This is a genomic window from Vibrio sp. B7 (assembly GCF_963888765.1).
Lineage (GTDB): Bacteria > Pseudomonadota > Gammaproteobacteria > Enterobacterales > Vibrionaceae > Vibrio > Vibrio anguillarum.
Map to the genome: position 1 here is coordinate 115,344 of NZ_CAWPKR010000022.1, position 57,671 is coordinate 173,014.

Annotated in this window: 47 protein-coding genes (1 of these 47 only partly in view); 17 read left to right on the forward strand and 30 right to left on the reverse strand. The window is 46.1% G+C overall.

Translation table 11 applies throughout. From position 1 onward, the window contains the following. Positions 1-407: 407 nt before the first annotated feature. Positions 408-1,307, reverse strand: coding sequence for a LysR family transcriptional regulator (locus AACV32_RS08480; RefSeq protein ID WP_013868134.1), 900 nt, complete (start codon positions 1,305-1,307; stop codon positions 408-410). A gap of 220 nt (positions 1,308-1,527) precedes the next feature. Here AACV32_RS08480 and AACV32_RS08485 point away from each other — a divergent pair, with 220 nt between their 5' ends. The 3 genes from AACV32_RS08485 (at position 1,528) to AACV32_RS08495 (ending at position 7,382) form a co-directional block, all read left to right on the forward strand. Beyond that, positions 1,528-3,228: an L-lactate permease gene (locus AACV32_RS08485; RefSeq protein ID WP_170894903.1), complete on the forward strand. Its 1,701-nt coding sequence runs from the start codon at positions 1,528-1,530 to the stop codon at positions 3,226-3,228. A 107-nt stretch (positions 3,229-3,335) separates the two neighbouring features. Next, complete coding sequence (gene lldD / locus AACV32_RS08490; protein WP_170894904.1) at positions 3,336-4,472, forward strand: FMN-dependent L-lactate dehydrogenase LldD; 1,137 nt, start codon at positions 3,336-3,338, stop codon at positions 4,470-4,472. A 69-nt stretch (positions 4,473-4,541) separates the two neighbouring features. Then, a complete protein-coding gene (locus AACV32_RS08495) occupies positions 4,542-7,382 on the forward strand; it encodes an FAD-binding and (Fe-S)-binding domain-containing protein (RefSeq protein ID WP_373568404.1) in 2,841 nt (946 codons plus the stop codon). A 13-nt stretch (positions 7,383-7,395) separates the two neighbouring features. Here the strand turns inward: AACV32_RS08495 and AACV32_RS08500 are convergent, their stop codons facing one another. Then, positions 7,396-8,238 (reverse strand): helix-turn-helix transcriptional regulator, encoded by an 843-nt coding sequence (locus tag AACV32_RS08500; protein WP_212752684.1) that lies wholly within the window; start codon positions 8,236-8,238, stop codon positions 7,396-7,398. Between the two features lie 14 nt (positions 8,239-8,252). Further along, complete coding sequence (locus tag AACV32_RS08505) at positions 8,253-8,804, reverse strand: YbhB/YbcL family Raf kinase inhibitor-like protein (protein ID WP_088729779.1); 552 nt, start codon at positions 8,802-8,804, stop codon at positions 8,253-8,255. Between the two features lie 275 nt (positions 8,805-9,079). Here AACV32_RS08505 and AACV32_RS08510 point away from each other — a divergent pair, with 275 nt between their 5' ends. Continuing rightward, the gene (locus AACV32_RS08510; protein ID WP_170894906.1) at positions 9,080-10,549 is read left to right on the forward strand and encodes a serine protease; all 1,470 of its coding nucleotides are present in this window, start codon (positions 9,080-9,082) and stop codon (positions 10,547-10,549) included. A 53-nt stretch (positions 10,550-10,602) separates the two neighbouring features. Here AACV32_RS08510 and AACV32_RS08515 read toward each other — a convergent pair whose 3' ends face one another. The 5 genes from AACV32_RS08515 to AACV32_RS08535 all read right to left on the reverse strand — a co-directional run bounded on the left by AACV32_RS08515 (position 10,603) and on the right by AACV32_RS08535 (position 15,004). Then, the gene (locus AACV32_RS08515) at positions 10,603-11,019 is read right to left on the reverse strand and encodes a MarR family winged helix-turn-helix transcriptional regulator (protein ID WP_170894979.1); all 417 of its coding nucleotides are present in this window, start codon (positions 11,017-11,019) and stop codon (positions 10,603-10,605) included. Continuing rightward, on the reverse strand, positions 11,019-11,942 hold the full coding sequence (dmeF, locus tag AACV32_RS08520) for a CDF family Co(II)/Ni(II) efflux transporter DmeF (RefSeq protein ID WP_170894907.1): 924 nt from the start codon (positions 11,940-11,942) through the stop codon (positions 11,019-11,021). The genes AACV32_RS08515 and dmeF overlap by 1 nt, the downstream gene beginning before the upstream one ends. Positions 11,943-12,122: 180 nt before the next feature. Further along, the gene (locus tag AACV32_RS08525; RefSeq protein ID WP_026027777.1) at positions 12,123-12,644 is read right to left on the reverse strand and encodes a DUF2058 domain-containing protein; all 522 of its coding nucleotides are present in this window, start codon (positions 12,642-12,644) and stop codon (positions 12,123-12,125) included. Positions 12,645-12,727: 83 nt separating this feature from the next. Beyond that, positions 12,728-13,675, reverse strand: a complete 948-nt coding sequence (locus AACV32_RS08530) for a hypothetical protein (protein WP_249339479.1) — start codon at positions 13,673-13,675, stop codon at positions 12,728-12,730. After that, positions 13,676-15,004 (reverse strand): sphingomyelin phosphodiesterase, encoded by a 1,329-nt coding sequence (locus AACV32_RS08535; RefSeq protein WP_170894908.1) that lies wholly within the window; start codon positions 15,002-15,004, stop codon positions 13,676-13,678. Between the two features lie 196 nt (positions 15,005-15,200). On the opposite strand from AACV32_RS08535, the gene AACV32_RS08540 reads away from it, so the two are divergent. Beyond that, positions 15,201-15,731 (forward strand): RNA methyltransferase, encoded by a 531-nt coding sequence (locus tag AACV32_RS08540; RefSeq protein ID WP_370685849.1) that lies wholly within the window; start codon positions 15,201-15,203, stop codon positions 15,729-15,731. Positions 15,732-15,827: 96 nt separating this feature from the next. Here AACV32_RS08540 and AACV32_RS08545 read toward each other — a convergent pair whose 3' ends face one another. Next, positions 15,828-18,746, reverse strand: a complete 2,919-nt coding sequence (locus AACV32_RS08545; RefSeq protein ID WP_170894909.1) for an alkaline phosphatase family protein — start codon at positions 18,744-18,746, stop codon at positions 15,828-15,830. A gap of 235 nt (positions 18,747-18,981) precedes the next feature. On the opposite strand from AACV32_RS08545, the gene AACV32_RS08550 reads away from it, so the two are divergent. Beyond that, entirely contained in the window at positions 18,982-20,538 is a 1,557-nt protein-coding gene (locus tag AACV32_RS08550) for a methyl-accepting chemotaxis protein (RefSeq protein WP_170894910.1), read from the forward strand. Between the two features lie 37 nt (positions 20,539-20,575). On the opposite strand, the gene AACV32_RS08555 is transcribed toward AACV32_RS08550, so the two are convergent. The 8 genes from AACV32_RS08555 to AACV32_RS08590 form a co-directional block, all read right to left on the reverse strand. After that, positions 20,576-21,589 carry a LacI family DNA-binding transcriptional regulator gene (locus tag AACV32_RS08555; protein WP_026027775.1) on the reverse strand — a complete coding sequence of 338 codons (1,014 nt, stop codon included), beginning with the start codon at positions 21,587-21,589 and terminating at the stop codon, positions 20,576-20,578. 63 nt (positions 21,590-21,652) lie between these two features. Next, positions 21,653-24,253: a glycoside hydrolase family 3 protein gene (locus tag AACV32_RS08560; protein ID WP_170894911.1), complete on the reverse strand. Its 2,601-nt coding sequence runs from the start codon at positions 24,251-24,253 to the stop codon at positions 21,653-21,655. Then, positions 24,253-25,347, reverse strand: a complete 1,095-nt coding sequence (locus tag AACV32_RS08565) for an ABC transporter ATP-binding protein (protein WP_017046900.1) — start codon at positions 25,345-25,347, stop codon at positions 24,253-24,255. The genes AACV32_RS08560 and AACV32_RS08565 overlap by 1 nt, the downstream gene beginning before the upstream one ends. An 80-nt stretch (positions 25,348-25,427) precedes the next feature. Then, positions 25,428-26,294 carry a carbohydrate ABC transporter permease gene (locus AACV32_RS08570; protein WP_017044900.1) on the reverse strand — a complete coding sequence of 289 codons (867 nt, stop codon included), beginning with the start codon at positions 26,292-26,294 and terminating at the stop codon, positions 25,428-25,430. A gap of 4 nt (positions 26,295-26,298) precedes the next feature. Further along, the gene (locus tag AACV32_RS08575) at positions 26,299-27,285 is read right to left on the reverse strand and encodes a carbohydrate ABC transporter permease (RefSeq protein ID WP_013868154.1); all 987 of its coding nucleotides are present in this window, start codon (positions 27,283-27,285) and stop codon (positions 26,299-26,301) included. A 94-nt stretch (positions 27,286-27,379) separates the two neighbouring features. Continuing rightward, positions 27,380-28,627 carry an extracellular solute-binding protein gene (locus AACV32_RS08580; RefSeq protein WP_094132777.1) on the reverse strand — a complete coding sequence of 416 codons (1,248 nt, stop codon included), beginning with the start codon at positions 28,625-28,627 and terminating at the stop codon, positions 27,380-27,382. Positions 28,628-28,657: 30 nt separating this feature from the next. Next, positions 28,658-29,665 carry a LacI family DNA-binding transcriptional regulator gene (locus AACV32_RS08585; RefSeq protein WP_017050242.1) on the reverse strand — a complete coding sequence of 336 codons (1,008 nt, stop codon included), beginning with the start codon at positions 29,663-29,665 and terminating at the stop codon, positions 28,658-28,660. A gap of 337 nt (positions 29,666-30,002) precedes the next feature. Continuing rightward, on the reverse strand, positions 30,003-31,241 hold the full coding sequence (locus AACV32_RS08590) for a carbohydrate porin (protein WP_017044902.1): 1,239 nt from the start codon (positions 31,239-31,241) through the stop codon (positions 30,003-30,005). A 460-nt stretch (positions 31,242-31,701) separates the two neighbouring features. On the opposite strand from AACV32_RS08590, the gene AACV32_RS08595 reads away from it, so the two are divergent. The 3 genes from AACV32_RS08595 to AACV32_RS08605 all read left to right on the forward strand — a co-directional run bounded on the left by AACV32_RS08595 (position 31,702) and on the right by AACV32_RS08605 (position 34,480). Then, on the forward strand, positions 31,702-33,036 hold the full coding sequence (locus AACV32_RS08595) for an MATE family efflux transporter (RefSeq protein WP_170894912.1): 1,335 nt from the start codon (positions 31,702-31,704) through the stop codon (positions 33,034-33,036). Between the two features lie 99 nt (positions 33,037-33,135). Next, positions 33,136-33,765 (forward strand): hypothetical protein, encoded by a 630-nt coding sequence (locus AACV32_RS08600; RefSeq protein WP_017043842.1) that lies wholly within the window; start codon positions 33,136-33,138, stop codon positions 33,763-33,765. Continuing rightward, positions 33,743-34,480, forward strand: a complete 738-nt coding sequence (locus tag AACV32_RS08605) for an MBL fold metallo-hydrolase (protein ID WP_013868161.1) — start codon at positions 33,743-33,745, stop codon at positions 34,478-34,480. Before AACV32_RS08600 ends, AACV32_RS08605 begins: the two co-directional genes overlap by 23 nt. A 42-nt stretch (positions 34,481-34,522) precedes the next feature. Here the strand turns inward: AACV32_RS08605 and AACV32_RS08610 are convergent, their stop codons facing one another. Together AACV32_RS08610 and AACV32_RS08615 are read right to left on the reverse strand one after the other, a co-directional pair. Further along, complete coding sequence (locus AACV32_RS08610; RefSeq protein ID WP_170894913.1) at positions 34,523-35,767, reverse strand: MDR family MFS transporter; 1,245 nt, start codon at positions 35,765-35,767, stop codon at positions 34,523-34,525. 423 nt (positions 35,768-36,190) lie between these two features. Further along, positions 36,191-38,551 (reverse strand): Lon protease family protein, encoded by a 2,361-nt coding sequence (locus tag AACV32_RS08615; protein WP_026027596.1) that lies wholly within the window; start codon positions 38,549-38,551, stop codon positions 36,191-36,193. A 209-nt stretch (positions 38,552-38,760) separates the two neighbouring features. Here AACV32_RS08615 and AACV32_RS08620 point away from each other — a divergent pair, with 209 nt between their 5' ends. The 5 genes from AACV32_RS08620 to AACV32_RS08640 all read left to right on the forward strand — a co-directional run bounded on the left by AACV32_RS08620 (position 38,761) and on the right by AACV32_RS08640 (position 43,581). Further along, the gene (locus tag AACV32_RS08620; RefSeq protein ID WP_170894914.1) at positions 38,761-39,273 is read left to right on the forward strand and encodes a hypothetical protein; all 513 of its coding nucleotides are present in this window, start codon (positions 38,761-38,763) and stop codon (positions 39,271-39,273) included. 356 nt (positions 39,274-39,629) lie between these two features. Further along, positions 39,630-41,132, forward strand: a complete 1,503-nt coding sequence (zwf, locus tag AACV32_RS08625; protein ID WP_026027598.1) for a glucose-6-phosphate dehydrogenase — start codon at positions 39,630-39,632, stop codon at positions 41,130-41,132. Beyond that, positions 41,129-41,845, forward strand: a complete 717-nt coding sequence (gene pgl, locus AACV32_RS08630) for a 6-phosphogluconolactonase (protein ID WP_017044906.1) — start codon at positions 41,129-41,131, stop codon at positions 41,843-41,845. The genes zwf and pgl overlap by 4 nt, the downstream gene beginning before the upstream one ends. Positions 41,846-41,858: 13 nt before the next feature. Further along, positions 41,859-43,307, forward strand: coding sequence for a decarboxylating NADP(+)-dependent phosphogluconate dehydrogenase (gene gnd / locus AACV32_RS08635; protein WP_017044907.1), 1,449 nt, complete (start codon positions 41,859-41,861; stop codon positions 43,305-43,307). Between the two features lie 133 nt (positions 43,308-43,440). Then, on the forward strand, positions 43,441-43,581 hold the full coding sequence (locus AACV32_RS08640) for a hypothetical protein (RefSeq protein ID WP_017050239.1): 141 nt from the start codon (positions 43,441-43,443) through the stop codon (positions 43,579-43,581). A 53-nt stretch (positions 43,582-43,634) separates the two neighbouring features. On the opposite strand, the gene AACV32_RS08645 is transcribed toward AACV32_RS08640, so the two are convergent. Continuing rightward, positions 43,635-44,537 carry a LysR family transcriptional regulator gene (locus tag AACV32_RS08645; protein WP_017050238.1) on the reverse strand — a complete coding sequence of 301 codons (903 nt, stop codon included), beginning with the start codon at positions 44,535-44,537 and terminating at the stop codon, positions 43,635-43,637. Between the two features lie 110 nt (positions 44,538-44,647). Here AACV32_RS08645 and AACV32_RS08650 point away from each other — a divergent pair, with 110 nt between their 5' ends. Continuing rightward, positions 44,648-45,511, forward strand: coding sequence for an MBL fold metallo-hydrolase (locus AACV32_RS08650; protein WP_010320539.1), 864 nt, complete (start codon positions 44,648-44,650; stop codon positions 45,509-45,511). Next, positions 45,505-46,128 carry a DsbA family protein gene (locus AACV32_RS08655; RefSeq protein ID WP_170894915.1) on the forward strand — a complete coding sequence of 208 codons (624 nt, stop codon included), beginning with the start codon at positions 45,505-45,507 and terminating at the stop codon, positions 46,126-46,128. The genes AACV32_RS08650 and AACV32_RS08655 overlap by 7 nt, the downstream gene beginning before the upstream one ends. A 45-nt stretch (positions 46,129-46,173) precedes the next feature. On the opposite strand, the gene AACV32_RS08660 is transcribed toward AACV32_RS08655, so the two are convergent. From AACV32_RS08660 to rbsD, 6 genes are all read right to left on the reverse strand, one after another. Then, positions 46,174-47,181, reverse strand: a complete 1,008-nt coding sequence (locus AACV32_RS08660; RefSeq protein ID WP_017050235.1) for a substrate-binding domain-containing protein — start codon at positions 47,179-47,181, stop codon at positions 46,174-46,176. Between the two features lie 16 nt (positions 47,182-47,197). Then, positions 47,198-48,118, reverse strand: coding sequence for a ribokinase (gene rbsK, locus AACV32_RS08665; protein ID WP_026027599.1), 921 nt, complete (start codon positions 48,116-48,118; stop codon positions 47,198-47,200). Between the two features lie 177 nt (positions 48,119-48,295). After that, positions 48,296-49,174, reverse strand: a complete 879-nt coding sequence (gene rbsB / locus AACV32_RS08670; protein ID WP_010320543.1) for a ribose ABC transporter substrate-binding protein RbsB — start codon at positions 49,172-49,174, stop codon at positions 48,296-48,298. 73 nt (positions 49,175-49,247) lie between these two features. Further along, on the reverse strand, positions 49,248-50,216 hold the full coding sequence (gene rbsC, locus AACV32_RS08675) for a ribose ABC transporter permease (RefSeq protein WP_010320544.1): 969 nt from the start codon (positions 50,214-50,216) through the stop codon (positions 49,248-49,250). A gap of 11 nt (positions 50,217-50,227) precedes the next feature. Then, positions 50,228-51,733, reverse strand: coding sequence for a ribose ABC transporter ATP-binding protein RbsA (gene rbsA, locus AACV32_RS08680; protein ID WP_013868175.1), 1,506 nt, complete (start codon positions 51,731-51,733; stop codon positions 50,228-50,230). 20 nt (positions 51,734-51,753) lie between these two features. Further along, complete coding sequence (rbsD, locus tag AACV32_RS08685) at positions 51,754-52,173, reverse strand: D-ribose pyranase (protein ID WP_013868176.1); 420 nt, start codon at positions 52,171-52,173, stop codon at positions 51,754-51,756. Between the two features lie 306 nt (positions 52,174-52,479). Between rbsD and AACV32_RS08690 the strand changes: the two genes are divergently transcribed. Next, a complete protein-coding gene (locus AACV32_RS08690) occupies positions 52,480-52,740 on the forward strand; it encodes a DUF3012 domain-containing protein (RefSeq protein WP_013868177.1) in 261 nt (86 codons plus the stop codon). A 163-nt stretch (positions 52,741-52,903) separates the two neighbouring features. On the opposite strand, the gene AACV32_RS08695 is transcribed toward AACV32_RS08690, so the two are convergent. From AACV32_RS08695 to glgB, 4 genes are all read right to left on the reverse strand, one after another. Next, positions 52,904-53,272 carry a hypothetical protein gene (locus AACV32_RS08695; RefSeq protein WP_017044915.1) on the reverse strand — a complete coding sequence of 123 codons (369 nt, stop codon included), beginning with the start codon at positions 53,270-53,272 and terminating at the stop codon, positions 52,904-52,906. Further along, positions 53,269-56,367 (reverse strand): type VI secretion system tip protein TssI/VgrG, encoded by a 3,099-nt coding sequence (gene tssI, locus AACV32_RS08700; RefSeq protein WP_170894917.1) that lies wholly within the window; start codon positions 56,365-56,367, stop codon positions 53,269-53,271. The genes AACV32_RS08695 and tssI overlap by 4 nt, the downstream gene beginning before the upstream one ends. Positions 56,368-56,508: 141 nt before the next feature. After that, positions 56,509-57,027, reverse strand: a complete 519-nt coding sequence (locus AACV32_RS08705) for an Hcp family type VI secretion system effector (RefSeq protein ID WP_013868180.1) — start codon at positions 57,025-57,027, stop codon at positions 56,509-56,511. A gap of 290 nt (positions 57,028-57,317) precedes the next feature. Next, a protein-coding gene (gene glgB, locus AACV32_RS08710; protein ID WP_170894918.1) for a 1,4-alpha-glucan branching protein GlgB crosses the window boundary here: on the reverse strand, positions 57,318-57,671 show its end. Its footprint extends 1,836 nt past the window's final position; the window shows 354 of its 2,190 coding nt (coding positions 1,837-2,190); the start codon falls outside the window, past its right edge; its stop codon occupies positions 57,318-57,320.

A 57,671-nucleotide genomic window follows, 5' to 3' on the forward strand; every position in this document is an offset into this window, starting at 1 on the left:
GTTCCATCTAATTAACGTTCAGAGTAGTGGGGCTAAGATGTTTTTATCCTGAAGCAACTTCACCACACTCAACAAAGAAATTCACAAATGCTGCATAACTATAGTAATCCTAACATAAGCTCAGTTTGGGTAAATTACCGCTGTTTACGAACACGAGCTTGTTGAGCGAAACTAATAATGGGGCAAAAGTGTTTTAGTAAGCCATACCAATCATAATAAATGGCACACTCTCAACGATCACGAAACTGATTCCCTCCCCTTCAAGGGGAGGGTTAGGGTGGGGTGTTTCTTGGTTGCTGGCAGTACCCTCCTAACCTCCCCCTAAAAGGGGGAGGAACAGAACGGTATACAGACCGAAGACATCCTTTACAAAATAAACTGAAGGCATGCTTTACATAAGTCGACACTCAAAAATAGTGTGAAATAGTCAAATAGCGGGCGCGGATGTGCTCTATCAGCAAGCGGACTTTATTCGGGGGTTGGCGAGTAAAGGGATACACGGCGTATATACCCAATTTTTTGCCCACTTGTTCCGGGAAAATATCCACTAGCTGGCCGTTACGAAAATCATGATAAACCAAACAGCGCGGTACATAAGCAATGCCGTGGCCGCCTAAAGCCGCTTTTCTCAATGCCGTGGCGTTATCCGTAGAAAAGCAACCCGAGACTGTGACAATGTAGTTTCCTTTGCGGCCTTTAAATTCCCACTCGCTCGCGCCTGTGGTTTGGTAGGCGTATTGAAAGCAGTTGTGGTTGACTAAATCTTCCGGTTTTAACGGTTTTCCATTTTTCGCAATATAAGAGGGAGAAGCGCACACAACCCACTGTGAGTCTAAAATATGCCGCGCAATTAAGCTTGAATCTTCCAAATAACCAGTGCGGATCACTAGGTCAAAACCTCCTTCCACTAAATCAACAAAACGGTTATCAAGCGACATGTCCACCGTTAAGCCGGGGTGTAAATTACAAAATTCCGCAACCGCGTCGGCCAATATTAGATCGCCTGATATGGTGGGTACCGACATTTTGATGTGGCCGCTGACATTTTCACCAAACCCAGCCACCGCATCGACGGCTTCTTGAGTGGCAAGCTTCACATTTTTCGCACCCTGTAACAGTGCCTTGCCTGCTTCGGTCAGGGTTAATTTACGCGTAGTTCGATATAATAGCTGCACTCCTAACTCTTCTTCTAAACGCGCCATTCTTTTACTAACTACCGAATTTGTAAGGCTATTCTGTTCTGCTACTTTACTAAAACTTCCCAGTTCCATCACTTGTGAAAACAATATTAGGTCGTCTGCTCGCATTTTATTATGTCAATTTTGGAATTAATTATTTTCATTATTTCCCTATATCCATAAAAAATAAAGGAGTAAATTTACCCCAAATTAACAAAAACATCACAAATATAATAATTTAGCTACCCGACGTGGCCGAAAGGTCTGTAGCCCCTACAGGATGTCTGCTCTTCAACTATCCTACTATTTAGAGTTAGTACGAAGAGCACACTTTACGAGGAAGTATCCAATGAACGAAACCTTACTGGCACTAGTGGCCTTCTCCCCCATTGTGGTAGCAGCGATTCTTTTAGTCGGGCTCAACTGGCCTGCGAAAAAGGCGATGCCCGTGGCCTTTGCATTAACTGTGGCCATCGCCCTCACATTTTGGGATATGTCGGCAAACCGCGTGCTCGCTTCTGTTTTGCAAGGGTTCGGTATCACGATTTCCGTACTCTGGATTGTGTTTGGCGCAATCTTCCTACTCAACACCTTAAAACACACTGGTGCTATCACCACCATTCGTAACGGTTTTACGGATGTTTCGGCTGATCGCCGTGTGCAAGCCATTATCATTGCGTGGTGTTTTGGCTCTTTTATTGAAGGCGCTTCTGGTTTTGGTACACCGGCAGCTATCGCGGCTCCGTTGCTGGTTGCGATTGGTTTTCCTGCGTTGGCTGCCGTATTGATGGGGATGATGATCCAATCCACTCCTGTCTCTTTCGGCGCAGTGGGCACACCCATTATTGTTGGGGTAAACAAGGGGTTAGATACGCACAACATCACCGAAACGCTGATCAGCAACGGTTCAAGTTGGGATGTGTATTTACAGCAAACCACCGCCAGTGTCGCCATCACCCATGCGATAGTCGGTACATTGATGCCAGTATTAATGGCGATGATGTTGACGCGCTTTTTCGGTAAAAACAAAAGCTGGACCGAAGGGTTAGATATTTTGCCTTTTGCGATTTTCTCTGGCTTGGCTTTTACTGTGCCTTACGCGCTAACGGGCGTCTTTCTTGGCCCAGAATTTCCCTCATTAATCGGTGGCTTGATCAGCTTGGCACTGGTTGTCACGGCCGCGAAAAAAGGCTTTTTAGTACCCAAATCACAATGGGATTTTCCAGAAGAGAAATCGTGGCCCGCAGAGTGGCTAGGCTCATTAAAAATTGATATTGAGGAGATCAAAGCTAAACCGATGGGCCTTGCATTGGCTTGGACTCCCTATGTTCTGCTCGCGGTTATCCTTGTGGCAAGCCGTGTGAGCAGCGAATTTAAGTCACTACTGGCTGGAGTGAGCCTATCCTTTAACAACATTCTGGCTGAAACGGGCGTCAGCACGGCCATTCAACCGCTTTATCTTCCCGGTGGCATCTTGGTTTTTGTCGCGTTACTGGCAGTAATATTGCAGTCACGCAGTGCGACACCACTCATCAAAGCATTCGGTGAATCAAGCAAAACGCTGATCGGTGCGGGCTTTGTGTTGGTATTTACTATCCCTATGGTGCGCATTTTTATTAACTCTGGCGTCAATGGCGCAGAGCTTGCGAGCATGCCTGTCACTACCGCCAATTTTGCCGCGGGTTTAGTCGGTGATGCCTTCCCTGCATTAAGTGCCACCGTTGGTGCACTTGGGGCGTTCATCGCAGGCTCAAATACGGTGTCGAACATGATGTTTAGCCAGTTCCAGTTTGAAGTGGCGCAAACACTCTCTATCTCCAGTGTGATGATCATTGCGCTACAAGCTGTTGGCGCAGCGGCGGGCAATATGATTGCGATTCACAACGTCGTCGCGGCATCAGCAACGGTCGGTTTATTGGGCCAAGAAGGAACTACGCTGCGCAAAACCATTATCCCAACTTTCTACTACCTTGTGATGACTGGCCTTATCGGTTTAGTGGTGATTTACGGCTTTAATATGACCGACGTACTAATGACCCAGCAACCCTAAGTTTGGTGATGTGATTTGGTATCAACTTGGTTTTTATAACCATTAATCTTGTGTAATAAATGCAGAGCTCGCTAGGCGGCGGCTCTGTACAAATTAGGATTCAATCTATGATTATTTCAACCTCCACCGACTATCGCGCTGCCGCGAAAGCGAAATTGCCTCCTTTTCTGTTTCATTATATTGATGGTGGCTCATACGGTGAGCACACGCTCACACGCAATACCGCGGATTTAGCCGACATCGCACTGCGCCAACGCGTGCTTAATGACATGTCAGAGCTCAGTTTAGAAACACAACTGTTTGGCGAACAGCTTGCAATGCCGATTGCACTTGCCCCTGTTGGCTTAACTGGTATGTACGCGCGGCGCGGCGAAGTGCAAGCAGCGCGCGCGGCTGAAAATAAAGGCATTCCTTTTACACTGTCCACCGTATCGGTTTGCCCGATCGAAGAAGTATCAGCGGCGCTGGCTCGACCAATTTGGTTTCAACTCTACGTGCTTAAAGATCGCGGCTTTATGAAAAATGTGTTGGAGCGCGCCAAAGCCGCGGGGGTAAAAAACCTCGTGTTTACCGTGGATATGCCCGTTCCCGGCGCGCGTTACCGCGATATGCATTCTGGCATGAGCGGCCCTAATGCGGCGATGCGCCGAGTGTTTCAAGCGATGAAACACCCAAGCTGGGCGTGGGATGTCGGCTTGCTCGGCAAGCCACACGATTTAGGCAATATTTCTGCCTACCGTGGCACGCCGACTAAATTGGAAGACTACATTGGTTGGCTTGGTGAGAATTTTGATCCTTCCATTTCATGGAAAGATTTAGAGTGGATCCGCGACTTTTGGGACGGCCCGATGATCATTAAAGGCATTCTAGATACAGAAGATGCCAAAGACGCGGTGCGCTTTGGCGCTGATGGCATTATCGTATCCAACCACGGTGGTCGCCAGCTTGATGGAGTGTTGTCAACCGCCAAAGCCTTACCTGCAATTGCTGATGCGGTGAAGGGCGACCTGAAAATTCTGGTCGATTCGGGGATTCGCACTGGGCTTGATGTGATACGCATGCTGGCACTGGGCGCGGACTGTACGCTGCTGGGTCGCTCGTTTGTTTATGCATTGGCGGCGCAAGGTCAAAGCGGCGTTGAAAATTTGCTCGATTTATATGAAAAAGAGATGCGCGTTGCCATGACCTTAACCGGAGCGAAAACCATTGCCGATTTGTCACGAGACTCGTTAGTCAAACTTTAATCTCATGATGACAAACCAACGGTAGCCGCACGTTAACCTATCCACAACCTCAATTTAAAATGGGAAACAATGATGGCCAGCACTCTTTCAGACGCCACCTATCGTCAACTGGAAACGCAACTCGCTACGCGCATCGACCCTGAGCGCATCATCACGCAGCAGGCAAAACGCCTTGCTTATGGCACTGATGCCAGTTTCTATCGCTTGGTGCCGAAAATTGTGCTGCGCTTGCAAAGCCTTGATGAGGTCATTTTTGCCATTAAAAGCTGCCGCGAGCTTGGCGTTCACTGCACGTTTCGCGCCGCTGGCACCAGTTTATCTGGTCAGGCAGTTTCTGATTCGGTTTTGATCGCCTTAACCGATGACTGGCGAGGCCATCGCATTCACGATGAGGGCAAAAAAATCACCCTACAACCGGGGGTCATCGGAGCCGATGCCAACAAATACCTTGCCCCTTTTCAACGCAAAATCGGCCCAGATCCAGCCTCAATTAACACCTGCAAAATTGGTGGAATCGCCGCCAATAACGCCAGTGGTATGTGCTGCGGCACCGCGCAAAACTCTTACCGCACTGTCGATAGTATGAAGATCGTCTTCGCAGACGGTTCCGTGCTCGACACCGCAAACCCAGAAAGTATCGCTGCATTCAAAATCGCTAAACCCGAATTGATTGAAGGTATTGCTCAACTTCATGCACAAACGGCGCAAAATCACACACTATCAAAGCTTATTCACCACAAATATCGCCTAAAAAACACCACTGGCTACGCCCTAAATGCTCTCGTTGATTACTCTGATCCGATTGAAATCATTGAACATTTGATGATTGGGTCGGAAGGCACACTCGGTTTTATTGCCGACATCACCTACAACACCGTCATTGAGCACGCGCACAAAGCCTCGGCGCTGCTTGTCTTTGCTGATATTGAGCAGGCTAGCCAAGCGGTTACGACCCTGTCCAAAACCCCAGTTGCGGCAGTCGAAATGATGGATGGACGCGCGATGCGCTCTGTCGCTGACAGAGCTGGCATGCCCGCGTTTATTGCGCAATTGGATCTAGAAGCCGCGGCGCTGCTAATTGAGTCTCACGCCAGCGATCACGCAACACTTCACTCACAATGCAGCGCCGTGATGGTAGCACTAAGCGACTACCAGATCATCGAATCCGTACCATTCACCTCCGATGCCAAAACGGTGGCAACCTTATGGGGTATTCGCAAAGGGATGTTCCCTGCCGTGGGCGCAGTGCGCGAAGTAGGGACAACCGTCATCATTGAAGATGTGGCGTTTCCGGTAGAAAGCCTTGCTAATGGTGTGCGCGACTTGCAGGCTTTGTTTGATCACTACCACTATCACGAAGCCATCATCTTCGGCCACGCTCTGGAAGGCAACTTGCATTTTGTCTTTACACAAGGCTTTGATAGCCAAAGTGAAATCGACCGCTACGGCGCATTTATGGATGAAGTGGCCGAACTAGTGGCAGTGAAATATCAAGGCTCACTCAAAGCCGAGCACGGCACGGGCCGCAACATGGCACCGTATGTGGAATTGGAATGGGGCAAAGACGGTTACGCCTTAATGCAACAAATCAAAACACTGTTTGATCCACAAGGCTTGCTCAACCCCGGCGTTATAATCAACGATGATCCGCGTTCTCACCTAGCTAACCTAAAGCCGATGCCAGCGGCCGATGCCTTGGTCGATCGCTGCATCGAATGCGGGTTTTGCGAACCTGTTTGTCCATCTCGCACACTATCACTCTCGCCCCGTCAACGAATCGTCTTGTACCGCGAGCTACAACGTCGACGCGCGCAAGGTGAAACGGTAGAAGCTTCTGAGCTTGAAAAAGTCTTTGAATACCAAGGATTAGACACCTGCGCCGCAACTGGCTTATGCGCTGAGCGCTGCCCTGTTGGCATCAACACTGGCGATTTAGTGAAAAAGCTGCGCACCGCGAAATACCAAAAATTCATCCCCATTGCTACATGGACAGCGGATCACTTTGCCGCCACCACAGCCGTGGCTAAAATCGGCCTCAGTGCCAACCAATTGGCGAGCAAATGGCTGGGCGACAAGTTAGTCGGCGGCGCAACCAACGGCTTGCGTAAACTCAGCAAAGGCAAAACGCCTATTTGGTATCCACAACTGCCGCAAGCCAATCATCAGAACTTAACCATTGCAGTAGAAAACCTGCCGCGCCGTGAGAAAAAAGTCGTCTATCTACCCTCTTGTGCGAGCCGAAATATGGGCCAACAAAACAGCGCGGGCGATCAGCGGCCATTAACCGAAGTGACCTTATCGCTGCTTAACAAAGCAGGATATGAGGTGATTCTACCTAACGAGCTCAACAGCCAATGTTGTGGCATGCCCTATGACAGCAAGGGAATGAATGAGCTTGCACAGTCCAAAGCGCAGCAGTTAGAAGCCGCGTTATGGCAAGCTAGCCAACAAGGGCAATATCCGGTATTGATGGATACCAGCCCGTGTGCAAAACGCAGTATTGAACAATTTACCAAACCACTGGAGATCTTAGAACCCGTCGGTTTTGTCAATAAGTATCTGCTGGATTCTTTAGCGATCAAAGCCAAAGAAGAAACTGTGATGCTGCATATCACCTGTAGTGCGCGCAAAATGGGGTTGGAAGCCGACATGCTCAAATTGACCCAAACCTGCGTCAGCACAGTGATTGTGCCAGAGCATATTCAATGCTGCGGCTGGGCGGGCGATAAAGGCTTTACCACGCCAGAACTGAATGCTGCGGCCGTTCATCCGCTCAAAGAGCAAGTCCCTGCTCACTGCGAACGCGGATTCAGTAATAGCCGTACCTGTGAAATTGGCCTATCACACCACAGCGGTATTCCATATCAATCCATTTTGTATTTGGTTGATGAAGTGTCTAAACCGCTTTGATCTACCCTCAATCTTAAAATAGCTCATTGGATAGAATGGGCTGTTTTTTTGTCTCTTTATCTGGCGTATCTTTACCTCGTATAACAAGAGTTTGTAAATACGCTTTGGGGCTTAAACCAAACTGACTGCGAAAACGTTGATTAAATCGCTGTTCCGATTGGTAGCCGCAACACTGCGCCAATATCGCTATATTTCGTTGGCCACTTTGCATTAAGTTCAGCGCGTGATTCACACGCACTTCAGCCAAAACCTCACGGTAACGGGTGCCATGTTGCTTTAAGCGTCGAATTAAGGTCGCGCGGCTCATGGCAAAGTGCGTTGCTACCCGCTCAAGTGGATGTTCTTCTTCTGGTGCCTGGGCGAGGTAGTTTCTCAGCTTCTGCTCAAAGGGTAGAGAATTACTCTCAAAGAGCCAATGCAGCGCACTTTGCTCAGCCAATTGTTGGTATAACACCATCAGTAGGTAGGCTTGGGTTTCTTGGCTGATTAACGAAAGATCGAACGAGGCGAGCGCATTGAGCGAACTTTTCAGTGAGGGGCTGGTTGAAATCACAGGCCACATAACTGGGCGATCATGACTTGCGCTTAACGCAAGCATCGCCTCGGTAGGGCGGTAGGTGAAACTGAACAGCCTTGAAGAGAAGTAACCGTGTTCTGGTAAATTTTCGAAACTGAGCGAAGCTGAGGCCTCACACAACAATAACGAAGTGCTCGATAGATTAATGGCCTCTTCCTTATGAAACAGTTTTTTACTGCCAGATTGGATCTGAATCAAGCTTGGAGAGTGAATCCTCACATTTCTCAGCCTTTGTTGCTGAGCGGCTCGAAAAGTGGTGACTTGGTATTGGTGATTCATCACTCCCCCCTGAATTAGCGTGTATAGGTTGCGGTCAGCGTCGCTTTTTCTAACGCCAAACTATTGAGGGTAAAACCAACCACCGCAGGTGATACATCGGCCGCCAAATTGAGTTTTTCCGTCGGGAGAGCCCATACCGTAAACTGGTAACGGTGCATTCCGTGCCCTTCTGGCGGACAAGCACCACCAAAACCAACGCTGCCATAATCGATACGTGTTTCTATTGCACCGAGCTTTTTGACTTCAACCCCACGCGCTAGCTCACTCACTGTCGCTGGAATATCCAGCGCAATCCAATGCCAAAAGCCACTTCCTGTCGGAGCATCTGGATCAAAAACCGTAATAGCAAAGCTTTTGGTTCCTTGTGGTGCATCAGTCCAAATTAAGTGCGGCGAAAGATTCTCCCCAGCACAACCCCAGCCTGAAAATTCAAAGGTTTTTGCCATCGGGTGACCTTCTTGGATATCACGGCTGCTGAGTTGCAGAGCGTTTGCCATCCCTGTAAATAATAAGCTGGTGGTTAACGTCGTGGTGACAATGGCCGAGCTAAAAATCGTCGAGTTCATTGTTTTCTCCTATGAATAAGTTCATGAACAAGTCTAGCAACATCACCCATACAACATCCGACAGAAAGTATCATTTTGACGCTTTAAATATTGAAAAGTGATACTTTTTGTTGAGTCTATGCCTCTACCATCATCGAGAGACTACTGGAGAGGACTGCTATTGACAATATTACGCACAATTAAGTTTACACACATATCGAGACTATTTTTGAGCCAATACTCTCATAGGCTCATATGCTTTATGAGGCATTTATTGCCACATAGAGGAGATCAAAATGCAATTATCAATACGTCTACTTGGCTTAATAGCAGCAGTGGTGTTGAGTTCTACTCAAGCGACTGCTTCAATAGAAAAAGAATCACTCCCCACCATTGCGGATAAAGTAATCCATCCGCATTCTTTAACAACCCACCAATCTCTAACCACTCACTATCCAATCCATTCGCCGGGAGCCAGCTTTATTAAGGTCCACTTTGATAAGTTTCAACTCAGCAAAGGGGGAAGCGTCACACTACGCTCTCCACACAGCAATGAAAGTATCACCTACGACAGTTCAGAGAACGGGCCTTTATTTGCCCGCTCGATTAATGGGGATAGCGTTATCGTGGAATGGAAAACCGGTGAACATCCTGACCAAGCACAGATCTCAATTGACTATTTTATGGCAGGGAATGAAAGTGCCACGTTATCACAACCGAACCTAGCCGCTGATAACTCTGGGTTGTTTTCAACCTGTGGCATCAATGAAAGAAAAGATGTTGCTTGTTGGAGCGACTCACACCCTGAAAAAGTGGCGTGGAGTAGCGCCGTAGCAAGGCTACTGATTGATGGCCGTAGCTTATGCACGGCTTGGCGTGTCGGGCCCAATAATCACATGATCACCAATAACCACTGTGTATCAACAGCCTCTGAACTAAAAAATACTGAAGTATGGTTTAATTACCAACGCACGACTTGCGGCGGTAGCTTGGATACCACAGTAAAGGTCATGGGCGATCAGTTATTAAGCACCGATTATACCTTGGACTACACATTATTCACGGTGGCTAATTTCGAGCAGCTAGGACAATTTAGTTACTTAGGCTTAGACAATTCAGAGCCCAGCTACGGCACGGGTATTTATATTCCACAACACGGCGCTGGTAACCCCAAAGAGTTGGCGATAGAAAGCGATCAAAATGGCTCTGGCATGTGCCAAATTGATATAGCCTCTACCAATGGTCGCGGTGCCAATACCGACACAGGGTATTTTTGTGACACTATTGGCGGCTCTTCTGGTTCACCTGTATTGGCCTCTGAGAGCCATAAAGTCATTGCACTACATCACTTTGGGGGATGTGAAAACCAAGGGGTCAAAATCAGCAAAATCTGGCCTCAGGTTGCACCATTCTTTGATAACCAGTTGCCCGTAGGGAAAAAAGGAGGCACTCCACCTCCGCAAGATGGCGTCATCCAACGTGGGCAAAGCATTACTGGCATCACCTTGAGCAAAGGCCAACAAAAACGATTCATTTTACCTGCATCAGAACGCCAAACAGCGGTGAAAATTTCGATAACCTCTGGGCAAGGCGATGCCGATCTCTATACCCTTTCAGGCAATCCACCGACCAAAAGAGTCTTTGATTGTCGGCCTTACCAATCAGGAAGTAATGAGCAATGCTTAGCAGAGCCAAATGCTGAGGATCTGCATATCATGATCGATGCATACTCGAATTTTTCTGATGTAACATTACAGGTAGAATAAAACAGAAAATTAGCTGACCAACCACTTGCAAGTCGCAAGTGGTTGGTCATAGTTTAAAACTCTTGGTTCATTTTTAGCAGGCTGTTGAGTAATACTGTTTCTTCGTTTGCATCCAAGTATCTCGTCAGATCTTTCACTAACTCCACATGCAACTGATTATGCTGGCGATGAATTTTCTGACCTTCCGCGGTTAAAGTCACGACAATCGATCTTCTGTCATCCGGGTGCGCGCCGCGTTCAATCAACTTGGCATTCACTAACTTCTCTATTTGAACGGTGAGCGTACCAGTTGTGATACCGAGTTTTTGCGCTAACTCTTTCATTCTCATCGGGCCATGAATACCTAACACCTCGATGGTGTGGATCTGCGCCAGGGAGTAGCCAGTGTCTCGCACCACAGATTGCTCCCATGAGGACATCTTGTCGTAAAATTCCGTTAATTGTTGATTCAGTTTTTCGATATTACTCATCATGCCATCGGGTGAACTTCAAGGGTAAGGTGGTGGATTTTATCAAACTTCGCCAATATTTGTTTATATTCTGCCACGGTTTTATCAACATGAGATTCTAAGATAATCGCAGCTGAGTAGTGATGACCACTGATTTTCCAAATATGGAGATCTTTAATCACCGCAAATGCGGCTAGCTCTTCTTCAATTAAACGTCGATAGGGTTGCTCGATGCTTTCATCTAATAAAATAGGGCTAGTCTGCTTGATAAGGCCTATTGTCCACTTAGCAATCACGGCAGCGCCGACGATGCCTACAACAGAATCTAACCAATTCCAGCCATAATATTTTCCAAACAAGAGCGCCACAATCGCCAAAAGAGAAGTCAAGGCATCGGCAAGAACATGCAAATAGGCAGCTCGTAAATTGTGATCGTGATGGTCATGGTCATGGTCATGGTCATGGTCATGGTCATGGTCATGGTCACCATGATGGTGGTGATGGTTATCATGCAACAATAGCATGCTCACTAAATTCACCAGCAAGCCAATGATGGCGACAATAATCGCTTCATTAAATTGAATCGCTTCGGGATTGAATAAACGATGAACCGATTCCACCACCATCAGCAACGCCACAATACCTAATGCAATCGCACTGGTGTAGCCTCCCAACACACTCACTTTACCGGTACCAAATGAGAACTTTTCACTGTGTGCATGCTTTCTGGCATAACGGTAAGCAAACAGCGTAATGCAGAAAGCAGCCGCATGAGTACCCATATGCCAACCATCGGCAAGTAAAGCCATCGAACCGAAAATAGTACCAGAAATGATCTCCGCTACCATGGTGACAAGCGTGAGCAAAAGAACGTAAAACGTGCGTTTCTCATTTTGGTCTGCGCTAGCGATAAAGTTATGACGATGCTCGGTAGTAAACTGCAAAATCCCACTCACTTTGTTTGACAATCAAAATATTTGATTTTAATTTAGTTTGATTATCAAATATTGTCAACAAACTCTGTCTATTGGTACCGAAACCATTGGGAAATAAGCTAAGTGGAAAGTAGAGGTAGGAAGGGAGAACGAGAGCCCTCCTCCATTGAGAAGGAGAGCCGGAAGGAATTACCACATCAAATCATCAGGGACTACGAAATCCGCGTACGGATCATCTTCAGCAGGTAGAGATTCATCGGCAGTTTTATTTTCGATAATGCTCTCTTCATCACGCATGAAGATTTTATCCGCTACCACACCCGGGATGACAGCATAGCCATCTTCATAACGCGCGATAGCCAGGATTCCTTTACTCAGTTGATCACGAACCAATGAATCGACATAAAGTGACTTCACCAACTTACCATCAACAAAGTTGTATTTGATTTCACCGTGTTTTAGATCCAGCTTATTCATCTCAATCAGTTGTTTTACTTGAGCGCGAATTTCTTTGCTCAACAACTGCTCTTTTTGCTGTTTATTTAGTGCCTTGTCGCGCTCTTGTTGCTCGACTTTATTCGCTTCTACTGCCGCTTTCACTTCACGTGCTTGCACGCGCGATTTTTTAGAGCTCTTTTTCGCTTTGCTGAGTTTTTTGGCGTTAACTAAACCCGCTTTTAGCATTTGCTCTTGTAGAGATAAGGTTGCCATGATCAATCCAAGTCAGTTATTTGCTGGTGAGTTTAACGGTTCATGGCGAGTGAATAAAGAGCGCTGTGGTTATCTTATTCATCCTAACGAGCAAAAAATGCTTTTCTAAACTCATAACGCTGCTTTGCCGCGTAGCGCACCCACTCTTCTGTCGAAAGGGTGGCATAGGCTGTCTTTCTCTGGTTTGAGAGCGTCTTTTCTAACTGCGCTAACGCTTGCTGGTAGTCAATGACTTGAGCAGCCTGCGCTTGTTGCTCGATTTGGCGATGGGCCACCTCACTGCGCTCATGTTCATTTAAGTAAAGTTCGGCCAAACCTTGTTGTACTTCTAAGCGCTGTTCTAACGATAAATGTTGAGGGATCAGCCGAATCGCTTGTTCATAGCGTGCATTACCTGTGTTTAATGAAAAGGTATCCCATTGATATTGATGCTGTGTAAGCCGCTGTTCGATGCTCTGCAACGCCTCTTCTACGGAAGCAATACCTTCGTAGTCATTGGGTTGCCGTACAAAATCATAATAAGCGTACTGATCAGCAAACAAGATATCCGCTTGTCGCCCCCATACTTGTTGATCAATCGATTTTACATAAGCCATTTTGTCACCTAATTCCGTATCCTCACCGATGAGTTCCATTCCAAGCAACGCGTCACGTTGCGCCTGTTTTTGCCAGTAGAGTGCAACCAGCTCATAGCGTTCATGGGGCAACTGTACTTGTAGTTGTTGTAGCCGCGCAGCACACACATTTTGCTGACGACACTGCTGCCAAAACTGCTCTATTCTCTCTCTCAGCGCTTTGCCTATTTCTGTTTGCAGCGTTTCACCAACGAGTGTCCACTCTTCATGGGTTGGATGATCGCGATTAGCCAGCAAAGCAACGCTACTTTGCTCTGGCAAACGCACCGTGCCCGGCAATGCAACCTCAATTCTATTGGGGGGTGTTTGGATAGTGGGAAATTCATCCCTCTTCACCCACCAATAACTTGCGCTGCCGACTAAGGCAACGCAGATCAATAACCTAACCCAACGCATCTAGCGGATCTCAGCTTTAACCGGGAAGTGATCCGATAAATTGTAATGCTGCCATAAACGCTCGTCCGTGGTTCTTGGCACCAGCACAGTATTGCGGTTTTGTTGTTCGCTTGGTTGTGCAAACTCTTGACTTACCACCACATAATCAAGGTACTCCACGTTTTCACCACCGGATAAGGGTTCTCCTGCAAAATCATTGATGCGCGGATCAAACGTTGATTCGGTATAGCCTGCGTAGCTAGGTTCGGTTGACGCAAGATTCGCGAGCATGTTTTGATAGTCATCGGCAAATTTACGTTTATTCACGTTAAAATCACCGCCATAAATCACCGTTTCTGTGCTGGGAATAGAGAACGATTGTGCAAAACTGCGCATCTGTCTGAACTGACGTTGGCGATAATCGCGAGCGGTATCGGTATCAAACGAGGCAGTATGCGTTGCAAACAGATGATAAGCCTGACCATTTTTGATGATTTCAGCATAATTCACCCCTTTATCAGCAAAACAGTCAGTTCCCGAGCAATCAGGGAAGACATATTGTCCTTGGTTAACAATTGGGTAGCGGCTGACGATCATCACTCCGCCGTCATGGATATTCACCCCAGACTTATCGAGCATCTTCGTTTGGTACGGATACTCTTTTGCCAGCTCTCGAAGAAAGGCATCACGCCCCGCAGCAAACACTTCTTGCAGCATTACGGCATCATATCCTTTGATATGCTGAGGGATGATAGCAAAACGCTCGGCAATATTTGAAGCAATCACAGGTAACGCCCAAACGTTATAGGTCATCACTTTTAAGGTCTCAGCGTCGGGTGTTTCTTCTGTATTCGTTGGCGTAATGGTGTAATAAATATCGTCGTAACGAGTGGTGCTGACGGATTTAAACGCAAGCTCGGTTGGACGTTCAATCAACTGCGTTGAGTAATAACGGTGAACCGCACGATCATTTTGCCACTGAAGAGGAATATCTCGTGCTTGTACCCCATGCTCAATGCTTGAGTTATACCAATGACCTTCCATCTTCTGCTGTAAAGAGAAAACCTGCCCTTGCGGCAAAGTCACCATGGTTTCAAATTGGTACGTTTTGCCAGATTTCACCCCTTGCCAGCGGTTAAAGCTGAGCACCATTTTGGTTTCCCACGGGCCTAACGTTTCACTGTGTTGCTGCCATTCACTGCCTTGTTGCAACTGATCAGATCCGGTCTGTTTCACAGTAATAGACATCGGCAGCGCAGAGTTATTGGTTAAATAAATATCGGTGTCCGCCAATACCGCATGAGCAGCAAGAGACAACCCAAATAGCATGACTTTATTAATAATCTTCACGTTTTCATCCTTTAACTGTGAAAAAATAAATTAAGCCATCCCCCTATGAAATATTGATGTAAGAAATACGACAGTTTGAGTACTCCAAGAAAGGTCACGAAAAATATAAAAACTATTGAACGATTTATCGATATTTTTTCTTTCAAGGCAAATTTTAGCGTTATACTGCCCGCCCCAAATTGTGAGAGGATTTTTTGTGGAACGTGAAATGTCAGTGATCATTGGTTTGTGTAACCCTAAAAGCCCAACCAACGTAGGTGGTGTGATGCGCGCGGCAGGTTGCTACCAAGCGTGCGCGGTTCGCTACAGTGGTGAGCGTTATGATCGCGCAGTGAAATTTCAAACCGACACAAAAAACATTCAAAGTAAAATCCCGCTCACCGCGATGGTAGAGATCACGCAGGACTTGCCAAGTGAGATGAAAATCGTCTGTGTTGAACTGGCAGAAGGGGCCACACCACTGCCCGAGTTTATTCACCCGGAAAAAGCGCTGTATGTGTTTGGCCCTGAAGATGGTTCTATTCCACAAGAGATAGTTAACCAAGCCAGTGAGGTTGTATACATCCCAACGATTGGTTGCATGAATTTGGCCGCGAGCGTCAATGTGCTGCTGTATGATCGATTGGCAAAATCCAAGCTCGATATTGACCACAGCCAACGTATTCTGAGCAGCCGAGATGTGAAAAATCGTTTGAAGTTTAAACGTGCTGATCAACCAGCCACTTAAGGCTGCAATCGAAGCCAATGAAACAAGCGAACGTTCTTCACTCAATAGAGCCTAACGCTCACTTATTTCATTGGCAGTCATAACGGCCAACTCTCGCTAACGAATATCCAACTGTTTAAGAACCGACGGATAACCCCAACCATATTCACCAACTTTAACTTCGTCTCCCGTTAAATAGTGATAAAGAGTGGGCGCAAGTGAGCCATTTTCGACTGAACCGAGCGGCGTGGCTTGATTGCCAATTGGACTCCCCCAAAAACCGATAAAAGCATCTTTTTCTAGATAGCTTTCACCCGCATGACGCCCCGGAACTTTAGTATTAAAGCCAACGCCCTCTTTAGGAAATAGGTTAATGGTGCCCGCACGGTCGTCTTCATAAATAGCAGCGAGCTGATTAACCGAATCTGGACGGGGCGTAAAACGTGTTAACTCTCGCCACTGCGCACTTGAGCACCACGTCTCAGCTTGATTCGCTTTAGCGTGATAAACACAACGTTCGACGAGTTGTGCATAATGTTCTAGCTCATCAGATGAAGGAGGCGACAAATAAGCATTTAGCTGCTGAACGCCAAGCAACAATGGCTGTTCCGATTTAGCAAAATAGCGCAGTTTATCACCCTTTTTTTCAATCCATTCATCCACTCGTTTACCTTGCCGCTCGCCAATCAACCGTACAGAACAGCCTGTTAAATCACATGGTTTTTCTCTCACGACTAAATAATCTAGGCTTTCAGCAAGTCGCGCTACGGTTTCATCGATCACATCAACCTGCTGCCCTGGCTTAGAATGGATCGGTTGCCAACGGATCAGCTCTTGATAAACCGGTTGAACTTCCCATCCAGCTTCTGCATTAAAGAAATCCATCATAAAATTTCCACCCGCAGTGGAAGCGACGACCACATCAATCCCTTTGTTTGACGGCGCGTTAATCGCATTCGTCATTTTTGGCCCTTCTCCCTCATCCGATGAGATTTTCTTCACGTTGAGTTTTATTCCCAGTTGTGAAGCTAGCGGCTCAAAGATCTGTTTTTCTGGGTTGAGGGAGAAATAAACAGGAGCTAAACCATGATCGCCAGCCATGCCCCATAACGTGCGGTCATATACTCCCGCGTCTTGATAGGTTGCTTCTATTTGCGCTAGCCAGTAATCGAGGCGGTTTAGTTCCCCAGTAGGCATGATGACTTCATCGCTGAATGGGCCGCTAAAATGAGCAAAATGATCCGGCCATGGATTATAAATCAGCGTATAGTCGGGCATTCCTTTCAGTTCTTTTTGTGCAAGTTGTTTCAACTGGTGAGCAAGCACTTGATGGCGAGTCCAGCGAGTATAAAAATCCCACTTGCTTATCTGCTGATAGCGCGTGACCTCTTCAACTAATGTCGCTCGCAACTGTTGGAGTTCACGTTCGACAATCGCGCGCTCTTTCAGCTCACGCACACACCGCTTTTCACCAAAATCACGTAGTGCCTCACCCGCCCCCAAATTCACTAAACCATCATAAGTGGTGTGAGCATTCCAATCGTATTGCGCATTGCAGTTGAGGGTGTTGAGGTAAGCGAGGCGATCAAACATCGTTTGTACTTGGTTTTTAACCAGTAAGCGATCAAGCTGCAGTGCATCATTACCAAAAAAGTAATAAGCTCGGTCGGTTGGGCGATCAACAAAGTGGAAATTGGGTATGCCAGTACCACCTTGGCCGGACACCTTAGCTCCTGTTTTTATGATCGGTAAATTACGCACACTGATCGTTGGTGTTGATGAAATGCCCACTTGAGTAATAGAAGCGCGATGATCACGATACAAGCGTTTAAAAAACGGCAAGTAATGTGGATCGTGATAAGGCTGCTCAGCCAATATCTGCATGAAACGTACTTGTTGCTGATGTTCAGGTTGAACCACCTCCATTGAAGAGGGCTTCGTGCTCAATCGATTGTTGTGATCTTGGTGAGCTTTGCGGATAAATGGCTTACTCGGGTCAACCAAACCTTCGATCAGCCCTTGTTGCAAACCATCCACGGTGATCTGCACTGCCATACGACGTTGTTGCTGAGAGCGGAGAAACGCAATCAATGCTTGAGGATCATCATCAAATGTTTTTTGTAACCAGGAATTTAGTGCTTGTTCACGCTCTTGCTGATAGACAAATTGGCGGTAGCCTTTTAATACGTTCATACGCACAAAATCAATCAAAGTAACCGTGATTGCCTCTGCTTTGTTGTTCACACGTGCTGTATTTTCTGGCTTTGCATCTTCTAATACCCCAAAAAGGGCTTGCTTCATCTCTCCTTCATCCATCCCATTAGCAGCCTGACTAATAATTTGGATCACTATCGGTTGGATTTTATTAATCAGTAATCGATCGGGTTCACTTGACGTCAGATATTGATAGTGATCCGGCAATCTCTCAAGCTGTTGCCACTCACCAATTTCAACCAAGGCATCATACACAGTCACCATGGCCGCAATAAATTGGGCATCCACTTTAATCCCTTCATGATGCCCTTGATCTTTAATATTTTCTTTTTGTTCACTCACCACCTCTTCCCCATAATGGTAGAGGCTATGCTCGAATCCCTTTAAAACCTTTGCGTCATAAACAGTACTTAAATACTGTTTAAATACATCATCATTTTCTAACCCCGTATAACGATCATAATATTGATATAAAAAGTAGCCCAGCGGGATGGCGTAAGTTGGGGTAGAAATTTGTGCAATAACGCGAGCTTTTGTTTTTGCATCTAAAGGCAACATAAGGATATAGCTATCGAGTGTTACCCCGGCAATGGTAAATAAGGTCGAATCACGGGCAAAGCGCGTTGAATAGCTTAAAGACGACGCCATTTGATTTTTCAATATTTGCGCCGAATTGAACAGCCCGCCAACCACAGGCGCGTCACTGATAGCAGCGAAAGAGGTTGATGAAAGTAAAGAGGTTAAGAGTAACGCGATGGGTTTTAGCCGCCCAAAAGAATAAAATATCATACTGTTTTCCCTACAGTTATTGCATGCGCACATTGTGGCAAGCTTACTCGTAAGGTCAAGTCGTAAGTCATATTTCCGTTATAACTCGGCCATATATCCACATTAAAAATAATGATACCAATTGACTATTCGATAATGACGAGTTCCATTGCCTTTTTACCGATTCGATTCTATAAATAATGGAAATAAAAATAAATAAAACTCTCATCACACGATAGAAAAACTTGGCTTAATTCATTTTTTACTTATTTAATTCGGGAACCGTCTCATGCGCACCAATCAATCAGTTACACAAAAAGAAGTAAAGTTTCCACCTAGCTATAATTTATTATCGGTCACTAACCCAAGCAGCAATATTACATATGCTAGTAAAGAATTTTGTGAGGTCGCAGGCTATTCATTAGAGGAACTAACAAACCAGCCCCACAATATGGTGCGCCACCCTGACATGCCAGCAGAAGCATTTAAAGATATGTGGGATCACTTAAAACGCGGCCAATCTTGGATGGGTATCGTCAAAAATAGATGTAAAAATGGCGATCATTATTGGGTTGATGCGTTTGCTTCCCCGATAGTCGAAAATGGCAAAACCGTTGAATTTCAGTCGGTACGTTTGTGTCCAAGTCGAGAACACATCACTAACGCAGAAAAAATCTACGCGCAGTTTAAAGCAGGGAAAACACCCAGGCAGTTAAAGCTGCCTCGGACTCGCCTGTGGCAACGTTTAGCCATCGCCTTAGTCCCGATTGCAGGCATCAGTTTTATGGCTGATACTCTTCTTCCGGGAATAGGCTTAGTATTGATGTTATTACTGTCCATGGTTGCCGGTTATTATTTAACTCGCCGTTTAGAATCTCTCAGTGCTGATGCACGAAAAGTATTTGATAACCCACTAATGGAATTGGTGTATAACAACCATATTGATGATATTTCTGAAATCAAACTTGCGTTAAAAATGCGCCAATCCGAGATCAATGCTATGGTGGGACGCATTCAAGATTCAAACCAACAAATTGGTGAGGCTGCCAATTCATCTTCAAAAAACTGCAAAACAACTGCGACCAATTTAGAAGGTCAAACACGAGAAACGGAACAAGTTGCCGCCGCGATCAATGAAATGCACTCTACTGCGAATGAAATTGCACAAAATGCACAAAGTGCATCAGACGCAACAGAGAAAGCAAAATTGGCCGCCGAAGAAGGTATGGATTCGGTAAAAGATACATTGAATGCAATGCAACAGCTCGCAACCCAACTAGACAGCGCTTCATCGGTTGTCACACAATTGGCAGACCACGGAAAAACCATTGGCCAAGTGTTAATTGTGATCCAATCTGTCGCTGAGCAAACCAACCTGCTTGCACTTAACGCCGCTATTGAAGCTGCTCGGGCTGGCGAGCAAGGCCGTGGATTTGCGGTCGTTGCCGACGAAGTTCGCACCTTGGCACAACGCAGCCATGAGTCCACTAAAGAGATCCAAAATGTCATTGCGCTGATTCAAACCAGCACCCACCAAGCTGTCGATGCGATGCATGAAGGCGCACAGTTATCTAAATTATGTGTTAATAGTGCTAATGTCTCTGGCGATAAACTCAATATGCTACTTACACAAGTGATTGATATTACGGATAGAAATGAACAAATTGCCACCGCCGTAGAAGAGATGGCACGCGTGACTGAAGATATGAATTCAAGTGTTCAATCGATCAGTGATGTCTGTGTTGCGACCAATATTTTGGCCAGTGATACACGAGATGAATGTGAGGATTTAGTGGTAAACCTTAGCTCTCAAGGCACATTAGTTCGCCAATTCCGACGGTTATAATTTCATGCCCTACCAGCCCTCTAACGAGGGCTTTTTATTAACGATAGATAGACTTTGTGGACTCTCGCACAATTAAATCGATAGGGGGTAACCTAGCATCGTGCCTCTCACCACTGAGCAAGTTGAGAATGGAATGCGCACACACCGCACCGATCTCTTCAATTGGTTGACGCAATGTCGTTAGGGCCGGAGTGAAATACTGAGAGACAGGTAAGTCATCAAAACCAATCACTGAAACATCATCTGGCACTCGCACACCGTGGTCAGTTAACGCCTTAATGGCACCATAAGCCGTTTGATCATTAGCAGCAAAAATAGCCGAGAAATGGACTTTCGACTGCAACAGTTCAACCGTCTTTTCATACCCACATTCAGAGCTAAAGTCACCTTGTTTAATGAGTTTAGGCATAGGCTTAATTCCCGCTTCACGAAGCGCTTTTTGGTAGCCAGTGAAACGGGCGGTTGAATCAGGCTGATTAGCGAGCCCTTTTATATGAGCAATGTTCACGTGCCCTAATTGCAATAGGTGCAAGGTGGCAATATAACCGCCGAGTACATTGTCCACATTAATGCAACGTACATTATTACTAACAATTTGGTGGCCGACAGCAATGATGGGAATCGATTGAGCATATTTGAGGATTTGATCGCTTTTTAAACTGCCTGTCACTATGATCATTCCATCGACATTGCTTCTGGCAAGATACTCCAGTGCATGTGCTTCCAAGTTTTTCTGCCACTGACCTGTGGCAATCACCAGTGAATACCCTTGGGTCATTAATACCTTCTCCATGTCATTCAGAATTCGACTGGTGTGAGGGCTCTCTGCGTGCTGCACTAATACACCAATAGTCATCGAACGCTTATTGCCTAGATGACTGGTTGGGTAACTAGGTTTGTAGCCAAGGGTTTTAATTGCACGTTCAATATTTTGGCTTTTTTCATCCGATACGTAAGTTGTGCGATTCAAAAAACGAGAGACAGTGCTTGCCGAAACCTCGGCAAGCTTAGCGACATCATAAACAGTGGGTGCTTTCTTTGATTTTCTCATGGCGATGTTTGGCCCTTTAGAAGCACTCCTTCTCCACACGGAGAAGGAGTCTATCGTTTCTTTTTACTGTGTATCCCAACATATATTGGCGATCACAAATTGACACTCACCATTAGTAAATAATGAGAAGGGCGTGTCGAGATGAGTAAAACTTAATCCCTGCTCAGAGAAATGTGAACAAGCAATGTTCACGCGCGTAAAGCTATCATTGATGGTGGAAAAGTAGTGGCTGACGTCCACTTTAACCACGTTATCAATATCCCCCAAACACCCAGGAACAACGGCGCGTTGCAGTGACAAATAAACAGGTTCTGTTGCCGCTCTGAGCACTTTAATCTCAAAACTGACCACACCATGCGCATTATCGTAATGGCTGAAATCTTCCGCTTGCCCTAGCCCCGTTTGCGCATAAACCATTGCTCCACCCCCCAGAATTTCTACCTCAACGGCGTCTTGCTGCTGCTGGTAGTTATACGGCTTAGTTCGGACAGCACCGAGTTTCATCACGTTGTTGCGTGAGACATCCACGCCCATCCAATGTTCAGCATCCGACACTTTAAGTTGATAATCGCCTATCGTCGCCATAATGCCATACAGATGCTCTGCACGTGTTGCTTGCCATTTTGCTTCTTCTGAGTCGATATCTAAATCAAGGTCATCTAAATCTCGAGTTTGTTTTTTTTCAGCATAATTAAGCCCATAACCGTATTCAAATAAAGGAGCATGTTCCCCAACAGGAGACTGCTCACATTCAGGCACGACATAGTTGGGAATATGAGGAGGAATACGGTTCACACAGGTGCTGCGCTTTTTATTGGGCCAACTGAATGACAAGGTACCAGTGAAGTCGATATTAACTTCACCATTCTCTTTAGCCACTAAAACATCAGTAATGCCACGTCCTTCGCTGCCGGGTAAAAATGCCGCAACAAAAGCATCAGACAAGGATATTTCTTCATTGACAAACAGTGGACGACCGCTAAAGAAAATCGATACCACTTTTACGCCGCGCTTATGAAATGCTTTGATTTTTTCGCTATCTGCTCGGTAGCGACGTTTCAAGGTTGAAAACTCCAAAGATTGCCACGCTTTGATGTCACCCATCATTTCAGAATAAGGATCTTCACCAAACACCACAACTGCAATATCACCCGCTTGCCAATCACCTGCTAATTCTGGATCGTAGCAAACATTATCTATGCCCAATTCGGCTTCTAACGCCATTTTCACTGTGGTGGCTCCGGGGAAATCGGCTAAGTTATTTTCATCCCCTTGCCAAGTGAGGTTCCACCCGCCCGCTTGCTTTTGCAAATCATTGGCGCCGCTGCCCGTTAACACAACCTTGCACCCACGTTTGAGCGGTAAAATACCCTTGTTATTTTTCAACAGTACCATCGATTGCTGCACGGCTTGGCGAGCGATAGCACGATGTTCAGAGCAACCAATCAGTGACTGCTGACCAGCCAAAGCTCGCGCTGAAGGATGCGGTTTTTTCCATAAACCCGCGCGCATTTTCACCCGTAAAATACGCGTCACAGCATCATCAATTCGGCTCTGGCTCAGTACTCCACTTTTGGCATCGCTCACCGCTTGACGATAGGCTGATTGCCAATGCTCACGAATAGGGATCATTAAAATATCGTTACCCGCATTGATAGCGTAAGTCGCATTCCCATCGGTACATTTACTGACTTCAGAATGACCATGCCAATCGGTTACAACTAATCCATCAAAGCCCATTTGATCTTTCAAAACATCAGTGAGTAGATACTTACTGCCATGAATTTTGAGGTTGTAATCACCTGAAATGTGCGGTGCGTGATCGTAGTTCGCTTGGTTATCCCACGAATTAAATGAAGACATCACCACTTGCGCACCGGCATTAAGGCCACTGAAATAGCCCATGGCATGCACGTTACGCAGCAGATCTTCACTGTAAGTATTGCTGCCACGATCAACACCATTCACTGTGCCGCCATCACCCACCCAATGTTTGACGTTTGAGATCACATGGTGCTCACCTTGTAAGTCAATGGCATCACCTTGCAAACCTGCGACCATTTCGCTGGCATAAACATAAGTCACTTCAGGGTCTTCAGAGTAACCTTCATAACAGCGCCCCCAACGCAAATCACGAGGGGTGGCCACGGTTGGTGCAAAGGTCCAATCAATACCCGTCGCGGCGATTTCCAGCGCGGTAATACGGCCAATTTTGCGAATTAAAGCAGGATTGCGCGCGCACCCCAACCCAATATTGTGCGGAAATACGGTTGCGCCAAAGACGTTATTGTGGCCGTGTACTGCGTCAGTCCCCCACATAAACGGAATATGAAATGGGCGACCTTGATAAGCTTTTTCTGCGGCAAACCAGTATTCATCGGCTTTCGCTACCCATTCACTGGCTGGTGCATGTTTATTGCTGTTTGGCCAAGAGCCACCACCATTAAGTACCGTGCCAATCTTATAATCGATGATTTCTTGCGGCGTAATATCGCGGATTTCTGGTTGGATAATCTGGCCAATTTTTTCTTCTAAGGTCATCAACCCTATGATTCTTGCTACTTGCTGTTCAATTTCAGGGTCAGCTTTGATTGCTGATTCTATTTTGGGCCAAACGTCGAAATAAGGGGCTTGCTTTATTATTGTCATCGTCTTGTTCACCATTAAAAACTGGCCAATGAGTTTTCACTCAGCGCATCAAAAATATGAATCGCATCTAGGTCGAGATAGAGTGTAACCTTCGTCACCTCTACCTCTGCCGCTTGGGTTTCCACCATCAAAGGCTGGCCTGCAACATGGGTTTTCAATAAAATACTCGCACCGAGCAACTCTTTATCTTTGAGCGTAACGGCGATTGGCAAGACGCGTTCATGGTTAACTTGTTCTGCGCGTAAGTGAATATCGGTGGGGCGAATACCGACATGCAATGCGAGGTTTTTAGACGCATGCGCTTTAAATCGCTCGGGAAGCGGGATAAAGATGTCACCCAGTTGGATAAGCCATTCACCATCTTGCTGGATAAGTTGTGCATCAAGCATGTTCATCGAAGGGTTACCAATAAACTGCGCCACAAATTTGTTCGCCGGGCGTTGAAACACCTCTGTTGGCGTACCGACTTGCGCAACATAGCCATCTTTGAGGATCACAATGCGATCAGCGAGCGTCATGGCCTCAATTTGATCATGCGTAACATAAATAGTGGTGGTTTTAAGCTGACGATGTAACTGCTTGATCTCTTCGCGCATCACACCACGAAGTTTGGCATCTAAGTTAGAAAGTGGCTCATCAAACAAGAACACTTTTGGCGTACGCACCATGGCACGCCCCATCGCCACGCGTTGGCGTTGACCGCCGGATAACTCTTTAGGCTTACGCTCAAGGAGCGGGTCAAGCTCTAACATTTTTGCCGCTTTACGCACTTCCTTATCGATTTCAGTTTTTGGCATGCCTTTTAACTTCAATGCAAACGCGATGTTTTCATACACGCTCATATGTGGGTAAAGCGCATAACTTTGGAACACCATCGCTAAGTCTCTATCTTTGGCATCTACGTTATTCATCCACTTGTCACCAACGTAAATATCACCGGCCGTAATCGACTCCAGACCCGCCAGCATGCGTAATGTGGTTGATTTTCCGCAACCCGATGGGCCAAGAAATACCACAAACTCACCATCATTCACCGTGAAATCAAAATGCCTAACAACATCCACATGACCAAACGACTTCTTAATGTTCTTAAATTCAACTTTTGCCATAATTTTTCTCCTTCACACTGCGCCTTCTTTCAACAAAACCACGCCAGCATGAGTAACTAAAATGAGGGATTAAAGGCCAATTAGCCTTTTACTGCACCGGATGTTAAGCCGCTTATCATCTGTTTGGACGCAAAGAGATAGATAGTCACCAACGGCAATATAGAAATGGTGGTGCCAAGCATCACCGCACCCCAAGGCGTATTTGGAATGCCTTGCACGCTACGTAACGCCTGAGTAATGACGTAGTTTTCTGGCGATGTGAGCACCACTAACGGATTCATAAAGCTGTTCCAGAAAAAGACAAACTGTACAATCGCCAGTGTTGCCAACGCTGGTTTCATCAACGGCAAAACAACGCTCCAGTAAGTACGAAACTCTCCCGCGCCATCGAGTTTGGCCGCTTCTAATAACTCTTTAGGAATAGAGGCCATCACGTGTTGGCGCATTAGAAAAATCCCAAATGGAGTGGTGGTAAACGGCAGCCAAACCGCCATGTGGTTATCCATCAAACCCAGAAATTTCACGATCATAAAATAGGGGATCAAGCTCAAGACGGGTGGGATCATCATGGAAGCCACCAACATGCCAAATAGCGCGTTCTTACCTTTGAACTGAAACACAGCAAACGCGTAACCGCCCATACTGCAAAACAACAGTGAGATAGTGGTGCCTAAAAAGGCAATGTAGATAGAGTTAAACATCGCCTGCCAAAACGGCATAATCTGCAACAGCTTTGCATAGTTAATGGCTAAGCTATCCCCAATGGCAAAGCTGATGCCTGAACCGAAGATTTCCGTACGATCGCGCGTTGACAGCAGCGCCGACCACAAAAATGGGAAAACAGTGATCAACGCCGAGACAATCAATACAACCGCCAGTAGCGCCATCATTACTTTAGTGATGAGTTCAATGCTGCGATCACTGAGTTTTAAAGCGTGGATTGACATGCTATTACTCCCCCAACCCTTTTTTACCAAAGAAGAAAAACTGAATCGCAGTACAAGTTGCAATCAGCGCAAACAGCAGCCAAGAAATAGCGGATGCCGTGCCCATCTCTAGCCACTCCCAACCCACTTTGTAGAGATACATTGAGATGGTTAAGCCCGCTTGGCCTACGCCTCCGGTGCCGCGCGTTAATACAAACGGTTCTTCAAACAGTTGTAAGTTGCCAATGATCGTCATGGTGACGGCAAAGAAAACGAAAGGGCGAATCATCGGCAGTGAGATATTCCAAAAACGGCGAAAGGCGTTAGCGCCATCCATCCGCGCGGCCTCTAAAATTTCTTTGGGAATGGTCATTAAACCTGTGGTGTACAACACGATGTTAAAACCGGTGTATTTCCAAAAAACCATGATGGCAATCGAGGGTTTGATCATGTTGGCATCATCTAACCAACGGATAGGTTGATACTCATTAAGCCAAGAAAATGCCCAGCCAAAGACACTGCTATCAGCTAAAGCCATTAAGCTTTGGTTGATGATGCCCGAATTGGGTGAATACATATTGAAGAAGATGAGCGACGCCGCCACCGTTGAGGTAATGAATGGCAAAAAATAAGCGGATGTCAGCCAATGACGCAGCCGATCGCCCAATGAAACCAAAATATAGGCCACTGGAATAGCCACTAAATGTTGAGCGACGCCCGAGGTTATCGCCAACCACAATGTATTGCTTAATGAACGCCACAACCAAGGGTCGGTCAGTGCAACTTGGTAGTTATCAAATCCCACATAATTCATGGCGGCAACCCCTTCGACGGGGTTCCACGCATGAAAAGAGAGATAGACAGAAAACAGGAGAGGAAAAACTCCAAAAACAGAAAAAATAATCAAAAACGGCAATAGAAACCCGTACGGTGTAAGCGCTTTCAAACTCAGGTGAGAAAAAAAACGTCGACCCGATGGCGCTTGCACAGCGTTGCTCGTAACGTGATTCATAATAACGACCTCTTAGGCATAACATCATGCCTTCTATAACTTACGCTTAGTGAACCACCAGCACCGCTGGCGGTTCTTTTTAATGATGACCGTGCTATTGCATATTACGGGTACGACGCTGAATCAAACGTTCTGCATCTTTCAGTGCGGCTTTGATGTCTTTGCCTTCATCCAACACTTCCATCAGTGCATTTTCTAAGATGATAGAACGAGCCACATGGTCGCCTTTCGCAGGCGCGACTGGTTTGATGTTTTTTGCCACATTCGCAAACAACAAACGCGCTTTTTGACCACCTAGAAATTCAATTTCTTCATTGAACATTGGGTCATCGTAAGTCGTGACATTAGAGGGGAACGCGGCAATCGTTTCGAACGCTTTAAGCTGCACATCACGGTTGGTTGTCATGTACTCAATCAGCTTCCACGCTTCATCTTGATGTTTTGACTGAGTAGGGATTGAGAGAAATGAACCGCCCCAACTGCCGTAAATACCATCAGGAAGGTTTGATACGGCCCATTTGCCTGCTGTATCTGGCGCAATCCAGTTTTTCAGATGTCCGAGTAACCACGCACCAGAAAGCTGAGTGGCAAAAGTACCGTTACGGAAACCTTCATACCATTCGTTAGACCATGCCAAAATTCGGCCATCTAGCCCTTTTTCACGAATCGTTTTTGCCACTTCAAATGCATGTACAAAACGTTCGGAAGTGACGACTGAATTCCCCTTACTATCAAAATACAATCCTTCGCCGTCAGGAACCGTGGTAAAAATGATCGCTTGTGCTACATCAGCGGCGGATGCAATCAGCTGTACGTTTTGTTTCTTCAATATTTCACCGGCTTTGATGTAGGAGTCCCAATCTTTTATCGCTTGATTGATGTCAATCCCCGCCTTTTCAAACACATCGGTTCGGTAGTACATCACGCCAGGGCCAAGGTCGACAGGAATGCCATACATATTGCCATCACCACCCTTGCCTTGTGCCCAAGCATAAGGTGCGAAATGGTCTTGGAATTTGTCCGCGCCATATTTTTCGGACAAATTGACTAAGCCACCGGAGGCAACAAAGGGACCAATTTTCTCTACATCAACCACAATCACATCCCCCGCTCCGGATCCTGTGGCAAGGTTCGTCGTCAGCTTGGTGTGGTGGTCGCCGTGGTTATTCATTAAATAGTCAACCTTGATACCACTCTTTTGTTCAAAGTCCGGCAATAAGACTTTCAAACTGCTATCAAAGTCGGGGAAACCGTCTAAACGGATGGTGTGGTCGGCAGCATATGTAAGCGAAGAAAATCCTAAAGCCACGGCGCTTGATAGCACTAAGGTCTTAAATTTCATGATTCATCCTTAATATCTTTATTGTTAGGTTTATAGGGTGTTGAGTAAATTTTTGACGGAGTCTCGTATCACCAACGAAGGGGATAATTTGAAGTTCACGTCGCGTTTGTTTTTGTGCAGCTTTTGAATAACGAGCTGAACCGCTTCTAAGCTCATCTGTTCAAGAGGGAAATTCACGGTCGTTAACGCTGGGGTGAGGTAACGCGCGAATAAAATATCGTCAAATCCAACCAAGGATATGTGTTGTGGTATTTGCAACCCGACACGGCGCAACTCTTCAAATGCACCAAATGCCATATGATCGTTTGAAGCAAATACGGCGCTAAATTCACAGTGACGCATCAGTAATTTGCGCATCGCTTTGACGCCGGATTCTTCGGTAAAACCAGCTTCAGACACGAGCGCTTCTTCATAGTCAAGCCCAGCCTCTTCCAACGCTTTTCGGTAGCCTTGCAAACGGCCTCGCGCATCAGATTTATCCAATGGCCCAGTAATACAAGCAATTCGTTGATGACCCTGACTGAGTAAATACTGTGTTGCCAAAAAGCCACCTATCTCGTTATCAATGTCAATACAGCTGCTGGCCATTTCAGGAATAAAACGGTTCACTAGCACCAAATGAACCCCTTGTTGATCCAATTCAATCAAGTAGTCATCGGTTAGATGTTGAGTATGGAGAATTAATGCATCGACTCGGCGACCTAGCAGAAATTGCACCGACTCTTTTTGTCCTTGCTCTGTGTTCGAGCCTGCTGTCACGACGACGTGGTAGCCAAACTTACGCAATTGCTCTTCAATGTTGTGCAAAATGCTTGAATAAAAAGGGCCCCCTAATTCCGGTACTATGATGCCGATGCTTCCCGTACGGCTTGAGGCCAGTGCTTGAGCAATAGAATTGGGGCGGTAACCAAGATCTTTAATCGCCTTTTCGACTCTGAGTTTTTTATCGTGGCTAACACGGCTAGTTCCATTAATCACCCGCGACACCGTCGCTTGCGATACACCTGCATGATCAGACACATCTTTAATTGTCGCCACTCTCGCCTCACAACATTACTGACAAAACCAACAAGAAACCGCTTTCATGAGCTAGTATTCAAGATATCCCCTCGCTTTAGCGTGAGAGAAATCACATCGAACTAGGCACACAAATGACAATTATCTAAACATTGAAAGCCACAGCAGTTTCCCAGGCAGCCATGAAACTGTTTCATGGCAATCGGAAGAGAGAAAAAGATGGTGGCCGATTACCGTAAATAAAAAAGGGCCACTAATGTGGCCCGAAAGCGTAAGTGTATCGCTGGAGGTTAAAAACCACGGCAGGCATCGAGCGAGCCGTGAAAAAAGAATGGACAGTTAATGATCAAATATGGGGTTACCACCACGCTTCCCACATCGCGCCAATCGTTACCGTATCTGGGTTACTTGCGGCTTTAAATAGGCCGTCTTTGTCGATCACAGTTTCGTTATCGGCATCACCCAAAGTGGCATAGAAACGGAGCATTGGTCGAGCGCCTGCACCTTTACCAAACGAAATGTTCTGCGATAGTGTCACTTTCCAAGAAGAGTTGGTGGCGTCAATGTTGTCAAAATCTACAACATCATAGCCAGCTTCTAACCACGTTGAGTTGGTCTCATCCCAAAAATACATCGGGCGAACCAACACGTTGTAGTTAGTACGGTCATACTGTTTGTATGCACCATCTTCGTAGGCTTGATAAGCCGCTAGGTATTCGATCGCCGCATTGTCTCCCAGCGCCTTACTCCCATCAAAGCTCACCAACAACGCTGATTGATTCTCCGTTTTCCAAAAAACACTGTCTTTGGCGTTATCAGCATAACGCACCACCAAACGGTCATCCCCAAACTTCAATTCACCCGCCACTTGAAACGCGTTGAGTTTTTTGGCAGTTGGATCCGAATTGTCATCAAAGCCGTAGTTAGCATAAATGCTGAGATTGGTTGTATCAGAAAATTGAATGCCGTGGATTTTGGTGGTCAATGCGTAATTACCATCTGGATGATCGCTAGGAGAAGCCCCCGTTGCACTAACGACACTGGCGTCGAATTTAATGCCTCCTAGATTAAGGTTGTAGAAACCACCACCTTGCCCATCATGCGTCATCCAAAAATAGTCGTTCAAATTCGTTGAAATACGTTGGTGAAAGTCTCGACCAGCCCATACGTAAAGTTCAGGTTGGCTTTCAAAAATGTTGGTTCCGCCAGCGTAAGCTTTAGGCACACCCACCTCATCACCCCAATGGTTGAACATCACCACCACATCCCAAATAGCACCGCTGTCACTGACGAATCCTTTACCAAATTGAAACTCACCACCGTTACCTTCGTTACCTAAACGGCCTGTTGAGTTACCGTTTAAACGACCATTGGTTTCAACCAGTTTGACATCGCCATTTTGGTAGGCTGCGCCATAGCGAGCATAACCAGAAAATACGATACCCGCGGGAACGTTTATATCTGGTGTCAGCACCAGTGGTTGTTGATCTTGATCCAACACCTCAGGATTTGGCATTGGATCATTGGCAAAAGAAGGAGCAGAAGAGAGTACGGCAGCCACAGCTAGGGATAGAGGTAGAAGCTTATAATTTTTCATGTTAAGTCCTATTAATCACTTGGTTTGTTTTTGTTCTGTGGTCAGTTTAAAAAATGAAACAAGTGAAAATTAGGTGTCGCTTCACAGCGCGCTCGACTGCTTTTGGCGATGAAACTGAGGAAGAGCGTTATTGTTATTTTTTATTAACACCATCAATACATTAAACGCAAAATGATTCACAAAGCAGAAATGAAATCGGTTTCATTTCATAGAAATAGGACGAGTTCATCACGAGATTAACGCTCAAGTATTCACCAGACGGTTAGGTTTTTATGAAATATTTCATCAGTATGATGATTTTCATGTCATTGCACGAAACAACTCGATGGGGATGAACGTCGCTCTCTTCACGTATAGCTGTTAACATACTCAACGCACATAACGTACAAACCATTCTGAGCTTGTTTTTCACCGCACAGGCCACATATTAAAACCTCTACCCATATAGTTGAGCCGAGCAATGTCAAACACCACCCCGTTATCTCCACCTTCACTCACGCGCCAACTCTTGCAAATGACTTGGCCGATGATGTTTGGTGTGCTGTCCCTAATGAGCTTCCAACTGGTCGATAGTGCGTTTATCGGTCAACTTGGCGTGTTACCCCTTGCCGCGCAAGGGTTTACATTACCCATTCAGATGATCATTATTGGCCTTCAGGTTGGGCTTGGCATTGCGACCACAGCGGTGATTGCTCGCGCATTGGGTGCGAACCAAATTCGCTACGCGAAGCAGCTTGGAGGGTTAGTCGTCGCTATTGGCAGCATTGGGGTTGCTCTGTTTTCAGTGATTATCTATTTACTGCGTCATCCCATCTTAGCGCTACTCAGCGCTCCTGAATCTGTGTATCAGATCGTCGACAGCTACTGGATTTATTGGTTAATCAGTGCTTGGGTGGGCGCGGTGCTGTACTTTTTATACAGCCTGTGTCGAGCCAATGGTAATACTATGTTGCCGGGGACTATGATGATGGTCACCAGCATTTTAAACCTGATTTTAGACCCTATTTTTATCTTCACTTTTGATTTGGGTATTGAAGGCGCAGCGCTGGCGACCATTCTAGCCTTTGGGATTGGTGTATTCGTGGTTGCGCCCAAGGTGTCGAAAAGACACTGGATGCTGTTTGATTGGTCAGATTTGGATGTAGGGAAAAGTATTCACTCTATCAGCCATATCATGGGGCCGGCCATGATAAGCCAGCTTCTTCCACCGCTTTCTTCGATGCTGGCAACCAAACTATTGGCCAGTTTCGGCACCGCAGCTGTCGCGGCATGGGCGTTAGGATCTCGTTTTGAGTTTTTTGCGATGGTCGCAATATTGGCATTAACTATGTCGATGCCACCGATGGTGGGTCGTTTGCTTGGCGCAGGCCAATTACAAGACATTCGAAAATTGGTTCGTGTTGCGTGCCAATTTATTCTTGGGTTTCAGCTCATCATCGCCGTAGTGACCTATCTATTATCCGGCCACCTTGCAGCGCTGATGACCAGCGAACAAAGTGTCGAATCCATTTTGCACTGGCACTTAATGATCGTTCCAATCAGTTTAGGGCCGCTTGGTATCTGCATGTTAATGGTCTCGGTTTCTAATGCGTTGGCAAAATCATACACCGCCTTAACCATTTCCGCGCTGCGCCTGTTTGTGTTCTTCTTACCCTGTTTATGGGTTGGCGCTCAAATAGCGGCGCTGCATGGCCTGTTTATCGGGGCGTTGGTCGGTAACATCCTCGCAGGCCTTGCCGCGTGGGCGATGTACCAACGTGCACTTCGGCAAGTTGAGCAGCAGAAAAACCATTGAGTTTAGGTAACACAGAGCCCAAACGAGCAATCTAGTCTCAAAAATATGAATCTGGTCTATAGTTAACAAACGTTAAGTTGATGAATATTTTCGATAACTATGGACAACAAACCGGTTTTCGTAATTGCGGCGGAAGTGGCAGCAGAGCTAAACCAAAGCGTACTCATTGCAAAAAAATTACTGCTTGTCGCCAGCAATGCCAGAGCTCTGGCTCTGCGTGCGGGCGAAAGTGCCGCAGGTTTTCGGCCAATTACTGATTCGATTGATGATTTAGTCCGCGTCACGCTAGAGGCGTCGCACACCATCAACTTGAAGGCGCAGCGTATCAGCCAACTCGCAACCGCAAGGACTCGTGCACGCGCTGCGCTTGAACGTTTTGAAAATGTGTATATACAAGCGCATAACGCTCGGCATTTACACAGTTTGGATGTCGTACATCATCAAAACCAAGAGGAATATAGCAAACTCAGTCACAGTTTCTACTCTGAAGCTCAAAACCTGCACGAGTTATTGCAAACCTTGTACGACAACCTGCGCATTGCACAAATCATCTCGATCATGCTGAGCGTGGAAGCCTCTCAAGCAGATGAGCGATATCAAGCCCAACTGCAAAGCATTGCGAATAACGTCGCTGAACTGGCAAAAGAAATTCAAGCTCACGTCATGCTATCGCTCAAAACATTCTCGCTCTTTTCTCAGGTGAACTATGCAATCAAAAATACTATTTGAACGCGGCCATCATCGCTGGGTGATGTTTGCTCGCGATCCAAACAAACCAGAAAAAATCATTGATACCAACCAATATATGATAGTCAATCGTGATCAAGCGATATTGCTAGACCCCGGTGGCATTGAACTGTTTTCGGCGATGCTCGGTTGCGTCGTGAAAGAAGTGCCGATTGAACATATCAAGCATCTTTTTGCCTCTCACCAAGATCCAGATATCATCTCTTCCCTCGGTTTATGGGATAAAGCACTGCCCAGTGCAACATTACATTCACCTTGGTTGTGGGAAGGGTTTATCCGCCATTTTGGTATGGAGTCAATTCAATTCTCCCCCATCAAAGATGAAGGTGGAAAAGTGTCCTTATCAGGTCACGACCTGCACTTTATCCCAGCACATTACATGCACTCTTCTGGTAACTTTTCGGTTTACGACCCTGATGCAAAAATATTGATGTCTGGCGATATTGGTGCCGCGCTCGACAGCCCTAATGCCTCTTTTTTTGTAGAAGATTTTCAAAGCCATATTCCAAAAATGACTTATTTTCATCAACGTTGGATGCCATCTAACCGCGCCAAAAGTGATTGGATTGAGCGAGTCAGCCAGCTGGATATTGAGATGATGTGTCCGCAACATGGCGCTATTTTTCGGGGCGATGATGTTCAACGATTTTTGGAATGGCTAGATAAGCTGGAAGTTGGCGTAGCGATAAAAAAATAGCGATGTTAAGGCTCTCGATGAGAGCCTTACAAAAAGAACAAATTAAGCTTGAGTAATAGGTTCACGCTCGACCGTATCGGGCTGATGCTCTGCGACCCAGTAAAGCCAAATCATCACTAAGCACAGCACAAAGCAAAGACCAAACAGCCAGTTTGAATTGAGGTATCCAATCACCGCCCCCCCAACCAGTGGCGCAATCGCAAAACCTAACGAATAAAGCGCGGCGGCACCAAAGTAAGAACCACGCAAATGGGCGGGAGCCATGCGGTCTATTTGTACGTTTAAGGTTGGAAAAGCAATGACTTCGCCCATACTCAAAACAAAGCAAGCGAGCGCCCAACCAATCGGTAAATCTGCGGGGGTAAACAGAAAGCCGAGTTGCGCAAGCCCCATCAATAACATGCCGATCCGAGTTCGTACAAACAGCGGGACGTTTTCCAACCACTTCAACATTGGGAACTGGAAGATGATAATGGTCATGGTATTTACCAGCACTAACCCTGCGACAATTTGCGCTGCATCGGCGGCACTGGTGCGTACAATCACTTGTGGAATAGACGATTCTACCTGCCCATAGATGAACATCATGATGAAGTTCGCCACCATCAACTTCACAAAAATATTATCTTTACTGATCACTCTTAGCGTCGAAGAAAAATCAGGCAAACCAGAGCGATCGGGTTTGGTGTAGCGCCCTTTACGTTCAATACCGAGCAGCAGCCAAAAGCCAAACAATAAATACGTGCCGCCGGTAAAGAAAAAGAGTGTTTGTGGATGAGAAAGCCCAAACGTAATCCCAAGCAGTGGCCCAATGGCACCACCTAGATTGAGTAGGAAATAGCGGATGTTGAGCGCCAGCTCGCGATCTTTCAAATTCGGCAAGTTATCACCAATCACTGCTTTGCCCGGCGCTTCAATCATTGGTCGCATTAAACCAGTAAGGACGATAAGCACGTAAAACTGCCAGATTTGATCAGCCACACCAATGCCACTGTAGGCAAATGCAGCCATCACACTGCCAAGAACCATCACCCACTTGCGACCAAATTTGTCGGAAAGATACCCTGAATACAGCCCAGTAATTGCTCCTACAACAGCAGAGGTCGCCAGCATTCCACCCACTTCAATCGGCGATGCACCATAATCTTGGTAAAGAAACACGATCAAAAATGGCCATGCCATGAAAAAACTGGTACGAGCAATCAATGTTCCGGTTAATACCGTCCACACTGAAAAATTAAACCTTTTTACCCTTTCTAAACGAAATAAGCTTTCCTCTTTCGCCATAAAAACACTCCTTACTTTCAGCCACTTGACCATGCGTTCACACGATGAACATCACATTTCTAGTTCTTATTGGGTCAATATATGAAGATAATGTTAATAAAGATAGTGTTTTTTATACAGGGGGGATCGAATCATAAAAAAAAGCAGCTAACCCCAAAAAACCTAGTTATTTCGGATGGTTAGATATTCTTTGATTCATAAAAAAACCGCATAACCTTTCGAGTTATGCGGTTGAGACTAGGAAATAGTAGTCGATTTATAGTTTGAAGAAGGCGAGCTGCGCTTTTTGCTTCTCGGCCAATGGTAACGGCTCCATGCTGGGACTTTAGCAGAGGCAATAGCTGTTAGATCCGTGAAAAAATGACCACTCGATGAGTGGCCATTTACCGTGATTATAACTTGGTGATGCACTGTCCAATAAGGTTATTTTCTAAGCGCATTCAGTTTGGCTTGTGCTAAACCGAAGATGGTATCAACCGGGTAGCTGCCATCTTCTGTTGCTTCGCCTGCGGGTTTGCCAGTAAAGAGCTCAACCGCTTCAGTGACATGTTCAATAGCCCAGATATTGAACTCCCCTTTCTCGACCGCTTTAACAACGTCAGCGCGTAACATCAGATTGTGCATGTTTGAACGAGGAATGATGACACCTTGCTGGCTGGTGCGCCCTTTGATTGCACACACATCAAAGAAACCTTCAATTTTCTCATTCACACCGCCAATCGGCTGCGACTCACCAAATTGGTTCATCGAACCTGTGATCGCAATATCTTGGCGATTAGGCCGTTTAGAAAACGCAGACACAATCGCACAGAATTCGGCCATGCTGGCACTATCACCATCCACACCACCGTAAGATTGCTCAAATGTGATGGTCGTGGTGAGTGGTACGCGCGCCGTACGGCCAAATACCGATGAGAGATACGCGGATAAAATCATCACACCTTTAGAGTGGATGCTGCCACCCAGATCGACACTGCGCTCGATATCGATAATGTCACCATCGCCATAGGAAGTGGTGGCGGTAATACGGTTTGGCGCACCAAACATATGATCGCTGGTGCTCAATACCGACAGCGCATTCACCTGCCCGACCGCCATGCCTTGCGTTTGGATTAGCGTTGTACCGTTAACATACGACTCCATCACACTGTCTTGCAGGCGGCTCACACGCATCTCTTGGTTGCTGAGCGCCTCTTCGACATGATTCTGGCGGATCATGTTTGAATTTGCCTGCTTCGCCACATAGTTAGATTCGCGTAACAAATTGGCAATATGCGCCGAATGAAGTGACAGTTTGCCTTGATCGCCCGTTGTACGTGAACTGTGTTCAATGATGCGTGCAATCGCTTTACGGTCGCAATGCAGCATATTGTTGTCGTGCACTATGCTAGAAATAAAACGCGCGTAATGTAGCTCGGTATCGGGCGTACGTTTCATCTCATCTTCAAAATCGGCCGTTACTCGGAACAATTCGCTAAATTCAGGATCGTAATGAGTCAGCAGCTGATAGGTGTGGTAATCACCAAATAGGATGATTTTCACATTTAGCGGGATAGGCTCTGGGTCAAGTGAAACCGTCCCTGTTAGCGTGACCTCTTTTTCCAAAGAGGTAAAACTCATTTGGCGTGAACGCAGCGCGCGCTTTAAACCGTCCCAAACATAGGGCTGCTCAAGCACTTTCACCGCATCCATCAACAGCACACCACCATTGGCTTTATGTAAACTACCCGCTCGAATTAACGAAAAATCGGTAAATACTGTGCCTTTAAAAGTCGCCGTTTCGATATAACCAAATAGAGAGTGGTAGTTCGGGTTCTCTTCTACCACGATCGGTAGCTTGTCTGAAGGCTGGCTGACCAGCACATTGACTTTGTAGCGACGCGGCAGACGCTTATCTAAAGAAGCTGTCGCGACTTCGCCTTGCTCACTGTCTTCATCTAAGAAAATGTCCGCATTATCGACGATGTCTTTTTGTAACTCCGTGAGATACGTTTTGATGTCTGGGTAGCCAGAATAATCTTGCTTAAGCTGCTTAATAAAGTGGGTAATGACGCCAAGCGTTACTTCATCATTGAGCTTTTTGATCTTCTCACTGTAGGAATCTTCCCATTCTGTCAGTTGACGTACCATATTGCGTAGGCTGATTTCTAGCTCATCAATGGTATGGCTAAAGTGCTCTTGCTCTTTTTTAGACAAGGCGTCAAAGGACTCTTCGGTGTGCATCTCTTCACCGTTCATCGCAACAAATTGATAGTCGCCTTGAGTGGTGATGGTTAAGCTAATACCTTTATCTTTGGCTTCTTTACTGATGCTATCCAATTCACTTTGCTGTTTTTGTGCCATCTGATTTTTCAGTTTATCGGCACGAGCAAAGTAAATCTCGTTATCAAAAGCTAACGGGATCGCATTGACCAACTTATTCATTAACTTTTCAATGTCTTGCTTGAGTTTAACCCCAATACCCGAAGGTAACTTCAGCACTTTTGGGGTTCGAATATCGCTGAAATTGGCCACATAACACCAATCAAACAACGCCTCGACATCATGCTGATGGCGGTTTAAATAGCGCAAAATCATCGTACGCTTGCCCAACCCATTGCGGCCAATCGCGTAGATGTTGTAACCCTTCTCTTTGATCGACATTGCAAATTCGACCGCTTTTTGCGCCCGTTCTTGCCCCACAATCTCATCAACTGGGTCTAACTCCTTAGTTGATTTACAAGGGAGTTTTTCTAACTGGGCAACGTGGTAGAGCTGCTCTGCATTCAATCGTTGAATCGCCATCACTCCGCTCCTTAGCTTTTGGATTCTTGTTGTAGTTTGACCTAAGTGTAGAAGCAATTCATTTATATTTTAGCGAGTTACACCTTATTCGCGTTTAACCGAACAAATAATAAACAATCACCACACTTAAAATCGCAAATAACAATTATTTGCATTTGATAATAAATTGCATTTAAATAAGTGAACGCCGTCATTCTGGAGAATTGAGTATGGACTTACAACAGTGCTGGACAAGCTATCTCAAGGCTGAACAACTATTAGCGCAGGGGCATTGGCCACAAGCACACTGTTTGTTTGAAGATGTACTGCATCATATACCAAGCCATATTCAATCAGCGCTAAACTGCGAACATACAAAACCTTGCCAGTTGGTGTGCTTGATCTCTGGGCTATGTGATGCTGCTGTTTCTCAATCTGAAATTTTCAACCACTTGGGCCAGCATAAACAAGCCTTTGATGTCTTAAATCAATCTTATGCTCTGCTGCAGTTTACTGCGATTGAGCCCAACGCCTTGGTTAACCGCCTTGCCAACGTACTCACCAAACAAAGCGATGACTTGCTCAAACATATGGGTGCTTTTTGTTCAGCGCAGCGCAGTGCGACTTGGATGTTGGAGTTCGAACACGTACAAAAAGCGCACCACTACTTCAACCAACTCAAACGTTATAACCAAGTACAGGCTCAAGTTCCGTCGTCAAACTGTCATTGTTCAACTGAATAATCACCATAGAGTTACCATTCCGGATAAGACTGACCACCTAGCATCATTCACAGCCGCTATAAGTAACGTGCTGTGGTCAGGGGATGAGACTTAGGCAGAACCTAACCTCTCACCCTGAAAATGTGTCGAGATGGCATGAGAATTTAATCGATTGCGTTATCAATAGTTGATGTATGTCAAATTGTCGTAGACAATACGCACCCGAGTCTAGGGGCGATCCCTAGACTGCGTTCTGCACTTTTGGAGGAGCGCATTGGTTTTAACTATCGACATTATAGTTAGAGCCTATTTTCTATTTTTGCATGACGCTGCTACCGTTGGCGCATGCTAAATACCTCGTTTTTAAGGGAAAGATGATGGTAATACCTGAAAACAGCAGTATTGTGATTTTTGGTGCTTCAGGCGACTTAACCTATCGCAAGCTTATACCTGCTCTGTATCACTTGTTCGCCAGTGATCAACTGCCGAAATCCTTTGCTATTCTGGGTGTCAGCCGAACCCAATACAGCGATGAGTCATACCGTGAAAAATTAAAGCGCTCTCTTCAGGAAATGGAAAAGACCGTCCCAGATATTCTCGACGCCTTTTGCGAGCACTTGCATTATCAAGCGATCAACACTTCAGATGTTGCAGAATACGCGCAACTCGCCACGCGTCTTGACTCTTTGGCTGATCAATACCAATTCACGCAACGCAACACTCTGTTCTATCTCGCGACGCCGCCGAGCCTTTATGGCGTCATCCCGGCCAATCTCGCAGCGCATGGATTAAATAGCGAAGCGCAAGGTTGGAAGCGTTTGATCATCGAAAAACCGTTTGGTTATGACCTCGCATCGGCTCAAAGCCTTGATATCGAAATTCATCGCCATTTCCAAGAACACCAGATCTACCGTATCGACCATTATTTAGGCAAAGAGACGGTACAAAACCTGTTGGTTTTCCGTTTTGCTAACGGGATGTTCGAACCTTTGTGGAACCGCAATTTCATTGACTATGTCGAAATTACAGGCGCAGAATTTTTGGGCGTCGAAGAACGCGGTGGCTATTACGACGGTTCTGGTGCGGTGCGTGATATGTTCCAAAACCATTTACTGCAAGTGTTAGCTATGGTTAGCATGGAACCACCAGCCGCCATTAATGCCGATTCAATTCGTAACGAAGTCAATAAAGTGCTGCAAAGCCTGCAACCGCTTTCTGATGATGACCTACGCCACAACCTCGTACTGGGGCAATATACGGAATCGGAAGTTCGTGGCCAGTTTTTACCCAGTTACCGTGATGAACATGGTGTGGCAGCAGATTCGCGCACTGAAACCTATGTCGGTTTGAAAATGTTTATCAATAACTGGCGCTGGAATGGTGTGCCATTTTATGTGCGTTCAGGTAAACGTTTACCAACGCGCGTCACCGAAGTGGTCATTCACTTTAAGCGTACGCCACACCCTGTTTTTGGGCAAAATGCCCCTGAAAACAAGCTCATCATCCGCATTCAGCCCGATGAAGGCATTCAAATGAGCTTTGGTTTGAAGGAGCCGGGGGCGGGCTTTAAAGCCAAAGAAGTCTCTATGAACTTCCATTACACATCACTGGAAGAAACCAAGATGTTGACCGCTTATGAACGACTTCTTTTGGATGCGCTCAACGGTGATGCAACTTTATTTGCGCGTACCGATGCCGTAGAAGCGTGTTGGAAGTTCGTGCAACCTATTTTGGATTTTAAACAAGACCCTCAATCGCTGTTTGGCTATGCCTGTGGCACGTGGGGACCAAAAGAGTCCGATTTGCTGCTACACAATGATGGCCGCGCGTGGCGCTTCCCGTGTAAAAACTTGACCGATACGGATTACTGCGAATTATGATCAATCATAAAATTTTTCAAACCCCAGAACAGGTGGTTGAAACGCTCGCCAATGAAATGCAACGCTATAGCGAGCAAGGTCAGCCGGTTCATATCTCCCTTTCCGGTGGCAGCACACCCAAAATGCTGTTCAAATTATTGGCCAGTGAACCTTATGCACAGGCGATTACATGGCAAAACCTGCATTTCTGGTGGGGTGATGAACGCTGTGTTGCTCCTGACGATGCCGAAAGCAACTTTGGTGAAGCCAATACACTACTGTTTAGCCAAGTGAACATTCCACCTCAAAATATTCACCGTATTCGCGGCGAAGATGATCCACAAACCGAAGCTAAGCGCTTTGCCGATGAGATGGCAAAAGTCATTCCATCCGTCAACGGTACTCCTGTTTTTGATTGGATTTTGCTCGGTGTTGGCGCAGATGGCCATACGGCATCCCTGTTCCCTAATGTGACCGACTACGAGGATGAGAATTTATCTTTAGTGGCAACGCATCCGGAATCAGGCCAACTTCGTGTCTCTAAAACAGCGAAAGTGTTGGAAGCTGCAAAACGCATTAGTTACCTCGTTCTTGGCGCAGGTAAAGCCGAGATCGTACACGAAATTCACACCACGAAAGCCGAGGATCTTCCTTATCCGGCTGCCAAAGTTAAATCAACAACTGGCGAAACAGAGTGGTTTTTAGATTCAGATGCCGCAACAAAGATTGCGTGAAGGAGAGAAATAAATGAAAGGTGATATCGGTGTAATCGGCCTAGCAGTGATGGGCCAAAACCTTATCCTAAATATGAACGACCACGGTTTTAAAGTGGTAGCTCACAACCGTACCGCGGCAAAAGTCGATGAGTTCCTAGCAGGTCCAGCGAAAGACACCAATATTGTTGGTGCTTATTCACTGCAAGAGTTAGTCGACAAACTGGCGACACCTCGCAAAGTGATGCTGATGGTGCGTGCGGGCCAAGTCGTGGATGATTTCATCGACCAACTGGTTCCGCTACTCGATAAAGGCGACATCATTATCGATGGTGGTAACACGAACTTCCCAGACACCAACCGCCGTGTTGCAGCACTGCGTGAAAAAGGTATTCACTTTATCGGTACAGGCGTTTCTGGCGGCGAAGAAGGGGCACGTTTTGGCCCATCTATCATGCCAGGTGGCGCACCTGAAGCTTGGGAAGCCGTGAAGCCAATTTTCCAAGGTATCTCAGCAAAAACCGAAGCTGGTGAACCTTGCTGTGATTGGGTGGGTAACGACGGCGCGGGCCACTTCGTTAAAATGGTACACAACGGTATCGAATATGGCGATATGCAGCTAATTACCGAAGCTTATCAGTTTATGAAAGACGGCTTGGGTTTAAACCATGATGAAATGCAAAAAGTGTTTGCTGATTGGAACAAGACCGAGCTCGATAGCTACCTAGTGGAAATCACCGCTGATATCTTAGGCTACAAAGACGAAGATGGTGAAGCTCTGGTTGAGAAAATCCTCGATACTGCTGGCCAAAAAGGCACAGGTAAATGGACGGGCATTAACGCACTCGATATGGGTATTCCGCTGACGCTCATCACTGAGTCAGTTTTCTCTCGTTGCCTCTCAGCATTGAAAGATCAGCGCGTTGCTGCCGAAGCGCTGTTTGGTAAGAGCAATATGCAGATCGAAGGTGATAAACAAGAGTGGGTTGACGCACTTCGTCAAGCGCTACTTGCGTCTAAGATCATCTCTTACGCACAAGGCTTTATGCTAATGCGCCAAGCGTCTAACGAGAATGGTTGGAATCTTAACTACGGTAACGTGGCATTGATGTGGCGTGGTGGTTGTATCATCCGCTCCGCATTCCTGAGCAACATTCGTGATGCGTTCGAAGCTAACCCAGAAATCGCCTTCTTAGGTTCAGATGCCTACTTCAAGGGCATTTTGGATAACTGCCTAGCGGCTTGGCGTAAAGTAGCGGCCAAATCAATGGAAGTCGGCATTCCAATGCCATGTATGACCTCCGCGCTCACTTTCTTAGATGGCTACACCACCGCTCGCTTACCGGCTAATTTACTGCAAGCCCAACGTGATTACTTTGGTGCTCACACTTATGAGCGTACTGACCGTCCACGTGGTGAATTCTTCCACACAAACTGGACTGGTACAGGCGGAAATACGGCGTCTACCACTTACGACGTATAAAAAATTCGGCTTACGATGAAAAAAGGACTAGCTAAGCCCCTTCATCTACGCCTATAATTTGACCGTCATGGAGGATGTTAACTAGGTTAACATCCTCTATTTTTTTGTTTCCAAAACTACATGAGATCCAAAGATGACCATCAATAAGTTCTATGTACTTGTCCCACAGGCTGTGGAAGAAGACACTCATAGGGAAAATGAAGTTCAATCTGCTATGGAAGCTCAACGTCAGGCATTAGTGCAACAAGCGCAGAAACAAGGCGCAGTAGCATAATCCATAAGCAGAGTGTGGCAACACGCTCTGCTTATCACTCCTCTCTACCTCATCTATAGGCATATCGTTTGCCAATCATGATTCACGAAATACTCCTTTAAGTGATCAATCAAAGCTCTGACAGCGGGTGATAAATGACGCCGAGAAGGATATAAAGCGTAAATGTCCATTTTCTTCGGTTGCCAATGCGCTAACACCTGCTGTAAGTCCCCCCTTTCTAACGCACCCTTGGCTAGATAAGTCGGCTGTAAAGCAACGCCCATCCCATGGATAGCCGCATGTAACAAAGTGGTGGCTTCATTCGCAGTTAGCTGGCATGGCACCTCCACCGATTGATGCTTATCATCTTGTTTTAAATGCCAAATATGTCGCTCAAAGTTTTTGTATCCAAGACAACGATGCTGTGAGAGATCGCTTGGTGTGAGTATTGGCTCACAGCGCATTAGATACTCAGGAGAGGCAACCAATACAGAATCACATTGGGCGATAGGGCGCCCGATTAAAGAAGGATCGGGATCGGCCGCAATACGGATCGCTAAATCAATTCGCTCTGCAATCAAATCTGCGGTTTTATCCTGTACATCAATATCAATTTCGATATTTGGATGCGTATTCAAAAAAGGTTTAACGGCCGGGATCAGTTGAGAAAAGCCAAACGACATGCTGGTCGCAATCCGGATTTTTCCAGATAACGACTGTTGATCCATCAACTGATGTTCTAGTTGCTGCGCTTGCTCGACCCATAATTTTATCGCGTCTAGGCATTGAACTCCTGCTGATGTGAGCGATACTTTTCGTGTGGTTCGGTTCAATAACCGAGCTTGTAACCAAGTTTCCATGGTTTCAACATGCCGAGTCACCATAGGACGAGAAATATCCAGCCGTTCCGCTGTCGCCGTAAAACTTTGGGTAATCGCTATATCTAAAAAGACCTGAGCTGCTGTGAGTTTGTCCATGATTAGTTCTAATTAAGAAACAATGATGTCAATTATTAGCTATATATCCGAACAAGTCTAATTCGTATGATAGCTCCCGAACCGATAACATACTCTTTGGATAAATAATCATGAAAACACTGACTCTACTTACCGCAACCACACTCATCAGCAGCACCGCGTTTGCAGCACAACAACCTTTGACACTTGATGTCTACAATGCAGATGGCAATAGCTTCCATGTCAACTCCACTTTGGTTTATGGCGAAACAGAAGCGATGGTGGTTGACACTGGCTTTACTAAAGCCGACGCACTCCGTATTGCAGCAAAAGTACTCGACTCTGGCAAAAACTTAACCACGATTTTTATTAGCCAAGCTGACCCTGATTACTACTTTGGCGCTGAAGTACTGCATGACATGTTTCCACAAGCGAAAGTGCTGACGACTCCTGGCGTACGTGCAACGATTGCAGAAAAACTCGAAGGTAAACTGGCATTTTGGGCTCCAAAAATGGGGGCAAATGCCCCTGTAAAACCAGTACTACCAACAGCTTATAATGGCAAAACCTTAACCATTGATGGGCAAACTATTGAAATTCGCGATGCGGATGGAGCATTAGCGCATCGTCCTTATTTATGGATACCAGCCAATAAAGCGATTTTAGGTAACGTCGCGGTATACGGAAATGTTCATTTATGGATGGCCGATGCACAAAGTGATGCGAGCCGCCAAGCTTGGGCGCAACAACTTGATCAAATGAAAGCACTCAAACCAAACGTAGTGATCCCGGGGCATATGACTTCTGGCACAGCGCTTGATGCTTCTTCAATTGAATTTGCACAGCAATATCTTATGGATTTTGCTAAAGCCAAAGCAAACAGCAAAGACAGCGCTCAGTTAATTCAAACCATGCAAAACCTTTACCCTAATGCTGGCCTACCAATGGCTTTAGAAATTGGTGCCAAAGTTCATATGGGTGAGATGAAATGGTAAACGTCCACTATATTTTCGACCCAATGTGTGGCTGGTGTTACGGAGCAACCTCTCTGATTCAGCAGCTGAATGAAATGAGCGGAGTAAAACTGCACCTTCATCCGGGTGGAATGATCGAGCGATCGCCTCTTTCAGATGGTTTTCGCCAACATGTACTGCAAGCTGATCAGCGCATTGCTCAGCAAACAGGAGCCGTATTTGGGGAAGGTTACATCGCCAAAATCAAAAGTGGCGAAACCGTGATATTGGACTCATACGTTACTGCTCAAGCCATTATTGCAGTACAATTACTCGGTGTATCGCCAAGTGTTATGCTCAAAAGCATTCAACAAGCGCATTACCAGCAAGGTTTGCCTGTGGCCGATACTGACACATTGGCACTGTTAGCCCAATCGCTTGACCTAGAGCCAAATCAATGGCTACAAGCGATGGAGCAAGCCAAAGCTCAGTTACCAGAGCAGTTAGAGCAGACGCAAAGCTTAATGGCGCAATATCAGCTTTCTGGTTTTCCCTCGATTGTGTATGAAGCAGAGGAGCAATGGCGAACCGTATCTGTTAGCCATTTCTATAATCGACCGCAGCAATGGGCTGATTTCTGGAAAAAGATGACTCAGTAATTAGTGCCTCATCCCTCTCTTTAGTAAAGAGAGGGATTTTTCCATCTACTTGCTCATCATTTTGATGCTTTTACGCACCACTAAAGTCGGCTCTAATTGGACAATTTGCGGTTCGAGCGCTTCGTTTTCTAAACGGGCAAGTAAGGTGTCAACTGCCGCTTTACCTAAACGATATTTGGGTTGATGAATAGTGGTTAGAGCTGGCGACATAAAACGGGCGATGTGAATATCGTCATACCCCATCAGCGAAAGATCTTCAGGAATGCGGATCCCTTTTTCATTAGCTGCATTAATCACACCCATTGCCATCATGTCATTAGAAACAAAAATCGCACTCGGCAATGGCCCTTTAGCTAACATTTTATTGAACGCTTCGTAGCCACCTTCACATTCAAAATCGGATTCCACAATCCAATTAGGGTGAATGTCCAAACCTGCTTCCAAGACAGCGCGCTTATAGCCTTCATAACGCATTTGAGCTTGATGTCGAATCAATGGCCCGGTAATGCAACCGATTTCTTTATGACCGCACTCAATCAAATAGTTCGCCGCAATATAACCACCACGCAAAGAGTTATCTTGTATTTTATCGCTAGGAAAGAGCATTGGGCCCCAATCCATCACCACGACAGGGATATCTGGGTAGCGTTCAAAAACGTCAATCCGCTCACCTTCTAAGGTGGAGCACATCAAAAGTAAGCCATCAACGCGCTTTTGCAGCAGCGTGTTGATAGAGGCTTGCATCCGCTGGCTATCCCCTTCGGTATTACACAAAATAAGGTTATAACCTTTGTGGTAGCAACTGCGCTCTACCCCTTTGACCACTTCGCCAAAAAAGGGGTTAGTCGAAGTGGTCACTAACATACCAATGGTGCGCGTTCGGTTCATTTTGAGACTGCGAGCCAATGCTGACGGGGCATAGTTCAGATCTTGCGCGGCTTTATTGACACGCTCAGCGATTTCATCGCTCACATAGCGAGATTTATTAATGACATGGCTGACGGTAGACGTGGATACGCCGGCTAATCTTGCAATATCTTTCATTGTCGCCATGTCTGTTTTTCCTATTCTATTGATGCTGAGCGAGAAACGCGTCCACTTCTACTCGGGTGGGTATTGAGGTTTGCGCGCCAAAACGGGTAACAGAAATGGCTGCCGCAGCATGTGCAAATTTAATGGCTGATTCTAAAGGCATATCTTCCAACAAACCCGTGACCAAAGCACCGTTAAACGTATCACCTGCCGCGGTGGTGTCTGTCACATCGACTTTAAAACCAGCAATCAGTTGACCACGCCCATTTTGGCTTAGCCAAACGCCTTTTGCACCTAAGGTGATCAAGACGATTTCAATCCCTTTTTTATGCAGTTCATTGGCCGCCAATTGCGCCGTGTGATCATCATCAACCGTGATCCCCGTTAAGCGCTGCGCTTCCGTTTCGTTTGGTGTGATCACATCGACACATTCTAGCAGAGTATCAGGCAGATCTCGGGCAGGCGCTGGGTTTAAAATCACATTGGTACGATTTTGTTTGGCGATTTGCGCAGCTTTAATAATGCCATCGATTGGCGTTTCTAATTGCATCAATAAATATTTGGCCGCACCAATGGCGGCTAAATCCGCTTCAATGGCATCAGCCGTCAGCTTGTCATTCGCCTCTGCCGAAATACAGATGCTGTTTTCTCCGCTGTCCGAGACTTGGATCATCGCAATGCCCGTCGGACAATTGGGCTGCATTTTAACTCCCGCAATGTTGATACCATCGAGCTTAAAATTCTCACGAATATTGATACCGAATGCGTCGTCACCCACGCAGGCAATAAAACCAATGTCCGCTTTTAATCGCGCGGCCGCTACAGCTTGGTTGGCCCCTTTACCACCGGGAATAACTTGATAATGACGACCATGCAGCGTCTCGCCCGGGCGAGGAAATGAAGGCACTTGCAAAACATGGTCAGCGTTAACACTACCTAATACCACTAACTGATTCATAATTTGTCCTTTGTTCATGAGTGAACATGTTTGAAATAGAGCTGGAGAGGTTTGGCTTTTGTGGCTTCACCTGAAAAAACAAACCTATCGAGCCTGATTACTGGTTATTAATGGCTGAGGGGTTATAGAGAAGAGGTAGCTCTCTACGAGCCAGTAAAGAGCTACCTACAGCAAAGATTATTTGCTGATGATTTTTAGAGGAACCGGAATGTACTCATCCACTTGTTCGCCTTTTAGCATTTTATCGGCCGTTTCAATGCCAAGTGCACCGATCATGTCTGGTTGTTGAGCAACAGTCGCAGCAAGTTGGCCGCGTTCTACCGCCGCGATACCATCGTCGGTACCATCAAAACCGATGATCATCACCTCTTTGCCTGATGCTTGAACGGCGCGAAGTGCACCCAATGCCATTTCATCATTTTGGGCAAATACGGCTTGAACATCTGGGTTTGCCGCTAGCAGGTTTTCCATTACATTCAAACCTTTAGTGCGGTCAAAATCAGCAGGCTGGCTAGCAAGCAGTTCCATTTCACTGCCTTTCACCGCGTTCATGAAACCTTCTCCACGCTCACGAGCGGCCGATGTGCCGGCAATCCCTTCCAGTTGAATGACTTTGGCTTTTGCACCGATTTTTTCGACGATAAAGTGACCGGCCATTTCACCACCGACTACGTTATCAGAAGCGATGTGGCTCACAACATCACCACGGCTTGCACCGCGATCCAGTGTCAGCACTGGCACTTTAGCGCGGTTGGCCATACGAATGGCGTTAGAGACGGCATCAGAATCGGTTGGGTTGATCAAAATCGCTTTAACGCCACGAACGGTTAAGTCTTCTACGTTTGATAGCTCTTTGCTTGGATCATTTTGTGAATCCAAGACGATCAGGTTGTAGCCTAGCTCTTTCGCTTTCGCTTCTGCGCCATCTTTCATGGTGACAAAAAATGGGTTGTTCAGAGTGGATAGTACAATCGCCATGGTGTCTTGCGCATGCGCAGCCACAGAGACAGTGGTGGAAAGTAGAGCAGCAGAGATTAAAGTTGCAAGTTTTTTCATCTTTATAGTCCTTTTTGTAGGGGCCGTTTTAAAGCTAATATGGCTCGCTTTAAAACGGAGGTTTTCTATCGTGTTACTTATTTTTGTTATCCACGAGTACCGCGAGCAAAATAACCACGGCTTTCGCAATCATTTGGTAGTAAGAAGAGACATCAAGCAGGTTCAGCGCGTTATTAAGAAAGCCGATGATCAGCGCCCCAATTAACGTGCCCATAATGCGTCCTTTACCACCCATCAAGCTGGTACCACCAAGTACGACGGCAGCGATGGCATCCAGCTCATAACCCATACCAGCAGTCGGTTGCGCAGAAGAGAGGCGAGACGTGACGATGATGCCAGCCAGCGCAGCCAATAGACCGCAGATGGCGTACACACCAATTTTCACGCGATCCACATTAATGCCTGACAATCGCGTCGCAGACTCATTGCCACCTAGCGCGTAAACATAGCGGCCAAAACGTGTATGGTTGAGTAAGTACCAAACCGCAGCAAAGACCACCACCATCATCCACACCGGAACGGGAATACCCAACGCGTAACCTGTACCAAACCAAGCAAAAGCATCTGCAGTATCGGTAAAACCTGTCGAAATTGGACGCCCATCGGTATAAACCATGGTCACACCACGCAGTAAGGTCATAGTGACTAAGGTGGCAATAAACGCCTGCACTTTACCTTTGGCGATAATGATGCCGCTAATCGCACCCAGTGCCGCGCCAGCAAGTAACGCTGTAGGGACTGCGATAATGACAGGAATCTCAAGACCAATCATGGTTGCAGCAAAAGCGCCGCACAACGCCAGTACCGAGCCAACACTCAAATCGATACCTGCCGTTAGAATAACCAAGGTCATCCCCACAGCGATAATGGCGTTGACTGAGGTTTGGCGCAAAATGTTCAGTATGTTGTCAACCGTGAAGAAATTGGGGTTTAAAAAAGAGACAACGACCACTAAAAAAAGCAAAGCAATCAGTGATTTTTGCTCAATGAGCCACTCTTTACTGATCCATTTTCTGCGGTTAGTTTGGGTTGAATTACTCATGCTGTTACTGTTCATGCTGCTTCCTCATTGATCTTTTTGCCTACCGCACAGGCGAGTAGAATCTCTTGGTTGGCTTGTTTGGCACTGAATTCGCCGCTGATTCGACCTTCATGCATCACCAAAATTCGGTCACTCATCCCTAGCACTTCTGGCATCTCTGACGAAACCAAAATAATACTCATCCCTTCGGCTTTAAATTGGTTAATCAATTGGTAAATCTCTTTTTTGGCTCCCACGTCAACACCGCGTGTGGGTTCATCCAAAATCAAGACTTTAGGGCGTGTCATCAACCCTTTGGCAATCGCTACTTTTTGCTGATTGCCACCGGACAAATTGCCAATGATTTGATCACGAGATGGCGTTTTGATGTTGAATAGGCGAATGAAATCTTCCACTGCGATGACTTCATCACTGTGTTGAATCTGTACACCTTTGCTAAATTTATTCAACGCACACAGTGACATGTTCTCTTTCACCGACAGGCCAAGAACCAAACCGTCCCCTTTGCGATCTTCTGAAATATACGCGATACCGTTTGCAAGGCCATCTTGTGGGCTGACTGGGTTGATGGTTTTGTTCTCAAGGTTAATCACGCCTCGCTCACTGGGCAGCGCGCCGTAAATCACTTTCATTAATTCAGTGCGCCCTGCGCCCATCAAACCCGAGACACCGAGGATTTCACCTCGTTTGAGCGTAAAATTAATGTCATGCACACCTGAACCCGTGAGGCCTATCACTTCAAGGCAAGTGTCGCCGTGCTTTACCTCAATACGTGGGTACTGCTCTTCTAATTTCCGGCCGACCATCATCTCAATCAGGCCATCTTCATTGGTGTCAGACACTTTGCACTGGCCAATGAATTTGCCATCACGTAACACAGTAATGTCGTCACAAATTTCAAAAATTTCTTTCAACCGATGTGAGATATAAACAATGCCGCAACCTTGTTCACGCAGCTCGTTAATCACATTAAATAACGATTCAGTTTCGGTATCCGTCAGCGCATCCGTCGGCTCATCCATGATGATCACTTTCGACTCAAATGAGAGCGCTTTTGCAATCTCAACCATCTGTTGCTCACCAAGGCTTAAGTCACCCAACAAGGTCTTGGAGCTGTGTTTAACATTTAAGCGAGCCAGTAGTTTGTCGGCTGCTTGGTACATTTCATTCCATAAAATTCGCCCCATCGCACCGGTTATCTCTCTGCCTAGAAAAATGTTTTCAGCAATAGTTAATTCCGGAATCAAATTCAACTCTTGGTGAATAATGCTGATGCCCGCTTGTTGTGAATCTCGTGGGCCTTTAAAGGCGGCTGGTTTTCCTTGGTAAGTGATAGAACCCGCATCCAATGAATAGATACCCGTCAACACTTTCATTAAGGTTGATTTACCCGCGCCGTTTTCGCCCATCAACGCCATCACGCGGCCGGGGTAAACATTGAGGCTAGCTTTATCGAGCGCTTTCACGCCGGGGAACGCTTTTTCAATCTCACTGAGCGCTAAAATTGCTTGAGTCATAATGGATCCTCAATCGCGGCTTAAAACACGACGCCTGCTTGAAAAATAACATTCGCATACGGCGTACATTCGCCTGTTCTTACCACGGCGCGGCTGCGCATAGTGCGCTCTTTAAAATCTTGATGAGAGAGGTAAGTGACAGCAATCGCTTTCTCGCATAACTCCTCTTCCGCTTTCAGCTCAGCAAGCAGTGCTTTGTGATGCTCAGGGCTTACTTGTGCAAACTCTTCAGCAATGATCACACCTTCAATTTGAGATTCAGAAAGAATCACGCGGACCGTGTCAATAAAACCGGGAATACCGTGAGTTAATGCTAAATCAATACGCTGCACTTCATCAGGAATGGGCAAACCTGCATCACAAATTGTGATTTCGTCGGTATGCCCTAAAGTAGCCACCAAGTAAGAGAGTTCTGAGTTTAATAGGGTACTTTTTTTCATTGTTATACCTTCACGTTAGGCTTTATGTTTCGCTTTTTGACACCTTTCTATCACTCTTGAATCGTTCAAGAAAATCTCATCGAAACGTTTCGATGAATCCTAGCGTAGCAAAAATAATTTGCACGATGCGCAAATAGGTAATGTGATTTTGATCGTTGATTAGTGAGCTGAGGAGTAAAAAAGAGTGAGGATCATCACTGAGTGATTTGTCATTAGATGCCCATTTTTAGCATAGGATTAACACTGAGACCGTGATTTTCGGTATAGTCACTCCGAACAAAAATCGCATCCATTTGGAACTCAAACATGAAAAAAATAGCCTTGGTATTGTTTACTGCATTCTCACTCGCCGCCTGCTCAGAAGTGGGCAGCGAAGCATGGTGTCAAGATATGAAAGAGAAACCAAAAGGCGAATGGAACGCCGGACAGGCGGTGGATTATGCAAAGCACTGTGTCTTCCAATCACAAATTGGCAGCGACGCGTGGTGTGAAGATATGAAAGACAAGCCAAAAGGTGATTGGACAGCGAATGAGGCTGGTTCTTACGCTAAATATTGTGTGCTGTGAGAAGGGAGTCCCCAGAGCTAGGTTGCTATGGGGTTTACGGCCATCAAATTAATTGGTGGATTTTTTCATACTATTTTTGATATTAATTAACTATCAAAAATCACTTTTATAAGATTATTTACAATAACCTATCAATATATAATTAATTTGTTAACTGTTAGCTCTAGCCGTTATCAACATCCTCTATATATTGTTTAATATATTCATCAAGGTTTTCTAAATTAGACTGTTCACATTGAATCATCAGCAATTCACCACGTTGACCACCAATATTCGCATAAAGCATACACCTTTCATGGATAGCTAACCTTTGCTTATTGTAAAAATCATCTGGAAAGCCATAATCTATAGACTTAAAAGAAATAACTTTTTTAATCTGAGCCTCTGACCTTGCTATCTCATTTTGGATGCATCCTATCATTTCTTGATGCACAGTAGATGTATCATAGCAATTATCGCTAGCAATGGCGCCACTACTAATACTGAATAATATCAATAGAGCAGTAAAAATTTCAGAAAGCAACCTATTCATTTTATATCAACCTCTAAACCTTTAGTTTCCAGTTCAAGTAAAGTTTTCTTCTCTGACTCTGCCCGTTTTTTTAAATCATCCCACCATGATGGTGAAGATCTAAAGAGCCTCTCTGTATTAAGAGTCTTATAGTCTTGTACAAGAATAATAAACTCCCTATCTGTAACACTTTCCACATTTTTTCCATTCAACGCATTAATAATTAAATTAGTTCGCCCGCCAAACTGCACGGAAGTGGACCATATCAAATCGTGCACAGCAGCTCGATTATGCTCAAACAATAGTCCTTTTCCTTTAAGCTTTTCTATTTGTATATCGTAATGTGTTTGCTTAATAAATTGATGTTGTTCTTCTCTAAATTCTTGGGGGTATTTAGAAGCTATATCCAACCAAGCAGTATTAAATTCTTTCGTCGCTGGATTCAATCCAATAAAAAAATCTTTAAATTTTGATGATCGAATATACTGTTGTACCACACCAAGGTTTGATGACATTTGATAACAGCCATATGAAGCGCCACCATAATCCCCATTTCCTGTTGATATGACCCCTGGACCTCTTCCTGCCGACTCATACTTCTCTGACGTTTTACCTAGCGTCCACATTTCATGGACATCATTTTCATAAACCCATCCATCCATCAACGCTTCATCTAAACCTAACAATGTGCCTTGGCCAACAATACCATCAACGGGGCCAATGCTGTATGACGGATGCGTTTGATGGCTGGGTTGATAACTTTTTTGGAACTGCTCAATGGCCGTTTTGGTTTTATTACCGAAATCACCATCGGCTTGCAAATCAAATTTCATTTTGATTAACGCTTGCTGAATCAAGCTCACTTCTTCGCCATTGTTGCCTTTTCTGAAAGCGCTGGCTTGTTTCTTCGCTAACTTCTCCAGCTCTTCTGAAGGTTTCAACACATCCGATTGTAGCAGTGATGCTTTATCTTCGTTTTGTGCATCCTCTTTTGGGCTCTCTTCCTGAGCGCTCTTTTCTGCCGCCTTAGATTCTGACTGCTTTTCTGATGATGCAGATGATTTCTGCGCAGCGGATTGTACTGCGGCAGCCTCAAAATGAGTGATCACATTCGCTTGGCCGCTTTGCATGGTCGCGTTAATTGCACTCGCTTGCAATTCGGCTGGAGCTTTCATATCAAGTAGTGGGGTTGCCAACATGGCGGATTGCCCACCATAAGCGCTACCGCTGCCAGCACTTCCGCCAGCATTAAGGTTAATCGCAGGACCAACGATGTGCACGCCACCAGCATCCACTTTGACAAAGCTGCCACCCGCTTTTAAAGTCACTTCAGCCCCAGCTTCTACAACGATTTTAGCTCCCGCTTTAAGGCTGATTTCGCGCCCTGTTTGTATCGCGGTCAGTTTGGCCACTTTATGCCGTAATGACCCGCTAATCTCTACACTGCTATCTTTGGTTATGTTATCGCGGCTTTCGCCCTCCACCGTGAGGTGGTGGTTATGTTTAACGTGCGTGAACTGGTCGTTATCCACCGTGAGGTGCTGGTCGTGCTTGATGTGCGCCGTGGCGTCATTGAGCACCAAGGCGTCTAAGTCTTTTTGCGCGTGTAGGTAGATTTTCTCTTGCGCTGCTTGGTCTTCAAAACTCAGCTCGTTAAACCCTTCTCCTTGGTGCGTTTCACTGCGCAGCACGGTTTTGGTTTTGTTATCCGGTAGTGTGTACGGCGCTTTGTTGGTCGCATGGTAGGTACGGCCTGTCACTATCGGTTGGTCTGGGTCGCCGTTGAGAAACGAGACGATGACTTCATGGCCAATGCGCGGAATGGCTATCATGCCATATTGGCTGCCAGCCCAACCTTGTGAGACGCGCACCCAGCATGAGCTGTGTTCATCGCCGTTGGAATATCTGTCCCACGGGAAATGCAATTTGACGCGGCCATGTTCGTCACAGAAGATTTCTTCGCCATCAGGGCCCACGACTAACGCCATGCAAGGGCCATCCACTTGAGGTTTGGCTTGCGGTGTCGCACGCCACGTGACATCGGCAGGAATGAGCGTGAATTGGTTGCTGTACGTGGTCGCGCCACTGCCGCCCTCTTCTTCCAATGCTTGTGGCTGACGCCCTTGATGATGCACTTGCACGACAACCCAATCGCGGTTCGCGCTGTCGTCAAGATGCTCTTGTAAGTCGAACTTTGTGCCCGCTTGCAGGCCAAGATGGTTACTTTTTCCGCTCGCGGTACGCGCTTCTCGTCGTAAGTACTCTAAGCGAATTTGATTAAAGGCTTTGCCGCTGACGTCGTCTTTAAAGCGACCCGGTGCATCAAAGTGTTCGTAGGTCGCTTGCTGGTAATCCATCTCGCGCCCTTGCGCTTGCTGGGCAAACGAGTAGCTCGGCTTTTTAAAGCTGTAATCTTGCAGCGCGCTGTGGCTCACTTCGGTTTGGCTGTGTTGCGTTAATTGCGACACATAAGGGCTTTCCATCACGCCACCCGCAAGGGCGTTGTAAGGGATAGGCGTTTCTCGCTTCGTCAGGCTTTGGCTGTCGTCACTGAAAAAGAGGGTGTGTTTCCCCTCTTCATGAATGAAGTGATACACCAAGCCCTCTTCGGCGGCTAAGCGGTGCAAGAAGTCGATATCCGTCTCACGGTACTGCACGCAGAATTCACGCTGAGCACACTCACGCTTCAGCGAGAAGGCGTAGTCGTTAATGCCCATTTCTTGCAGTACGATGGAGAGGATTTCGGGAACGGTTTTGAGCTGGAAAATACGGCTGTTTTGGCGCAGTGATAACCGCTCTAATGCCGGGACTAAGGTCAGTGAGTAAAAGGTGTGATGATGGCCAATATCGCCTTTACTGAACTGGCGCACAATGCCGTGCACGCGCTGCACGACAAGGCCATCACGCAACATCTCAAGCTGAGCGGTTTTATCCACCAGCTCCAGCGCCGTTAAGCCAGATTGACGACTGGCCAGTTTTATCTCATAGCGAAAACCGTAACAGCGCAGGCCCGCTTGCGTGCTATCAGACAGCGATTCCACACCTTGGTATTCATGCACCACTAACGTGTCGTCTGCCAAACCCTCCACGGTGAGCCTAAAACTTAACCTTGCCATCTTTTTCCCTTCCACATTTGAATGTCGAAAAACCTTAAGCTCAATACATAACTAGGCTACGTACTGAGCTTAAGGTTTTGGTGTGGGCCACTCACCCCAAGGACATGAAACACGAGTGAGCGACCCAAAAACTAAGCGTGATTACGCTTCAACAGGCTTGCGCCAGTCGTCAGAGCCTGAAGTACCCGCATTCACGTGATCCCACAGGATTTTACGGTAAGACATAGAAACCGTAACGTTTTGTGTGAAGTCGCCGTTCGCTGGATCTTGGCAGTGTGGCATTTCACAGTGAATGTCCACGATAGACGCGCTTTCGAGTGTAGTAGTGAAGAAGTTCTCTTGCTTACCTTCGATAGAAGTGCGGTACCATTTTAGCTCAACCGATTTCATCTTCTCGCCAGACGCCAGTGCGTTATAAAGAAGAGGAACCGCTTTGTTTAGCGCTACGGTGAATTTAAATGGTTTGTGAACACGTTGACCAGAAGGCTGACCTGATTGTGGATCAGTCGGTACAGTTACAACGTGGTCAAATTGTTGAACCAACATTTGGTCTTCATGACCTTCAACGAACGCATCACCGATTGAATCAGTAGACAGAGCACCAGCAGTGATCAGGCCCTGAGTTTCGCCTTCGATAGAGATATAACATGGAGTTGGCATTGCAAATTCCTTACTTTAATGATGAATGGTATGAAACAAGTTCACTCGTCATAGAGCAAAGTCAGTGCCAACTCTATTACTATTTAAAATCAAACACTTATATTGTATGTATTTTTGATTGAGCAAAAACCTGCCCAGTATGAGCAAGATATTGCTTCGATGGGTAAAAACTTACCCTCATTCTGAGACAGCCAGATGTAAAAATCCCGATTCACACTGTAAATCGGGATTTTGATGTTGAGACTTCACAAGGAACCATTCAACTCATTAAATTGCAATGGGGTTGACAACTATACCCTTGTCTCTAGCTTATAGTAGAGAGTTGCCAGTGGCGGTACACAGACCAAAATAGATTGGTCTAAACCCTCACTCTCAACGTTTTCAGTCAGTACACGGTTTTTGACTTCAAAACCACTACCGCCATAGTGTCTATCATCTGTATTAAGCAGTAATTGATACTCACCTTTGACAGGCATACCTAAACGAAAAGCTTGGTGAGGAACAGGGGTAAAATTGGTGATAATTAAAATACGTTCACCGCAGTCACTCATGCGTTCATGCGCAAGAATGCTCGCATCGGCCGCATCTTGTAAGCGCCACTCAAAGCCACGAGGCTCACTGTCTAACTCAAAAAGTGCAGGCTC

Bases quoted from the DNA above. Each gene is read 5' to 3' on its own strand.
- AACV32_RS08480 (WP_013868134.1), bottom strand. From the start codon at position 1,307: ATGCGAGCAGACGACCTAATATTGTTTTCACAAGTGATGGAACTGGGA.
- AACV32_RS08485 (WP_170894903.1), top strand. From the start codon at position 1,528: ATGAACGAAACCTTACTGGCACTAGTGGCCTTCTCCCCCATTGTGGTA.
- lldD (WP_170894904.1), top strand. From the start codon at position 3,336: ATGATTATTTCAACCTCCACCGACTATCGCGCTGCCGCGAAAGCGAAA.
- AACV32_RS08495 (WP_373568404.1), top strand. From the start codon at position 4,542: ATGATGGCCAGCACTCTTTCAGACGCCACCTATCGTCAACTGGAAACG.
- AACV32_RS08500 (WP_212752684.1), bottom strand. From the start codon at position 8,238: ATGAATCACCAATACCAAGTCACCACTTTTCGAGCCGCTCAGCAACAA.
- AACV32_RS08505 (WP_088729779.1), bottom strand. From the start codon at position 8,804: ATGAACTCGACGATTTTTAGCTCGGCCATTGTCACCACGACGTTAACC.
- AACV32_RS08510 (WP_170894906.1), top strand. From the start codon at position 9,080: ATGCAATTATCAATACGTCTACTTGGCTTAATAGCAGCAGTGGTGTTG.
- AACV32_RS08515 (WP_170894979.1), bottom strand. From the start codon at position 11,019: ATGAGTAATATCGAAAAACTGAATCAACAATTAACGGAATTTTACGAC.
- AACV32_RS08525 (WP_026027777.1), bottom strand. From the start codon at position 12,644: ATGGCAACCTTATCTCTACAAGAGCAAATGCTAAAAGCGGGTTTAGTT.
- AACV32_RS08530 (WP_249339479.1), bottom strand. From the start codon at position 13,675: ATGCGTTGGGTTAGGTTATTGATCTGCGTTGCCTTAGTCGGCAGCGCA.
- AACV32_RS08545 (WP_170894909.1), bottom strand. From the start codon at position 18,746: ATGTGCGCATGCAATAACTGTAGGGAAAACAGTATGATATTTTATTCT.
- AACV32_RS08550 (WP_170894910.1), top strand. From the start codon at position 18,982: ATGCGCACCAATCAATCAGTTACACAAAAAGAAGTAAAGTTTCCACCT.
- AACV32_RS08555 (WP_026027775.1), bottom strand. From the start codon at position 21,589: ATGAGAAAATCAAAGAAAGCACCCACTGTTTATGATGTCGCTAAGCTT.
- AACV32_RS08560 (WP_170894911.1), bottom strand. From the start codon at position 24,253: ATGGTGAACAAGACGATGACAATAATAAAGCAAGCCCCTTATTTCGAC.
- AACV32_RS08565 (WP_017046900.1), bottom strand. From the start codon at position 25,347: ATGGCAAAAGTTGAATTTAAGAACATTAAGAAGTCGTTTGGTCATGTG.
- AACV32_RS08570 (WP_017044900.1), bottom strand. From the start codon at position 26,294: ATGTCAATCCACGCTTTAAAACTCAGTGATCGCAGCATTGAACTCATC.
- AACV32_RS08575 (WP_013868154.1), bottom strand. From the start codon at position 27,285: ATGAATCACGTTACGAGCAACGCTGTGCAAGCGCCATCGGGTCGACGT.
- AACV32_RS08580 (WP_094132777.1), bottom strand. From the start codon at position 28,627: ATGAAATTTAAGACCTTAGTGCTATCAAGCGCCGTGGCTTTAGGATTT.
- AACV32_RS08590 (WP_017044902.1), bottom strand. From the start codon at position 31,241: ATGAAAAATTATAAGCTTCTACCTCTATCCCTAGCTGTGGCTGCCGTA.
- AACV32_RS08595 (WP_170894912.1), top strand. From the start codon at position 31,702: ATGTCAAACACCACCCCGTTATCTCCACCTTCACTCACGCGCCAACTC.
- AACV32_RS08600 (WP_017043842.1), top strand. From the start codon at position 33,136: ATGGACAACAAACCGGTTTTCGTAATTGCGGCGGAAGTGGCAGCAGAG.
- AACV32_RS08605 (WP_013868161.1), top strand. From the start codon at position 33,743: ATGCAATCAAAAATACTATTTGAACGCGGCCATCATCGCTGGGTGATG.
- AACV32_RS08610 (WP_170894913.1), bottom strand. From the start codon at position 35,767: ATGGCGAAAGAGGAAAGCTTATTTCGTTTAGAAAGGGTAAAAAGGTTT.
- AACV32_RS08615 (WP_026027596.1), bottom strand. From the start codon at position 38,551: ATGGCGATTCAACGATTGAATGCAGAGCAGCTCTACCACGTTGCCCAG.
- AACV32_RS08620 (WP_170894914.1), top strand. From the start codon at position 38,761: ATGGACTTACAACAGTGCTGGACAAGCTATCTCAAGGCTGAACAACTA.
- zwf (WP_026027598.1), top strand. From the start codon at position 39,630: ATGGTAATACCTGAAAACAGCAGTATTGTGATTTTTGGTGCTTCAGGC.
- pgl (WP_017044906.1), top strand. From the start codon at position 41,129: ATGATCAATCATAAAATTTTTCAAACCCCAGAACAGGTGGTTGAAACG.
- gnd (WP_017044907.1), top strand. From the start codon at position 41,859: ATGAAAGGTGATATCGGTGTAATCGGCCTAGCAGTGATGGGCCAAAAC.
- AACV32_RS08640 (WP_017050239.1), top strand. From the start codon at position 43,441: ATGACCATCAATAAGTTCTATGTACTTGTCCCACAGGCTGTGGAAGAA.
- AACV32_RS08645 (WP_017050238.1), bottom strand. From the start codon at position 44,537: ATGGACAAACTCACAGCAGCTCAGGTCTTTTTAGATATAGCGATTACC.
- AACV32_RS08650 (WP_010320539.1), top strand. From the start codon at position 44,648: ATGAAAACACTGACTCTACTTACCGCAACCACACTCATCAGCAGCACC.
- AACV32_RS08655 (WP_170894915.1), top strand. From the start codon at position 45,505: ATGGTAAACGTCCACTATATTTTCGACCCAATGTGTGGCTGGTGTTAC.
- AACV32_RS08660 (WP_017050235.1), bottom strand. From the start codon at position 47,181: ATGGCGACAATGAAAGATATTGCAAGATTAGCCGGCGTATCCACGTCT.
- rbsK (WP_026027599.1), bottom strand. From the start codon at position 48,118: ATGAATCAGTTAGTGGTATTAGGTAGTGTTAACGCTGACCATGTTTTG.
- rbsB (WP_010320543.1), bottom strand. From the start codon at position 49,174: ATGAAAAAACTTGCAACTTTAATCTCTGCTGCTCTACTTTCCACCACT.
- rbsC (WP_010320544.1), bottom strand. From the start codon at position 50,216: ATGAGTAATTCAACCCAAACTAACCGCAGAAAATGGATCAGTAAAGAG.
- rbsA (WP_013868175.1), bottom strand. From the start codon at position 51,733: ATGACTCAAGCAATTTTAGCGCTCAGTGAGATTGAAAAAGCGTTCCCC.
- rbsD (WP_013868176.1), bottom strand. From the start codon at position 52,173: ATGAAAAAAAGTACCCTATTAAACTCAGAACTCTCTTACTTGGTGGCT.
- AACV32_RS08690 (WP_013868177.1), top strand. From the start codon at position 52,480: ATGAAAAAAATAGCCTTGGTATTGTTTACTGCATTCTCACTCGCCGCC.
- AACV32_RS08695 (WP_017044915.1), bottom strand. From the start codon at position 53,272: ATGAATAGGTTGCTTTCTGAAATTTTTACTGCTCTATTGATATTATTC.
- tssI (WP_170894917.1), bottom strand. From the start codon at position 56,367: ATGGCAAGGTTAAGTTTTAGGCTCACCGTGGAGGGTTTGGCAGACGAC.
- AACV32_RS08705 (WP_013868180.1), bottom strand. From the start codon at position 57,027: ATGCCAACTCCATGTTATATCTCTATCGAAGGCGAAACTCAGGGCCTG.